General features: G+C 68.1%; 52 protein-coding genes. 44 read left to right on the top strand and 8 right to left on the bottom strand.

All coding sequences use genetic code 11. The features are described from left to right. Window positions 1-149: 149 nt before the first annotated feature. The 5 genes from ACFWZ3_RS13115 to ACFWZ3_RS13095 all read right to left on the bottom strand — a co-directional run bounded on the left by ACFWZ3_RS13115 (window position 150) and on the right by ACFWZ3_RS13095 (window position 4,388). Window positions 150-1,412: an EAL and HDOD domain-containing protein gene (locus ACFWZ3_RS13115; RefSeq protein ID WP_439708163.1), complete on the bottom strand. Its 1,263-nt coding sequence runs from the start codon at window positions 1,410-1,412 to the stop codon at window positions 150-152. Window positions 1,413-1,496: 84 nt separating this feature from the next. Further along, complete coding sequence (locus ACFWZ3_RS13110; protein ID WP_439708162.1) at window positions 1,497-1,946, bottom strand: flagella synthesis protein FlgN; 450 nt, start codon at window positions 1,944-1,946, stop codon at window positions 1,497-1,499. Between the two features lie 9 nt (window positions 1,947-1,955). Next, window positions 1,956-2,282, bottom strand: coding sequence for a flagellar biosynthesis anti-sigma factor FlgM (gene flgM / locus ACFWZ3_RS13105; protein ID WP_439708161.1), 327 nt, complete (start codon window positions 2,280-2,282; stop codon window positions 1,956-1,958). Between the two features lie 97 nt (window positions 2,283-2,379). After that, entirely contained in the window at window positions 2,380-3,084 is a 705-nt protein-coding gene (gene flgA / locus ACFWZ3_RS13100) for a flagellar basal body P-ring formation chaperone FlgA (protein WP_439708160.1), read from the bottom strand. Then, window positions 3,084-4,388, bottom strand: a complete 1,305-nt coding sequence (locus ACFWZ3_RS13095; protein ID WP_439708159.1) for a methyl-accepting chemotaxis protein — start codon at window positions 4,386-4,388, stop codon at window positions 3,084-3,086. The genes flgA and ACFWZ3_RS13095 overlap by 1 nt, the downstream gene beginning before the upstream one ends. A 608-nt stretch (window positions 4,389-4,996) precedes the next feature. On the opposite strand from ACFWZ3_RS13095, the gene ACFWZ3_RS13090 reads away from it, so the two are divergent. From ACFWZ3_RS13090 to ACFWZ3_RS12880, 43 genes are all read left to right on the top strand, one after another. Further along, complete coding sequence (locus tag ACFWZ3_RS13090; RefSeq protein ID WP_439708158.1) at window positions 4,997-5,926, top strand: chemotaxis protein; 930 nt, start codon at window positions 4,997-4,999, stop codon at window positions 5,924-5,926. Between the two features lie 221 nt (window positions 5,927-6,147). Further along, window positions 6,148-6,552: a flagellar basal body rod protein FlgB gene (gene flgB / locus ACFWZ3_RS13085; protein WP_439708157.1), complete on the top strand. Its 405-nt coding sequence runs from the start codon at window positions 6,148-6,150 to the stop codon at window positions 6,550-6,552. Then, window positions 6,552-6,974 (top strand): flagellar basal body rod protein FlgC, encoded by a 423-nt coding sequence (gene flgC / locus ACFWZ3_RS13080; protein WP_439708156.1) that lies wholly within the window; start codon window positions 6,552-6,554, stop codon window positions 6,972-6,974. The genes flgB and flgC overlap by 1 nt, the downstream gene beginning before the upstream one ends. A gap of 9 nt (window positions 6,975-6,983) precedes the next feature. Continuing rightward, window positions 6,984-7,628, top strand: a complete 645-nt coding sequence (locus tag ACFWZ3_RS13075; protein WP_439708155.1) for a flagellar hook assembly protein FlgD — start codon at window positions 6,984-6,986, stop codon at window positions 7,626-7,628. An 18-nt stretch (window positions 7,629-7,646) separates the two neighbouring features. Continuing rightward, a complete protein-coding gene (gene flgE / locus ACFWZ3_RS13070) occupies window positions 7,647-8,867 on the top strand; it encodes a flagellar hook protein FlgE (RefSeq protein ID WP_439708154.1) in 1,221 nt (406 codons plus the stop codon). A gap of 21 nt (window positions 8,868-8,888) precedes the next feature. After that, window positions 8,889-9,629, top strand: a complete 741-nt coding sequence (gene flgF / locus ACFWZ3_RS13065; RefSeq protein ID WP_439708153.1) for a flagellar basal-body rod protein FlgF — start codon at window positions 8,889-8,891, stop codon at window positions 9,627-9,629. A gap of 17 nt (window positions 9,630-9,646) precedes the next feature. Beyond that, on the top strand, window positions 9,647-10,432 hold the full coding sequence (flgG, locus tag ACFWZ3_RS13060; protein ID WP_439700108.1) for a flagellar basal-body rod protein FlgG: 786 nt from the start codon (window positions 9,647-9,649) through the stop codon (window positions 10,430-10,432). Between the two features lie 12 nt (window positions 10,433-10,444). Further along, on the top strand, window positions 10,445-11,122 hold the full coding sequence (flgH, locus tag ACFWZ3_RS13055) for a flagellar basal body L-ring protein FlgH (RefSeq protein ID WP_439708152.1): 678 nt from the start codon (window positions 10,445-10,447) through the stop codon (window positions 11,120-11,122). A gap of 191 nt (window positions 11,123-11,313) precedes the next feature. Continuing rightward, window positions 11,314-12,381 (top strand): flagellar basal body P-ring protein FlgI, encoded by a 1,068-nt coding sequence (locus ACFWZ3_RS13050; protein ID WP_439708232.1) that lies wholly within the window; start codon window positions 11,314-11,316, stop codon window positions 12,379-12,381. Between the two features lie 17 nt (window positions 12,382-12,398). Further along, window positions 12,399-13,496, top strand: coding sequence for a flagellar assembly peptidoglycan hydrolase FlgJ (flgJ, locus tag ACFWZ3_RS13045; RefSeq protein WP_439708151.1), 1,098 nt, complete (start codon window positions 12,399-12,401; stop codon window positions 13,494-13,496). 216 nt (window positions 13,497-13,712) lie between these two features. Next, complete coding sequence (gene flgK / locus ACFWZ3_RS13040; protein ID WP_439708150.1) at window positions 13,713-15,581, top strand: flagellar hook-associated protein FlgK; 1,869 nt, start codon at window positions 13,713-13,715, stop codon at window positions 15,579-15,581. 12 nt (window positions 15,582-15,593) lie between these two features. Then, window positions 15,594-16,787 (top strand): flagellar hook-associated protein FlgL, encoded by a 1,194-nt coding sequence (gene flgL, locus ACFWZ3_RS13035; protein WP_439708149.1) that lies wholly within the window; start codon window positions 15,594-15,596, stop codon window positions 16,785-16,787. Between the two features lie 268 nt (window positions 16,788-17,055). After that, window positions 17,056-18,513: a flagellin N-terminal helical domain-containing protein gene (locus ACFWZ3_RS13030; protein ID WP_439708148.1), complete on the top strand. Its 1,458-nt coding sequence runs from the start codon at window positions 17,056-17,058 to the stop codon at window positions 18,511-18,513. 64 nt (window positions 18,514-18,577) lie between these two features. Further along, window positions 18,578-19,975: a flagellar filament capping protein FliD gene (gene fliD / locus ACFWZ3_RS13025; protein WP_439708147.1), complete on the top strand. Its 1,398-nt coding sequence runs from the start codon at window positions 18,578-18,580 to the stop codon at window positions 19,973-19,975. Between the two features lie 14 nt (window positions 19,976-19,989). Then, window positions 19,990-20,400, top strand: coding sequence for a flagellar export chaperone FliS (fliS, locus tag ACFWZ3_RS13020; RefSeq protein WP_439708146.1), 411 nt, complete (start codon window positions 19,990-19,992; stop codon window positions 20,398-20,400). Next, window positions 20,397-20,675, top strand: coding sequence for a flagellar protein FliT (locus ACFWZ3_RS13015; protein WP_439708145.1), 279 nt, complete (start codon window positions 20,397-20,399; stop codon window positions 20,673-20,675). The genes fliS and ACFWZ3_RS13015 overlap by 4 nt, the downstream gene beginning before the upstream one ends. 199 nt (window positions 20,676-20,874) lie before the next feature. Next, complete coding sequence (locus tag ACFWZ3_RS13010; protein ID WP_439708144.1) at window positions 20,875-21,429, top strand: PilZ domain-containing protein; 555 nt, start codon at window positions 20,875-20,877, stop codon at window positions 21,427-21,429. A 380-nt stretch (window positions 21,430-21,809) separates the two neighbouring features. Beyond that, entirely contained in the window at window positions 21,810-23,237 is a 1,428-nt protein-coding gene (locus ACFWZ3_RS13005; RefSeq protein ID WP_439708143.1) for a sigma-54 dependent transcriptional regulator, read from the top strand. 253 nt (window positions 23,238-23,490) lie between these two features. Continuing rightward, complete coding sequence (fliE, locus tag ACFWZ3_RS13000) at window positions 23,491-23,814, top strand: flagellar hook-basal body complex protein FliE (RefSeq protein WP_439708142.1); 324 nt, start codon at window positions 23,491-23,493, stop codon at window positions 23,812-23,814. A gap of 47 nt (window positions 23,815-23,861) precedes the next feature. Next, on the top strand, window positions 23,862-25,535 hold the full coding sequence (gene fliF, locus ACFWZ3_RS12995) for a flagellar basal-body MS-ring/collar protein FliF (RefSeq protein WP_439708141.1): 1,674 nt from the start codon (window positions 23,862-23,864) through the stop codon (window positions 25,533-25,535). Window positions 25,536-25,541: 6 nt separating this feature from the next. Further along, complete coding sequence (gene fliG, locus ACFWZ3_RS12990; protein WP_439708140.1) at window positions 25,542-26,546, top strand: flagellar motor switch protein FliG; 1,005 nt, start codon at window positions 25,542-25,544, stop codon at window positions 26,544-26,546. Further along, window positions 26,546-27,160, top strand: coding sequence for a FliH/SctL family protein (locus ACFWZ3_RS12985; RefSeq protein WP_439708139.1), 615 nt, complete (start codon window positions 26,546-26,548; stop codon window positions 27,158-27,160). The genes fliG and ACFWZ3_RS12985 overlap by 1 nt, the downstream gene beginning before the upstream one ends. A gap of 274 nt (window positions 27,161-27,434) precedes the next feature. Beyond that, window positions 27,435-28,775 carry a flagellar protein export ATPase FliI gene (gene fliI / locus ACFWZ3_RS12980; protein WP_439708138.1) on the top strand — a complete coding sequence of 447 codons (1,341 nt, stop codon included), beginning with the start codon at window positions 27,435-27,437 and terminating at the stop codon, window positions 28,773-28,775. Continuing rightward, complete coding sequence (gene fliJ, locus ACFWZ3_RS12975; RefSeq protein ID WP_439708137.1) at window positions 28,772-29,203, top strand: flagellar export protein FliJ; 432 nt, start codon at window positions 28,772-28,774, stop codon at window positions 29,201-29,203. Before fliI ends, fliJ begins: the two co-directional genes overlap by 4 nt. 67 nt (window positions 29,204-29,270) lie before the next feature. Further along, window positions 29,271-30,278 (top strand): flagellar hook-length control protein FliK, encoded by a 1,008-nt coding sequence (locus ACFWZ3_RS12970; RefSeq protein WP_439708136.1) that lies wholly within the window; start codon window positions 29,271-29,273, stop codon window positions 30,276-30,278. Between the two features lie 924 nt (window positions 30,279-31,202). Further along, window positions 31,203-31,712, top strand: a complete 510-nt coding sequence (locus ACFWZ3_RS12965) for a flagellar basal body-associated FliL family protein (RefSeq protein WP_439708135.1) — start codon at window positions 31,203-31,205, stop codon at window positions 31,710-31,712. 10 nt (window positions 31,713-31,722) lie between these two features. Then, the gene (gene fliM / locus ACFWZ3_RS12960) at window positions 31,723-32,736 is read left to right on the top strand and encodes a flagellar motor switch protein FliM (RefSeq protein WP_439708134.1); all 1,014 of its coding nucleotides are present in this window, start codon (window positions 31,723-31,725) and stop codon (window positions 32,734-32,736) included. After that, complete coding sequence (gene fliN, locus ACFWZ3_RS12955; protein ID WP_439700130.1) at window positions 32,733-33,068, top strand: flagellar motor switch protein FliN; 336 nt, start codon at window positions 32,733-32,735, stop codon at window positions 33,066-33,068. The genes fliM and fliN overlap by 4 nt, the downstream gene beginning before the upstream one ends. A 4-nt stretch (window positions 33,069-33,072) precedes the next feature. Next, window positions 33,073-33,453, top strand: a complete 381-nt coding sequence (gene fliO / locus ACFWZ3_RS12950) for a flagellar biosynthetic protein FliO (protein ID WP_439708133.1) — start codon at window positions 33,073-33,075, stop codon at window positions 33,451-33,453. A gap of 20 nt (window positions 33,454-33,473) precedes the next feature. Then, the gene (gene fliP, locus ACFWZ3_RS12945; protein WP_439708231.1) at window positions 33,474-34,289 is read left to right on the top strand and encodes a flagellar type III secretion system pore protein FliP; all 816 of its coding nucleotides are present in this window, start codon (window positions 33,474-33,476) and stop codon (window positions 34,287-34,289) included. 210 nt (window positions 34,290-34,499) lie between these two features. Then, a complete protein-coding gene (fliQ, locus tag ACFWZ3_RS12940; RefSeq protein ID WP_439708132.1) occupies window positions 34,500-34,769 on the top strand; it encodes a flagellar biosynthesis protein FliQ in 270 nt (89 codons plus the stop codon). A 15-nt stretch (window positions 34,770-34,784) separates the two neighbouring features. Next, window positions 34,785-35,555, top strand: coding sequence for a flagellar biosynthetic protein FliR (gene fliR / locus ACFWZ3_RS12935; RefSeq protein WP_439708131.1), 771 nt, complete (start codon window positions 34,785-34,787; stop codon window positions 35,553-35,555). 4 nt (window positions 35,556-35,559) lie between these two features. Beyond that, complete coding sequence (flhB, locus tag ACFWZ3_RS12930) at window positions 35,560-36,696, top strand: flagellar biosynthesis protein FlhB (protein WP_439708130.1); 1,137 nt, start codon at window positions 35,560-35,562, stop codon at window positions 36,694-36,696. A 12-nt stretch (window positions 36,697-36,708) separates the two neighbouring features. Then, complete coding sequence (gene flhA, locus ACFWZ3_RS12925; protein ID WP_439708129.1) at window positions 36,709-38,805, top strand: flagellar biosynthesis protein FlhA; 2,097 nt, start codon at window positions 36,709-36,711, stop codon at window positions 38,803-38,805. Window positions 38,806-38,927: 122 nt separating this feature from the next. Continuing rightward, window positions 38,928-40,379, top strand: coding sequence for a flagellar biosynthesis protein FlhF (flhF, locus tag ACFWZ3_RS12920; RefSeq protein ID WP_439708128.1), 1,452 nt, complete (start codon window positions 38,928-38,930; stop codon window positions 40,377-40,379). Continuing rightward, window positions 40,376-41,320, top strand: coding sequence for a MinD/ParA family protein (locus tag ACFWZ3_RS12915; protein ID WP_439708127.1), 945 nt, complete (start codon window positions 40,376-40,378; stop codon window positions 41,318-41,320). The genes flhF and ACFWZ3_RS12915 overlap by 4 nt, the downstream gene beginning before the upstream one ends. 1 nt (window position 41,321) lies before the next feature. Beyond that, complete coding sequence (locus ACFWZ3_RS12910; RefSeq protein ID WP_439708126.1) at window positions 41,322-42,125, top strand: RNA polymerase sigma factor FliA; 804 nt, start codon at window positions 41,322-41,324, stop codon at window positions 42,123-42,125. 45 nt (window positions 42,126-42,170) lie between these two features. Continuing rightward, the gene (locus tag ACFWZ3_RS12905; protein WP_439708125.1) at window positions 42,171-42,578 is read left to right on the top strand and encodes a chemotaxis response regulator CheY; all 408 of its coding nucleotides are present in this window, start codon (window positions 42,171-42,173) and stop codon (window positions 42,576-42,578) included. Next, window positions 42,575-43,216: a protein phosphatase CheZ gene (locus ACFWZ3_RS12900; protein ID WP_439708124.1), complete on the top strand. Its 642-nt coding sequence runs from the start codon at window positions 42,575-42,577 to the stop codon at window positions 43,214-43,216. Before ACFWZ3_RS12905 ends, ACFWZ3_RS12900 begins: the two co-directional genes overlap by 4 nt. Before the next feature lie 12 nt (window positions 43,217-43,228). Then, complete coding sequence (locus tag ACFWZ3_RS12895; RefSeq protein WP_439708123.1) at window positions 43,229-45,166, top strand: chemotaxis protein CheA; 1,938 nt, start codon at window positions 43,229-43,231, stop codon at window positions 45,164-45,166. A gap of 1 nt (window position 45,167) precedes the next feature. Continuing rightward, window positions 45,168-45,908: a flagellar motor protein gene (locus ACFWZ3_RS12890; protein ID WP_439708122.1), complete on the top strand. Its 741-nt coding sequence runs from the start codon at window positions 45,168-45,170 to the stop codon at window positions 45,906-45,908. Between the two features lie 136 nt (window positions 45,909-46,044). After that, window positions 46,045-47,070 carry a flagellar motor protein MotD gene (gene motD / locus ACFWZ3_RS12885; protein ID WP_439708121.1) on the top strand — a complete coding sequence of 342 codons (1,026 nt, stop codon included), beginning with the start codon at window positions 46,045-46,047 and terminating at the stop codon, window positions 47,068-47,070. Window positions 47,071-47,101: 31 nt separating this feature from the next. Continuing rightward, entirely contained in the window at window positions 47,102-47,563 is a 462-nt protein-coding gene (locus ACFWZ3_RS12880; RefSeq protein ID WP_439708120.1) for a chemotaxis protein CheW, read from the top strand. Between the two features lie 612 nt (window positions 47,564-48,175). On the opposite strand, the gene ACFWZ3_RS12875 is transcribed toward ACFWZ3_RS12880, so the two are convergent. The 3 genes from ACFWZ3_RS12875 to ACFWZ3_RS12865 form a co-directional block, all read right to left on the bottom strand. Next, window positions 48,176-48,808 (bottom strand): DsrE family protein, encoded by a 633-nt coding sequence (locus ACFWZ3_RS12875; RefSeq protein ID WP_439708119.1) that lies wholly within the window; start codon window positions 48,806-48,808, stop codon window positions 48,176-48,178. Window positions 48,809-48,941: 133 nt separating this feature from the next. Beyond that, the gene (locus ACFWZ3_RS12870) at window positions 48,942-49,853 is read right to left on the bottom strand and encodes a c-type cytochrome (protein WP_439708118.1); all 912 of its coding nucleotides are present in this window, start codon (window positions 49,851-49,853) and stop codon (window positions 48,942-48,944) included. After that, complete coding sequence (locus ACFWZ3_RS12865) at window positions 49,850-50,002, bottom strand: hypothetical protein (protein ID WP_439708117.1); 153 nt, start codon at window positions 50,000-50,002, stop codon at window positions 49,850-49,852. Before ACFWZ3_RS12865 ends, ACFWZ3_RS12870 begins: the two co-directional genes overlap by 4 nt. A 322-nt stretch (window positions 50,003-50,324) precedes the next feature. On the opposite strand from ACFWZ3_RS12865, the gene ACFWZ3_RS12860 reads away from it, so the two are divergent. Next, window positions 50,325-56,853, top strand: a 6,529-nt coding sequence (locus ACFWZ3_RS12860; RefSeq protein ID WP_439708116.1) for a hypothetical protein, incomplete at its 3' end; no start/stop codon positions are given.

The raw sequence follows: 56,853 nt of genomic DNA, 5'->3' as shown, positions 1-56,853 counted from the left end.
GGGGGAAGGCTCGTAGGGAGAGGGGCGTCGCGTCCGGGAGCTCGCCTGCGAAGGCCCTGCCAGTGGCAGGGCAGCGAATGGAGGCCTGGGCCCCTTACGGGAAAGGGCCCCGTTCGGGGCCCCGGTAAGGAAGAAAGCGTCCGCGACCCTTAAGCCGCCGCGGCCTGCGCCTTGTGATCGGCGAAGGCGTACACCTGGTCGGCCCACTGGGTGGCTTCCAGGTAGATGCCGGCCATGCGCTGGATCTGCTGCGGCTGGGCCTGGCCGCTCAGCTGGCCGGCTTCCCAGGCATGGATCTGCTCCAGCAGCGGGCCGAAGGGGCCGCGGTTGCCGATCAGCGCCTCGCGGATCTCGGGCACCAGCGGGAGCTGTTCGAGCACGAACTCCATCGGCGCACACATCAGCGTGTCCAGCAGCGAGAACAGGCCGACGGTGAAGGCCATCTCTTTCTGCGGACGCGGCATGTGCGAGGCGAGCTGTTCGCACATGTGCGCGCGGATCAGTGCGGTACGCAGCAGCTCCGGCGGGCGGTCGTCCATGCCGCCGAGCGACATGGTGTAGATCCAGTTGCGCATGCGCGTAACGCCGAAGAAGATCGCCGCCTGCTGCACGGACTTGAGCTGCTTGGGCAGGCCGAAATAGGCCGAGTTCACGCAGCTCAGGAGCTTGTAGGAAAGGATCGCGTCGTTGCGGATGATGTCGCCCAGCTCCACCGGGCCAGGGCTGTTTTCCTGCAGCTCGCGCATCAGGCGCAGCATGGACAGGCGGTTGGCCGAGAGCACCGGCACTTCCACCTGGTCGGGGATCAGCAGGTAACGGCCCTGGATCGCCTGCAGCGGAAGCTCGAGACAGCGGTGGTAGGTGGCGTGGTCGTCGACGTGGCCGGCGATCACCCAGATGCCGCGCTCGTGCAGTTGCTGCGCGCGTTCGCGCAGTTGCTCGGGCGACAGCGCGCGGGCGTCCAGCCGGACGAACTGCACGATCTGCAGCAATGCCTCGAAGCTCACCGAGCCATGCAGGTCGGCCGCGCCCACGTCCAGCATCAACAGGCAGCCGCGCTGGGCCATCTTGTTGAGCCGCTCCATCAGCTCGGCGTCGTCGGCCATCGCCGGCTGCAGTACCACGCCAAAGCGTGGCTGGTGCGCCAGCACGTCGGTCTGCCCCAGCAGCAGTTCGCGTGAAAGAGTGAGGAAGGTGCGGTTGCCGCGTACCAGCCGGGTCAGCGCGCCATCGGCCAGGGTCGAGAGCACGCGCTGCATCAGCTCCTGCTCGTCGCCGGCGTGGCGGTGGAACATCACTTCATAGGCGAACAGCTCGCGTTTCTGGTCCAGCATCGGCACTCGTACCACCGGCAGCGGGATGTCGCGGTTGCCGGCAAGGCGGGACTGGGCAGAAACGGCGGTATCGCTCATGGTCTTGATCTACTCGCGGGCTTATCCCGCCTGGGATGGATCACCACCGGCCTTGCGGCGCGGTGTCCGTAAGACTCGTATCGATCAGGCCGAGGCCAGGTGGTGCGAGCGCAAGGCCGTGCGCACTTCGCCACCGGGTCCGTACACGCTGCGCACCTCGCCACCCTGGCCGCTCAGCACGGCCAGCGCTTCGCGCACCTGGGCCAGCCGCTGGCTGACCAGGCTGCCGTTGCGCTGGTTCATCTCGTGACACCCACGCAGCAAGCCGAGCACCTCGCGCCAGCGCGGTTCGGTGCGCGCGGCTGCGGTCGGCTCCAGCTTGAGCATCTGCACGCGTTCGGCGTCCAGCTCTTCCAGCCGCTGCATCAGGGCCTGTTTCTGGCTCCCGGCGCGGTCCAGCGCGGCTGCATCGGCGGCGACCAGCGCTTCGCGTTCGGCGACCAGGGTGGCCGAGAGCTCGGTGGCGGCCCGGTGCAGGTCCTCCACCACCGCGTCCAGCGCGGCTTCGAGCTCGTGGTGCAGCAGCTTGCTCATGGCGCGCGGTTACGGCTTCGCCGGGCCGGCGATCTGCGCGTCGAGCGCGATCATCTTGTCGGCGATGGCGGCCGGGTTGACCTGGTAGCTGCCGTCGGCGATCGCCTGGCGGATCTTCTCCACCCGCTTGGTATCGATCGCGGACTGGCCGTCCACCTTGGCGGCGTCCTGCAGCGCACGCGCCGAGTCGGTCAGGCGGACGCTGTCGTCCTTGCCCTGCACGCTCGCGGGGGCGTCGGTCGCGGCATTGTTGCTGCCGGCCGCGGCACCGTTGGCCTGGTTGCCGGGCGCCTGGGGCAGAAGCGGCAAGCCGTTGTTGGAAATGGTCGTATTCATCGGTCCTTCTCGAGTCGGTTAGGCCCTGTCCCTTGGGGAATCGGCCGGGCTGGAGAAAACTTTAGTGCTTTCGGGAACATCGGTTTCCGGCGGCCGTTCAGGGTAGCGCCACGACCACGCCGGGGCCGCGCACGATCGCGTCCACCACCCGGCCGGAGCTGCCGTTGCGCACCCGCAGACGGGCCCCCGCGTCGCCGCTGCCCAAGGCAATGCCCTCGGCGCGCACCGCGATCCCGCCCAGCTCGGCGACCAGTTGCACGTGGTCGCCCGCGCGTACCGTCTGACGTCCGCCCAATGCGCCGGGCGTGAGCACGCTGCCGGCGGCGACCGGGCGCGACAGGCTGCGCTCGGCCACCTGGTCCAGGCCGCCGAGGTAGCCGTAGGGCAGGCGGGTGACGTCGCGTTGCTCGATACGCACGTCGGCCGCCACGATGCCGTCGCCGCGGATCAGCGGTCGGTTGGCGACCAGTACTTGGCGCCAGACCTTCAGTGTGACCGGCACGCGCAGCGTCCAGCCATTGGCGGTCGGGCAGCGCATCAACACACTCAGCCGCGGCGTCATGCGCAGTCCGCCGGGCAGGCTGGCGGCCAGCGGCAGGGCGCAGTCGGCGATATGCAGGCGCGGATCCAGCGCCTCGGATTTCACCTCGACGCGGCTCCCCGGCGCGGCGTATTGCTGTTCGACGAAGCGTTCGGCCTGGGCGCGCAGGTCCGCCTCCGACAGCGGCGCGGCGACCGCCGGCAGGGCGGCCACGCCCTCCAGCAGCAGCGCGAGCAGCAGGCCGCGGCGCGCCAGGCCCATCATGCGTCCGCCAGCAGGGCGGCGAGCTGGGTGACCAGTGCCTCGCGCTCGGATTCCAGCCGCTGGCTGAGCTGCTGAGCCTGTTCGATCTGGCCGTTGCAGAGCAGGCCGACAAAGGCATTGCCGTGTTCGGACAGGCGTGCGCCGGCCTCGCTCAGTGCGCTGGCGGCGGGATGATCGGGATGCTGTGCGGCGAGGCGGCGCACCGTGCGGTCCAGCGCATCGGTGTCGAACCAGCGCCGGTCAAGCGCGCCCGGTTCGAGCAGCGCCAGCTCGGTTGCCTGGCGGATGCCCTGGGCCGATTCGCGCACCGCCAGGCTGAGGCTGGCCGGGTCGTTGCCGGCCTCCTGTTCCAGCCAGCCCAGCGCCAGGCGGTGGGCGAGCAGGGCGGCACGGCTGAGCGACTCGCTCTGCCGGCGCGCCTCGGTGCTGCGCCGCTGCAGTGCGCCGAGCGCGGCCTGCGCGGCGGCGGCGCGGGCCTGCTGCACGTCCTGCCCCTGGCGCAGCTGGGCGACCTTTTCGCTGGCGCTGGCAAGCGCCTCGGCGCTCTTGCCCATCGCGTCGTTGGCCTGGCTGACGCCGGATTGCGCATGTTCCAGGCGCTGCATGCCCTGTTGCACGTCGACGTCCAGTTGCCGGGAGAAATCCCCGATGGAGCCGGTAACGGTCTCGATCTCGGTGGTGGCCTGGGTGGTTTTTTCGGCCAATTGCTTGACCTCGTCGGCGACCACCGCGAAACCGCGGCCCGCCTCGCCCGCACGGGCCGCCTCGATCGCCGCATTCAGCGCGACCAGGTTGGTCTGGTGGGCGATTTCCTGCACCACGCCGGTGAGCTTGCGGATCTGCTCGACCTGTTCGGCCAGGCGGGACTGGTTGCGGTTCATCGCCGACAGCGCGCTGCGCAACAGGCGTAGCTGGCCATCGAGCTCGCTCACGCCGGTGCTGCCGTTCTGGCGTGCCTGTTCGACCTGCGCCAAGCCATTGGCGACCTGCTGCAGGGCCGTCGAGATTCCGGCGCTGGCGTCCGTCAAGCGGCCGACACCATCGCGGCTTTCCTGGGTGGCCTTGTCCAGCGAGGACTGCTCGCGCCCCAGCAGCTGCGCGGCGGCGAGCACCAGGCCTTGTTGCTCCAGGGTCTGCAGCGCCAGCACCGACGGCTGGCCGGCGTCGAGGCTGGCCAGCAGCGGTGCCAACGCGCGGGCGACCGCGGGGTGCTGGTTGGACAGCTGTTCGAGGCGGGCCTCGTCGCCAGCGGCGGCCGCTTGGACCAGCGCGGCCAGGGACTGGCTACGGATCAGGCTCATGTGGATTGCGGTTCCTGCGGATGAATGTTCAGGACATCGTCTGGATGCGTCGAAACTTGAACAAGCAACGCCTGTGCCACCCTCGAATGCAGCACCGCGCCGTTGCCCTTTCCCTCACGCTTCGCCGTCGAAGGCCTGGTCGACAACTGGTGCTTCCCCCGCCCGCGGGGGAAGGTGCCCGAAGGGCGGATGGGGGAAGCCTTGCGGGGAATCACCCGGATATCGCGCCCAAAAGCGCCCCCTCCGCCTGTCGGCACCTTCCCCCGCGTTCGCGGGGGAAGGCCCGGGATCGTGGCCCCGCGCTGTGTGCTTTCCCTCCGCGCTGGCCATCGGAGGCTTGGTCGACAGCTGGTCCTTCCCCCGCCTGCGGGGGAAGGTGCCCGAAGGGCGGATGGGGGAAGCCTTGCGGGGAATCACCCGGATATCGCGCCCAAAAGCGCCCCCCTCCGCCTGTCGGCACCTTCCCCCGCGTTCGCGGGGGAAGGCCCGGGATCGTGGTGCCGCGCTGTGTGGCTGCGTTCGCGGGGAAGGACACAAGTGCGGAGCCTCAAGCGCCAGGGCAGATGGCCGATACGCGGGGGCTAGTCCTTTCTTTGCTGGAGAACCCCATGGCCGGCGCGCTGCTGGAAAACGTCGAACGCCAGACCCGCCTGGCCGGGCACAATCGCGTGGCGATGCTGTTGTTCCGACTGGGCGACGCGCAGCTGTTCGGCATCAATGTATTCAAGGTGCGCGAGGTGCTGCGCCGCCCGCCATTGGAACGCATGCCGGGCGCGCATGCGTTGATCGCCGGCAGCTGCGACTACCGCGGGCAGACGATCCCCGTGATCGACCTGGCCGCGGCGCTGGGCTACCCGGCGCTAATCGACGAGCCGTCCGCGCACCTGATGGTCACCGAGTTCAGCCGCACGGTGCAGGGCTTCCTGGTCTCCGACCTGAAGAACATGGTCCATTGCGAGGGCGAGTCGCTGGTCGCACCCAGCGCCGCGCTGGGCTTCGGACCGCGCGTCAACGCGGTGACCCGCATCAACGGCGCGCTGGTGGCGGTGGTCGACGTGGAGCACGTGCTGGCGAGCATCGACGGCGCGCCGGGCGAGCTTTCGACCCAGATGCAGCGGGCCGCCGGCGCCCACACGCTGCGCCCGCGCCGCGTGCTGGTGGCGGACGACTCGGTGGTCGCGCGCCGCCGGCTGATCAGCATCTTCCAGCAGATGAACATCGAGTGCGTGGTGGCTCAGGACGGCCGCGAGGCGCTCGACCGCCTCACCGAGCTGGCCGAAGGGGATCCGGAGGAGGGCGTCAATTTGGTGGTGTCGGACATCGAAATGCCGCGGCTGGACGGTTACGCGCTGACCCGCGCTATCCGCGAAACGCCCACGCTGCGGCGGCTCAAGGTCGTGCTGCACAGCTCGCTGAGCGGCCTGTTCAACGAAGCGATGGTGCGCGAGGTCAATGCCGACCGTTTCATCGCCAAGTTCCAGCCGGACCTGCTGGCGCAGGCGGTGATCGACCTGCTGCCACAAGAGGGCGAAGGCTGACTCTCCCTGTAGGAGCGCACTTGGGCGCGACCCGGGTGCACGGCGGTCGCGCCCAAGTGCGCTCCTACAGGGGGTACACGTGGGTGTCGGAAATCCGACTCTGCCCGTAAACGAAAACCCGGCTCAACGCGCAAAGCCAGCCCCAGCAAGGCTTCGCGCCCCCATGGCACACAACTTGCCTCCAGCCCCGTGCGGACACATCGACCGCGCGGAGGCAAGCGATGAGCCAACCCATCGACAACCTGTTCGGCATGCACACCGGCGCCATGGCGCTGTGGCAGCGCCGTACCGAAGTGCTGGCCAGCAACCTGGCCAACGCCGACACGCCCGGCTACCTCGCCCGCGACGTCGACTTCCGCAAGGCGCTCGCCGCCGCCGGCAGCAGCGGCGAAGGCACCTTGCCGCTCGCCGCGCCCACGCAAGGCCAGATCGATCCGGTCGCCCAGGCGCGCGACACGCTCGCCTACCGAGTGCCGACCCAGCCGAGCATGGACGGCAATACCGTCGACGCCCAGCAGGAACAGGCCGCCTTCGCCGCCAACAGCGTCCATTACCAGGCAAGCATGGCCTTCATCACCGCGCAGATCCGCATGCTGCGCACCGCCATCACCGGAGGCCAGGGCTGATGTCGCTTTTCAACGTCTTCAACGTCGCCGGCTCCGGCATGGCGGCGCAGTCCACCCGGCTCAACACGGTCGCCAGCAACCTGGCCAACGCCGACAGCGTGGCCAGCTCGCCGGACGCTGCCTACCGCGCCAAGGAGCCGCTGTTCGCCGCGATCCGCAATGGCCTCGACGGCCAGCCGGCCGACGCGGGCAGCGAGGGCGTCAAGGTGCTCGGCGTCACCGAAAGCCCGAACGCGATCACCAGCCGCTACGAGCCGGGCAACCCGCTGGCCGATACCGACGGCTACGTCTACCAGAGCAACGTCAACCCGGTGGACGAGCTGGTCAACATGATTTCCGCCTCGCGTTCGTACCAGAACAACGTCGAGGTGATGAACACCGCGCGCCAGCTGATGCAGAAGACGCTGGACCTCGGGAAGTAAGGAGCGGCCATGAGCGACCTCGCCATCAATTCCAGCAACGCCGCCGGCGCCGCCAGTGCGCTCGGCCAGACCAAGACGCTGAGCCAGGCCGACTTCCTCAGCCTGCTGATCCAGCAGATGCGCAACCAGGACCCGACCCAGCCGATGGATTCCTCGCAGATGGTCAGCCAGCTCGCGCAGATCAACCAGGTGTCGGCCACGCAGAACCTGCAGACCTCCTTCGACGCGCTCGCGCAGTCGATGCAGGGCAACCAGTTGCTGCAGGCCTCCAGCATGGTCGGCCGCGACGTCACCGTGCCTTCGGCGGTCGGTCGCCTGCAGGGCGGCAGCCTGGACGGCGCGGTGAACGTGCCCGATGGCGGCGGCCGCACGCTGGTGCAGATCGTCGACACCGCCGGCAACGTCGTGCGCACGATCGACCTGGGCACGCAGACCGCCGGCCTCACCGATTTCCACTGGGACGGCACCGGCAACGACGGCGAGCCGCTGCCCCCGGGCACCTACGGCCTCGCCGCGCAGACCGGCAACACCGCGGTGGCTACTTATGTCACCGGCAAGGTCGCCGGTGTGGGCATGACCGGCGCCGACGGCGCCTATCTCGACGTGGACGGTTTCGGCGGCGTGCTGCTGAGCCAGGTCGCGCGCGTCAACTAATTCATCAGGGGAAAACCGATGGCTTTCAATATCGCGCTGAGCGGCCTGAACGCGGCGTCCAAGGACCTCGAGGTCACCGCCAACAACATTGCCAACACCGGCACCACGGGCTTCAAGGGTTCGCGCGCCGAGTTCGCCGAGCTGTACAACTCGGCCGGCCGCAACCTCTCGGCGACCGCCATCGGCAGCGGCGTGCGGCTGGCCGACGTGGCCCAGCAGTTCGCCGCCGGCAACGTGGAGAACACCGGCAACAGCCTGGACTTCGCGATCAGCGGCGATGGCTTCTTCACCATGCGCGACGGCAAGGGTTACTCCTACACCCGCGCCGGCGCGTTCAACCAGGACAACAACGGCTACGTGGTCAACACCAGCGGCCAGCACCTGCAGGTGTTCCCGCCGGCCGGCAACGGCTTCGACACCAGCACCATGGTCGACCTGCAGCTGACCAACGCGCAGAGCGCAGCCAAGGCCACCGGCAGCGTCGAGATGTCGCTGAACCTGCCGTCGGATGCCGCGGCACCGACCACCACGCCGTTCAACCCGACGGACGCGCTGAGCTACAACCAGGCGACGCCGTTCACCGCCTACGACTCGCTCGGCGCCACCCACAACGGCACCGTCTACTACGTCAAGGGTGCCGCGCCGAATACGTGGAACGCCTACCTGTACGTCGATGGCGTCTCGGCCGGCGCACCGCAGACCCTTTCCTTCAACACCAGTGGCGCGCTCGCGACCCCGGCCGGCGGCAAGCTCAACTTCCCCGCGCTGGCGGTGACCCCCGGCGCCGATCCGCTGACGCTGTCGATCGACGTCAACAAGGTCACCCAGTTCGGCAACGCCTACGCGCTGAGCTCGATCAACCAGGACGGCTACCCCAGCGGCACGCTGTCGGGTATCGACGTGTCCAGCGAGGGCGTGGTGCAGGCCAAGTATTCCAATGGCCAGGCCGTGTCGCTCGGGCAGCTTGCCCTGGCCAACTTCAACAACCTGCAGGGCCTGCGCCAGCTCGACAACACCGGCTGGGCCGCCTCGTTCGATTCGGGCACCGCGATCATGGGCGTGGCCGGGCAGGGCACCTTCGGCGCGGTGCAGTCGGGCGCGCTGGAATCGTCCAACACCGCCGACCTCACCGCGCAGCTGGTGAACATGATCAAGGCGCAGCGCAACTACCAGGCGAACGCGCAGGTGATCTCCACCGACGACAAGCTGACCCAGACCATCATCAACATCCGCAACTGACGCTGACGTCCGGAGTCCCGCATGGATCGTTCGCTTTACGTCGCCATGACCGGCGCCACGCAGATGATGCGGGCGCAGACCGAAGTGGCGCACAACCTGGCCAACGCCGACACCGTCGGCTTCAAGGCGCAGATGTCGGCCTTCCAGGCGCTGCCGGTGCAGGGCCCGGGCATGCCCACGCGCATCAACGGCGTGGCGCAGGGCGAAGGCGTGGACCTGCGCTCGGGCGCGGAGATCCAGACCGGCCGCGAACTGGACGTCGCCGTGCAGGGTGACGGCTGGCTCGCGGTGCAGGCGGCCGACGGCAGCGAGGCTTATACCCGCGCTGGCAACCTGCAGCTGACCGCCGACGGCCTGCTGACCGATTCGCGCGGCAACCTGGTACTCGGCGACGGCGGCCCGATCAGCCTGCCGCCGGCCACCCAGGTGTCCATCGGCAACGACGGCACCGTCTCGGTGGTGCCGACCGGCCAGGGGCCGGAAACGATCGCCTCGGTCGGCCGCCTGAAGCTGGTCAATCCGCCGGCCAACCAGCTCGCGCTGGGCAGCGACGGCCTGATGCACCTGGCCGGCGGCGGCACCGCGCCGAGCGATCCGGCGGTGGGCATCAAATCCGGCGTGCTCGAGTCGAGCAACGTCAACCCGTCGCAGACGCTGGTGCAGATGATCGAGCTCTCGCGCCAGTACGAACTCCAGGTCAAGGCGATCAAGAACGCCGACGACAACGCGCAGTCGGCGACCCGCCTGCTCTCGCTCACCTGATTTACTAGGAGACAACCATGTTCTCTTCCCTGTGGGTCGCCAAGACCGGTCTGGATGCGCAGCAGACGCGCATGGACGTGGTCTCGCACAATCTCGCCAACGCCAACACCACCGGCTTCAAGAGCTCGCGCGCCTCGTTCCAGGACCTGGTCTACCAGAACCTGCGCCAGCCCGGCGGCCAGACCACCGAACAGACCAACGCCCCGTCCGGCCTGATGCTGGGTACCGGCGTGCGCGTGGTCGGCAACGAGAAGTTGTTCACCCAGGGCAACATCGAGCAGACCGGCAACTCGCTGGACCTGGCGATCCAGGGCCGCGGCTTCCTGCAGGTGACCCAGCCCGACGGCACCATCGCCTACACCCGCGACGGCTCGCTGCACATGGACCAGAACGGCCAGGTGGTCACCGCCAACGGTTACGCGGTCGACCCGGCGATCACCATCCCCGCCAACGCCCAGTCGATCACCATCGGCAGCGACGGCACGGTCAGCATTACGCTGCCCGGCCAGGCCGCGCCGCAGCAGGTCGGCACCGTGCAGCTGGCCGACTTCATCAACCCGGCCGGCCTGCAGCCCAACGGCGACAACCTTTACCTGGAAACCGCATCGAGCGGCTCGCCGCAGATCGGCCAGCCGGGCCTCAACGGCCTGGGCACGCTGGCGCAGGGCGCGCTGGAGTCCTCCAACGTCAACGTGGTCGAGCAGATGGTCGACATGATCGAGACGCAGCGGACCTACGAGATGAACTCCAAGGCCATCTCCGCCGCCGACCAGATGCTGCAGTTCCTCACCAACAAGACCTGAGCGTAAGCCGCGATGAGCCTGTTCCGCCTTTCCACCGCTGCCTTCGCGCTGTCGCTGCTCGCCGGCTGCATGGCCATGCCCGCACGCGACGACGGCGAGTGGGCACCGACCCCGCCGATGCAGCCGGAGGTCGCCGCCGCCCCTGCCGACGGCGCGATCTACCACGACAACCAGAACATGGAACTGTTCTCCGATGCGCGCGCGCACCGGGTGGGCGACATCCTCACCATCGTGCTGGTGGAAAGCACCCAGGCCAGCAAGAAGGCCAGCACCAGCACCAGCAAGAAGGACAAGGCCGACGTCGCCGCGCCCACCATCATGGGCAAGGACCTGACCATCAACGGCAACCCGCTGAGCGTGGGCCTGGACAGCGAACGCAACTTCGACGGCAGCGGCTCGTCGAGCCAATCCAACCAGCTCACCGGCCAGATCACCGTCACCGTGGCGCAGCGGCTGTCTAACGGCAACCTGATTGTGCGCGGCGAGAAGTGGCTGACCATCAACCAGGGCCAGGAGCTGGTGCGCATCGCCGGCATCGTGCGCCCGCAGGACATCGGCCAGGACAACACCGTGGCTTCGACCCGCGTCGCCGACGCGCGCATCAGCTACACCGGCCGCGGCACGCTGGCCGATGCGAACACGCGCGGGTGGCTGTCGCGCTTCTTCAATTCCAAGTGGATGCCGTTCTGATGAAGGCCCAGCTGCCCGTCCCGCCCGAGCCGATGGAAGAAGCCCCCGAGGTTTCCGCGACGCCGGCGCTTTCTACCAACGGCGAGCCGTACGACCACTCGCGCGCCCAGGAAACCCGACGCACCGCGCTCAGCCGCGCATTGCAGCGCTGGCGCAGCTTCGGCCTGCACGTGGTGGCCGCGCTGGTGGCGATGCTCGCCTGTGCGCCGCTGCACGCGGACAAGATCCGCGACCTGGCTTCGGTCGGCGGCGTGCGTTCCAACCAGCTGATCGGTTACGGCCTGGTCGTGGGCCTCGATGGCAGCGGCGACCAGACCACCCAGGCCCCGTTCACCACCCAGAGCCTGGAGAACATGCTCCAGCAATTTGGCATCACCGTGCCGCCGAATGCGCGCCCGCAGCTCAAGAACGCGGCGGCGGTGACCATCACTGCGGAACTGCCCCCGTTCGCCAAGCCCGGCCAGGCCATCGACGTCACCGTCGCCTCGATCGGCAACGCCAAGAGCCTGCGCGGCGGCGAACTGCTGATGTCGCCCCTGCGCGGCGCCGACGGCAACGTGTACGCGATCGCGCAGGGCAGCGTAGTGGTCGGCGGCATCAGCGCGCAGGGCAAGAGCGGCTCCAGCGTGCAGGTGAACATCTCCGCCAGCGGCCGTATTCCCAACGGCGCGTCGGTCGAGCGCAGCGTGCCCAGTTCGTTCGCCGGCGCCGGCGACCTGATGCTCAACCTCAACACCCCCGACTTCACCACCGCCGCGCGTGTCGCCCAGGCGGTCAACACCGCCTTCGGCGCGGGCACCGCCACGCCGGTCGACGGCGGCACCATTTCCGTGCGCGGCCCGCAGGATCCGGCGCAGAAGGTCGCCTGGCTCGGCATGATCCAGAACCTGGATGTCACCCCGGGCGACGCCCCTGCGCGCGTGGTGGTCAATTCGCGCACCGGTACCGTGGTGATCGGCTCGGACGTCAAGGTCACCGCCGCGGCGGTGGCGCACGGCGCGATCCAGGTCACCATCAGCGAACAGCCGCTGGTCAGCCAGCCCCAGCCGTTCTCGCGCGGGCAGACCGCGGTGGTGCCCAGCTCCGACGTGCAGGTCAGCGAGGACGGCGCGCACATGTTCAAGTTCGGCCCGGGCGTGAGCCTGGACACGATCGTGCGCGCGGTGAACCAGGTCGGTGCCGGTCCGAGCGATTTGATCTCGATCCTGCAGGCGCTCAAGCAGGCTGGCGCGCTTCATGCAGAGCTCGTGGTGATCTAGCGACACGCGACGGAAACATGACGCCCGCCAACGCCTCCCTGCCAGCACTCGACACCTGGACCGACCTGTCCGGGTTCAACCAGTTGCGCGCGCAGGCCAAGGGCGACGACAAGGCGGCGTTGCCGAAGGTCGCCAAGCAGTTCGAGGCGATCTTCACCCAGATGATGCTCAAGTCGATGCGCGAGGCGAACGCCAGCTTCGGAGACAACGACGTCGGTGACAGCCAGCAGGGCAAGGCCTACCGCGACCTGTTCGACCAGCAGCTTTCGCTGTCGCTCTCGCAGGGCAACAACGGCCTGGGGATCGCGCGCATGCTGGTGCGCCAGCTCGGCGGCAAGGACGCCGAGCCCAAGCCCGCACCGACGACGGACAACAAGGCCTTGCTTGCCAGCGTCGCCGCGGGCGCGTTGCCCGGTACCGCGGCCGCCAGCCTGTTCGCCCCCCTCGCGGCCGGCGCCGAGGCGGGCACCCGCGCCCTGCTGCACCTGGGCGAACGCGCCCAAGGGCAGGGCGACGGCCTGCTGCCGCTGACCGCCGATGCCAACGCGGCGCAGGGCTGGCGGGCCACGCTCGGCGAACTGGCGCAGGGCGCGGTCAACGTAGTGAGCAAGTTCATTCCCGGCGATCCGGCCGGCTTCGTGCGCGCCATGGCGCCGCACGCGCAGGCCGCTGCCGACAAGCTCGGCGTCTCGGTGCGCGCGCTGCTGGCGCAGGCCGCGCTGGAAACCGGCTGGGGCAAGCACCTGCCGCACCGGCACGACGGTTCCAGCAGCTTCAACCTGTTCGGCATCAAGGCCGGTGGCAGCTGGGGCGGCGACAAGGTCAGCGTGCCCACGCTCGAGTACGAAGGCGGCGTGGCGGTGCGCAAGCGCGACAACTTCCGCGCCTACGACAGCCCGTCCCAGGCCTTCGCCGATTACGCGCGCATGCTGGCGGACAACCCGCGTTACGCGCAGGCGCTGGGCAAGGGCGAGAACATCGCCGGCTTCGCCCATGCGTTGAGTCGTGGCGGGTACGCCACCGATCCGTCGTACGCGGCCAAGATCACCGCCATCGCCAACAGCCCGCAGATGCGCGAGGCGCTGGCGGCGCTGGACGCAGGGACGTTCAAGTGACGCGTCAAGTTGCCGTCACAGGGGGCATGACGTGTGCCTCCGCGCAAGGCTTCCCCCATCCGCCCTTCGGGCACCTTCCCCCGTGGGACGGGGGAAGGATTCGAAGTGCGACCTACCGAGCCTTCCCCCGTTCCACGGGGGAAGGTGCCGACAGGCGGATGGGGGAGGCCTTGCCTCGCCCCCCACGCCCGCGCGTCACCCGAACGGAAAACCTCCATGGCTGACCTGCTTTCCACCGGCGTCTCCGGCCTGCTCGCCGCCCAGGTGGGCCTGAGCACCACCGGCCACAACGTCTCCAACGCCAATACCGACGGCTACAGCCGCCAGCAGGTGACCTTCGCCGCGCGCGCGCCGCAGGCCGAGGGACGCTATTACGTCGGCACCGGCGTGGATACGCAGGCAGTGCAGCGCGCCTACAGCCAGTACCTCAACACCGCGCTGTGGTCGGCCTCCTCGTCCAAGGGGCGCGCCGACGCCTACCAGGCGCTGACCGACCAGCTCAACAACCAGCTCTCCGGCAGCAGCAACCTGCAATCGTCGCTGGATACCTTCTTTGGCGCCGTGGAAGACGTAGCCAATGCCCCGGCTGATGCCTCCGCCCGTGGTGTGCTGCTGGCCCGCGCCGGCGCGCTGGCCAGCACCTTCCGCGCGCTGTCCGGTCAGTTCGACAGCCTCGATGGCCAGGTGCAGCGCCAGGTGACCGACACCGTCGCCGCGATCAACAGCGACAGCGCCGCGATCGCCAAGCTCAACGAGCGCATCCGTTCCTCCAGCGGCGCCGAGCCGTCTGACCTGCTCGATCAGCGCGATGCGCTGATCAGGAAGCTCTCGGGCGAGGTCGGCATCAGCGTGGCGACGCAGAACGACGGCACGCTCAGCGTGTTCGTGGGCAACGGCCAGGCGCTGGTCAGCGGCACGCAGTCCTACGAGCTTGGCACGGCGCCGAACACCTACGACGCGACGCGCCTGGAAATCGTCGACAAGGGCACCGGTGCGGTGCTGAGCGGCCGCATCGGCGGCGGCACGCTGGGTGCGCTGCTCGACTTCCGCAGCAACGTGCTCGACCCGGCGCAGAACCAGCTCGGCCGCGCCGCGCTGGCGATGGCCGACGCGTTCAACACGCAGCACGCCCAGGGCGTGGATCTCAACGGCCAGGTCGGCGGCGAATTCTTCACCGTGGCCGGCCCGACCGTGCAGGCGGCCGGTGGCAACGCCGGCAGCGCCACGATCTCGGCCAGCATTGCCGACCTTGGTGCGCTTGGCAGCCAGGACTACACGCTGTCCTTCGATGGCAGCGCCTGGAATCTGAAGGACGGCAGCGGCGCCGCGGTGGCGATGACCGGCACCGGCACCGCCGCAGACCCGTTCGTGGCCGGTGGTTTGAGCTTCGTGGTCGGCGGCGGTGCAGCCAGCGCGGGCGACAGCTTCCGCATCCAGCCCAGCCGCAACGCAGCCGGCAGCATGAGCGTGGCGGTCACCGACCCGAACAAGATTGCCGCCGCCGTGCCGCTGCTCGGCAGTGCCGCCAGCGCCAATACCGGCAGCGCCAGCGTTGGCGCGCTCGCCGTCGCCAACGGTAGCGATCCCAACCTGTTCGCCGCGTCGAACATCGTATTTTCCTCGCCCACCAGCTATAGCATCGACGGCGGCCCGGCGCAGACCTTTACTCCCGGCACGCCGATCGTGCACAACGGCTGGAGCCTCACCCTGGACGGCGCGCCCGCCGCCGGCGACAGCTTCGGCGTCAAGGCCAACGCCAACGCGCGTGGCGACAATGCCAATGCGCTCAAGCTCGGCGCGGTCGCCAACCTGGGCGTACTCGATGGCGGCGCCACCAGCGTCGGCCGCGCCTATGGCCAGCTGGTCGGCCAGGTTGGCAGCGCCGGTTCGCTGGCCGACGACGCGGCCAAGACGCAGGGTGCCGTGTACAACCAGGCGATGGCGGCACAACAGAGCGTCAGCGGCGTGAACATGGACGAGGAAGCGGCCAACCTGGTGCGCTTCCAGCAGGCCTACCAGGCATCGGCGCAGATCATCACCGCCGCCAACACCGTATTCAACGCGCTGCTCGGCGCGTTCAAGTAAAGGATCGGAGCCATGCGCGTCTCCACCAGCTGGATGCAGCAGCAGTCGGTCAACACGATGATGGACCGGCAGGGCGACCTGTCCGGCATCCAGACCCAGATGGGTACCGGCAAGCGCATCAACCAACCCTCTGACGATCCCGTGGGCGCGGCGCGCGCGGTCGAGCTGACTCACCTGGGCGCCGACACCGCCCAGTACCAGCGCAACATCACCTCGGCCAATGCGCGGCTGGGGCTGGAAGACCAGGTACTCGATTCGGCCAGCAACGTGCTCGGCCGCGTGCGTACCCTGCTGCTGCAGGGCATGAACGCCACGCAGACCGACGAGTCGCGCAGCGACATGGCCGCCGAGATGGTGCAGCTGCGCGGCCAGTTGCTGGGCATCGCCAACAGCAAGGATTCGCAGGGCGACTACATCTTTGCCGGCAATCGCACCGGCGCGCAGCCGTTCATGTCGCAGGCCGGTGGCGTGAGCTACGTCGGTGACGAAGGGCAGCGCATGGTGGCCGCAGGCCCCGGCCTGCAGGTTGCCACCGGCGATCCTGGCAGCGGCATCTTCATGAATGTCCCTACCGGCAACGGCACCTTCGCCGTCGCCGCCGGCGCCAGCAACGGCGGCACCGCCGTGGCCGGCGCGAGCAGTGTCGTCGACGCCGACGCGTGGGATGGCGCGAGCTACCAGGTGACATTCACCGCACCGGACACGTTCGAAGTACGCGATGGCGGCGGCGCGCTGGTCACCAGCGGAAGCTATGACGCCGACAAGGGCGGCACTGTTGCCTTCCGCGGCGTGCAGGTGGCGTTCTCCGGGACGCCGGCGGCTGGCGACAGCTTCAGCGTGGCGCCCTCGTCCGACCAGAGCATGTTCGACACGCTGGACGGCATCGTCGCCACGCTGACCCGGCCCGGCAGCGGCGGCGCAGACATGCAGAACGCGCTCAACGGCCAACTGGCCAATCTCGACCAGGCCGTCGGTTCGGTCATCGAGGCGCGCGCTGCCGTAGGCGGGCGCATGAACGCGCTCGACCAGCAGGCCTCGCTCAACGACGACCTGACGCTGCAGTACAAGAGCGCGCTGTCCAACGTGCAGGACCTGGATTACTACGATGCGGTGAGCAGGCTGAGCCTGCAAAGCTCCGCGTTGCAGGCGGCGCAGCTGACCTTCAGCAAGCTGCAGAACATGTCGTTGTTCGATTACATCAAATAGCGCACAGCCGTGTAGGAGCCCGCTTGCCGGCGATGCCCTTCTTCCCGCGAGATCAAGGCAGAAGCATCGCCCGCAAGCGGGCTCCTACAAGAGATTGGATGGCGTTGCGCGTTCGATTCAAACGAAACATCGAAAAAAGCAGTTGACCCGCTCAAGTTTCCATGATCGACGTCGAAAAAGGTCCTGAGGCGGCGGTGTTCCCAACGGAATCCCCGCTGGCTACCACCGCCGGCCACCGGCACACAAGACCCTATTCGGAGAAATTCCCATGGTCATGAGCGTCAACACCAACATCAGCTCGCTGAACGCCCAGAACAACCTGGCCAAGTCGCAGAGCAAGCTCTCCACCGCGATCGAGCGCCTGTCCTCGGGCATGAAGATCAACAGCGCGAAGGACGATGCCGCCGGCCTCGCCATCTCGACGCGCTTCACCACCCAGATCAACGGCCTGAACCAGGCTGTCAGCAACGCCAACGACGGCATCTCCCTGGCGCAGACGACCGAGTCGGCGCTGAACGAGGTGACCAACAACATGCAGCGCATCCGCACCCTGGCGGTGCAGTCGGCGAACGCCACCAACTCCGACAGCGACCGTCAGGCGCTGGACGCGGAAGTGCAGCAGCGTCTGGCCGAGATCACCCGTATCGCGCAGCAGACCACCTTCAACGGCCGCCACGTGCTCGACGGCAGCTTCGGTTCGGCCGCGTTCCAGATCGGTGCGAACGTCGGCGAGACCATCTCGGTCAACCTGAGCCAGGGTGCCGGTGCCAAGCAGGTGGGCCAGATCGCCCAGTCCTCGACCGGTGACATCAGCGCCAAGTTCGCCACGGCCGGTTCGGCCGCCGTGCCGGGCACCAAGGCTTCGTTCACCACCGATGCCATCACCCCCGGGGCGAACCTGACGGGCAAGTCGTTCGATATCGATGGCACCACCGTCAATCTGGGTGACTACACCGGCGATGCAGACAACTCCAATCTGATCAGCGACATCAGCGGTGCGCTGGGCAGTGGCTACACGGTGACCGACGCCGGCAGCAACAAGATCAAGATCGAGAAGGCCACGGCCAGTGACGGCGCCATCACGGTCGCCGATACCGACACTGTCGTCGGCACCGGCACCAGCGTGACCGGCGTGGCCGACGTGGCCGCCGTTCCGGCTAGCTCCGAATTGAGCCTGGTCGATGGCGACCTGACCATCAATGGTACCGAGATGACCGGCACCTACAAGGATGCGCAGAGCCTGGTCGACGCGATCAATGCCAAGGGCATCACCGGCGTCTCCGCCTACTACGACAGCGAGACCAAGTCGGTCCACCTGAACTCGCAGGATGACCTGACCGTCGACGGCGCCAAGGCCGGCGCGGGCGAGCTGAACTTCTCCGGTGCGGGCACCACCCCCATCAGCGCAGGCAGCAACCTGGCCGCCAGCGACGTCAAGACCGTGGCCGGTGCCAACGACACCATCAGCCGCATCGACTCGGCGCTGAGCACCATCAGCTCCATGCGCAGCGACCTGGGTGCGGTGCAGAACCGCTTCAGCTCGACCATCGCCAACCTGCAGACCATCTCGCAGAACCTGTCTGCCTCGCGCAGCCAGATCCAGGATGCGGACTTCGCGGCCGAAACGGCCAACATGTCCAGCGCGAACATCCTGCAGCAGGCCGGTGTCTCGGTGCTGGCCCAGGCCAACTCCACCACGCAGAGCGTGCTCAAGCTCCTGCAGTAATTGTTGAAACCCGGAACGGTCGCGGCAACGCGACCGTTCCCCTCATTCCTTAGGACCGATATCCATGGCAATCACCGTAGGCACCACCGCTCCGACGACGGGCTTGCTGACTTCCATGGGCGTGGGTTCCGGCATCGACGTGGACAAGCTGGTGACCACGCTGGTGAACGCCAAGAAGGCGGGGCCACAGAGCCAGATCACCAACCAGGCGGCGCAGGCCAATACCCTGCTGTCCGGGTTGGGCCAGATCAGCAGCGCGCTCTCCGCGCTGCAGTCCGCGATGGTCCCCTTGAGCGATGGCAGCGCCTTCAGCGCCCGCTCGTTGACCAGCAGCGACACCGACGTACTCGGCGCCAGCAGCGCCGGCACGCCGGTCGGCGGCAGCTACAAGATCGAGGTGACCAAGCTGGCCACCTCGCTGAAGGCCTCTTCGGGCGCCTTCGCCAAATCCGACACGGTGGTCGGTACCGGCACGCTCACCCTTGCGGTGGGCGACCAGTCGATGAGCCTGACCATCGACAGCAGCAACAACACGCTGGCGGGCATCCGCGACGCGATCAACAAGTCCAAGGACAACCCCGGCGTCTCGGCCACCATCGTCACCGGCACGGACGGTGCGCACCTGGTGCTCAGCGGCACGCGCACCGGCGCGGCCAATGGCTTCGTGGTCTCCAGCAGCGGCGGCGACGGCGGCCTGGCCGCGCTCAACTACGATGCGGCGGCCTCCAGCGGCAACGCGCTCAACGTGATCACCGCCGCGCAGGATGCCGAGTACACCATCGACGGGCTGCCCGGCCACAGCGCCGGCAACACGGTCGCCGGTGCGATCGACGGCATCAGCCTGAACCTGGTCAAGGAAGGCACCAGCACGCTCACCGTCGCCAACGACGGTTCCAAGGCGACCAGCGCGCTGACCAACCTGGTCAATACGTACAACAGCTTTGTGGGCATCTACCAGGCGCTCACCAAGTACGACGCCACCACCGAAACCGCCGGTGCGATGATCGGCGACGCCACTGCCAACAGCATCAACAGCACGCTCTCGCGCCTGGTTGGCGGCATGGCCAACGGTGGCTCGCTGGCGGACCTGGGCATTTCGTTGCAGGTGGACGGCAAGCTCAAGCTGGACAGCGACAAGCTGTCCAAGTCGCTGGCCGACGGCGGCAAGCAGGCCGCTGCGCTGTTCGACGGCGACGATGGCCTCGCCACCAAGCTCAACGCCCAGCTCGACCAGTGGGTCGGCAGCACGGGCGTGATCGCCAGCCGCACCGACAGCCTGGCCAAGCAGCTGAAGGACCTGTCCGCGCAGCAGACCGCACTGGACAGCCGCATGGCTGATCTCACGGCGCGCTACCAGGCCCAGTTCACCGCGCTGGATACGCTGATGACCAAGCTCAACAGCACCAGCAGCTACCTCACCCAGCAATTCGACGCGCTCACCGCGGCGAGCAAGAACAAGTAAGCGAGGAACCGACCATGGCATTCGGATACGGCGCAGGCGCCTACCAGCAGATCCGCTCGCACGGCGGCGTGGAATCGGCCGATCCCCATGGCCTGATCACGTTGCTGATGGACGGCGCGCTGGAGCGCCTGGTCACCGCGCGCGGCCACATGCAGCGCGGCGAAATTGGCCCCAAGGGCGAAGTGATCGGCCGCTGTATCGAAATCATTGGTGGCCTGCGCGATGCGCTCAACCACGAGGTCGAGACGCCGCTGGTCGGCCAGCTCGACCAGCTCTACGACTACATGAGCCGCCGCCTGCTGCACGCCAACCTGCGCAACGACGTGGGTGCACTCGACGAAGTCAGCACGCTGCTGCAGAAGGTGCGAAGCAGCTGGGTACAGGTACCGCTCGAAGCGCGTCGCCCCACCGGCGCCGCCGCATGAACGACGCGTTGCCACTTGCCCTGACGCTGACCCGCGCCATGCTCGAGGCCGCCCGTGCCGGTGACTGGGAGCAACTGGTCGCGCTGGAGGCCGAACGCCATCCGCTGGTCATGCGACCGGTGACACAGGACGGGGACAGCGTGCGCCAACTGGGCGAACTGCTGGCGCTGGATCGGGAGTTGAGTGCACTGGTCACCCAGGCACGCGACCACGCCGGCGAGCAGTGGCAGGTCGGGCAGGACCGCGCCCGCGCGATCGCCGCCTACGGCGGCTAAAGCGTTGCTCCCTCTAAGGGCTGGGGTGAGGAGGGGCCAAGGCTTGCGGGAAGTTTCGAGCCTCTGCTCCCTCTCCCCCTGCGCTCATCAAAGATGAGAAAGATCGGGCGAACGTCGTCCTGCGGACGAAGCTATTCATAAGAACCGGCCCGCCGCTTGCATACTCACCCCCGATGAAAGCCCCCGTCGGAGAAACGACATGACCGCCAGCGCCTGGAACGAGTTCGAGCAGCGGCTTGCCTGCGAGGACAGCTGGCATGCCGACAGCCAGGCGCTTGCCTGGCCGCTCCCCGAAGGGCTCGCCCAGCGCCTGGCCGAGCGCAATGCTGCCGCGCTCGCTTCGGTCGCCGCGCTGGAAGAACGCCGCGCCGAAACCCCTGACGACGACAGCCCGGTGATGCAGGAACTGTCGAGGCTGGACGCCAAGCTCAACGCGCTGATCGACATGATCAACCGCGTGGCGACACCCGCCGATGCGCTGCCGCCGCGCCAGGCGTTGCGCTTCAACGCCATCGGCGCCGTATTGCCGGCGGCGCTGGTTCCCGCTGGCGAGGGGCTGATGTTGCGCCTGCGCTTCGACGCCTGCCCGGGCATGCCGCTGGAGCTGCCCGCGTACGTGGAACGCCGGTTCGACGACGGCAGCGCCTTCGTCGCCTTTCACACACTGGGCGATGGCGTCGCAGCGTCACTCGAACGGTTCGTGTTTCGTCACCACCGACGCAAAGTGGCAGGTGCGCGTCAGGCTGGCATCTGACCGTCCGCCGTCGCAGCGTGAAGCGCTGCACGGCCAACTCGTGAAGCACTTCACAAAATCACCACATCCCGCGCCGTCCGTTTGACGGTGGCCCGGGGTGACGGTGTCGTGCTGTGTCACTCCGCCGACGGATGCGTGGCGCCGGCAAACCGTCGCCGTTGCTCGGTTCCCGCGTAACGTCCTTTCGACGCGATTTTCACATGTGACGCATTAGGGCCACTCGTCCGTCCGCGGACAGTGCGAACTGCCGTCCCTGCTGGCCTTCTTCTTGCTCCCTCCCTCGCGTGACCGGTGACGGAAAGCCGGCGGTCCAAGAAGTACGAACACTGCAGGACAGTCGGCGGTTCGTCGTTCAGAGCGTCAAGCGGAGGGCATACACAATGAGCAAGGTCGATTTCCTGGTGATCGAATCGAACGAGTCGCGCGCCGAATGCATCCTGTCGGCATTGCACTTCCTCGGTTACCACCCGCAGCGGGGCGAGGACTGCACCGCCGTGGAGGAATCGACCCACGCCTGGCGCGCCGTCTACGTCGGTACGGTCGAGGACGCTGAAGCGGCCGAGCGCCAGTTCGCCCTGCTGGGCGACGCTGCCAGCCACGTGCCGGTGCTGCTGGCCAGCGACTCCGAATGGGCTTCCCGTCTGTGCGCCGCCAGCTCCCCGTTTGCCGCCCGCGTCGGCATGGTCGAGTTCCCGCTGCGCTACGAGCAGTTGGCCGAGGTGATGCGCAGCCTGTACGCGCGCCTGCTCGGCGGCCGCCGCGGCGAGCTGCGCTTCGTCGGCGACTCCGCGCCGATGCGTCGCGTCAATGCGCTGATCCGCCAGGTCGCGCCGTTCGATTCGTCCGTGCTGGTGCTGGGCGAATCCGGCACCGGCAAGGAAATGGTCGCGCGCACCATCCACGAGTGCTCGCCGCGCCGCGACAAGCCGTTCGTGGCGATCAATTGCGGCGCGATCCCGGCCGAGCTGCTCGAAAGCGAGCTCTTCGGCCACGAGAAGGGCGCCTTCACCGGCGCGATCAGCACCCGCAAGGGCCGCTTCGAGATGGCCGAGGGCGGCACGCTGTTCCTGGACGAGATCGGCGACATGAGCCTGACCATGCAGGTCAAGCTGCTGCGCGTGCTGCAGGAGCGCGTGTACGAGCGCGTCGGCGGCAACAAGACCCAGCGCTGCGACGTGCGCATCATCGCCGCCACCCACCGCAACCTGGAGCAGGCGATCGCCGAGGGCAAGTTCCGTGAGGACCTGTTCTATCGCCTTTCGGTGTTCCCGCTGGAGATGCCGGGCCTGCGCGAGCACCTGGACGACCTGCCGGTGCTGATCAACGAGTTCAACCAGCGCCTGGCGCGCCGTGGCCTGGGCAGCGTGCGTTTCTCCGCCGGCGCGGTGAACGCGCTGCACCAGTACGCCTGGCCGGGCAACGTGCGCGAGCTGTGCAACCTGGTCGAGCGCCTGGCGATCCTCTACCCGCACGGCGAGATCCGCGCCAGCGACCTGCCGGAGAAGTACCGCGGCCGCCAAGTCGTGGAAGAAGTGCAGGGCGCCTCGCTGCTGGCCCTGATGGACGGCGCGCCGATGCCGGTCGCGATGGCCGCCGCCGTGGCGGTGGCCCCCGACGCGACCGTGCTGCCCGAAGGCGGGCTGGACCTCAAGGACCACCTGGCCGACATCGAAGTGGGCCTGATCCGCCAGGCGCTGGATGTCACCGGTGGCGTGGTCGCCCATGCGGCCAAGCTCTTGCACATGCAGCGCACCACGCTGGTGGAAAAGCTGCGCAAGTACGGCCTGCAGAACAGCCTGGCGGCCTGAGCCTTCAGCTCTTACTCCCTCTCCCCCAGCCGCAGGCCGGGGGAGAGGGTTGGGGAGAGGGGGAGGCCTTTCGCTCTTCGCTCTCGTCAAAAGCAGAGCCAACCCCAGGAGCCTCCCCGTCTCCCAACCCTCTCCCCCGGCATTGCCGGGGGAGAGGGCTAAGGCGGCATCTCCGCACTATCGGGGCCCTGCAGAGCTGGCACACCTCGTGCAACCCCACTTCTGAAAACCCGCCACGCGCCGGAAACCCGACATGAGCACCATCGACGTCAACAACCTGCTCGCCCAGATGCGCCAGATCTCCAGCCAGGTGCGTCCGGCGGAGACCGCGCTGAAGGCCACGCCGGCGGCGAAGGCGGACTTCGGCGCGCTGCTGAAGGAGTCGATCGGCAGCGTGGGGCAGAGCCAGCAGCAGGCCGGCCAGATGGCGGCGGCGTTCGAGCGCGGCGATCCGGGGGCGGACCTTGGCCGCACGATGGTGGCGATCCAGAAGGCCGACCTCTCGCTGCGCACGATGACCGAAGTGCGCAACAAGCTGGTCGATGCCTACAAGGAAATCATGAACATGCCGGTGTAAGCACCGGCCTGACGTTCTCCCTTTCGCTTTACGGATGATTCTTCCCCATGGCTGACAACGCCATCGCCACCACCGACAGCCCCGCCAACCGCTTCGACCTCAAGCAGCTCGCGCGCAGCCCGGCCTCCCGCCAGTTGCTGCTGCTGGTCGGCATGGCCGCGGCCGTCGCGCTGGGCGTGGCGGTGGTGCTGTGGTCGCGCGGCCCGAACTGGGGCCTGCTCTACGCGGGCCTGGGCCAGCAGGACGCCGCCGCGATCACGCAGGCGCTGCAGTCGACCAACACGCCCTACCAGCTCGGCAACGACGGCAGCTCGATCATGGTGCCGGCCTCCGACCTCGCTGCGGTGCGCCTGCGCCTGGCCGGGCAGGGGCTGCCGCAGGGAACGGCCACCAACTCCGTGCCGCAGGCCGACTCGCCCTTCGGCATGAGCGACCTGGCCGAGCGCACGCGCTACCAGCAGATGCTCGAGACCGACCTGGGCAACACCATCGGCAGCCTGCAGGGTGTGCGCGCCGCGCGCGTGCACCTGGCGCTGGCCAAGCCGTCGGCCTTCATCCGTGACAGCCGCGAGGCCAGCGCTTCGGTGCTGGTCACGCTCTATCCCGGTCGCCAGCTCGACGCCAGCCAGGTGGCCGCGATCGTGCACCTGGTCGCCGCCTCGGTACCGGACCTGGATGCCAAGCAGGTCTCGGTGATCGACCAGCAGGGCCAGCTCCTCACCGGCAGCGACCCGGACAGCGCCGCCGCGGTCGGCGACAGCCGCCTGCGGCTGGCGACGCGCATGGAAAACAGCTACGCGCAGCGCATCGAGGAACTGCTCACGCCGCTGGTCGGCCCGGGCAAGGTGCATGCGCAGGTCTCCGTGGACCTGGACTTCAGCGCCACCGAAAAGGCCAGCGAAACCTTCGACCACGAACACCCCGCGCTGCGCAGCGAGCAGACCAGCAGCGAACACCACGCCGACGGCAGCGCCGCCGAGGGTGGTGTGCCCGGTGCACTCAGCAACCAGCCGCCGGTGATGGCCGCGCAGCCGACCGCCGCCAACCCCAACGCCGGCGGCAAGGCCGCGGCCGCGCCGACCGCCACTGCGCAGACCAGCACCGGCGACAGCTCCTCCAGCGCCACCCGTAACTACGAACTGGACCGCACCATCAGCCACACCAGCGACCCGGCCGGCCGGCTGGCGCGCCTGAGCGTCGCGGTCGTGGTCGACAACAAGACCGTCAGCGGGCCCAAGGGCGACACCAGCGTGCCGTTCACCGCGCAGGAACTGGACCACCTCACGCAACTGGCCAAGAACGCGGTCGGCTTCGACCAGACCCGCGGCGACAGCGTCAGCGTGATCAACCAGGCCTTCCGCATGACGCCGGCCACCGATGCTCCCGAACAGGCGCCGCTGTGGCAGCGCCCCGGCGCGCTGGACCTCATCAAGCAGGCGATCGGTGTGCTGATCGCGCTGATCGTCGCCTTCGGGCTGCTGCGCCCACTGCTGAAGGGGTTGCTGCGCGGTGCGCCGCAGCAGGCTCTCGCCGTCGCCGGCAACGTGCCTACGGTTTCGGTGCGCATTGCCGATGACGAGGGGGACGAGCGGGACCGGCTGGCCGGACCGCAGGTGATCGGTTACGAGCAGAAGGTGGGCCTGGCCCGGCGCATGGTGAGCGACAACCCCAAACAAGTGGCGCAAGTGGTCCGCAACTGGGTCGGCGAGGATGGCGGCTAAGTGTCGATGAAACAGGAACCGCAAATCACCGGCGCCCAGCGTGCCGCGATCCTGCTGCTCACCCTGGGCGAGCAGGACGCCGCCGAGGTCCTCAAGCATCTGTCCGCGCGCGACGTGCAGGCGGTTGGCCAGGCCATGGCCAGCCTCAGCTCGGTCTCGCGCGAGCAGGTCGACAAGGTGCTCACCCGGCTGCACGACGACATGGGCTCGCAGACCGCGCTCGGCGTCGGCACCGAGGACTACATCCGCAAGATCCTCACCAACGCGCTGGGCGAGACCAAGGCCGGCAGCCTGATCGATCGCATCCTGCTCGGCCGTTCCAGCAAGGGGCTGGAGTCGCTGAAGTGGATGGAAGGCCGCGCCATCGCCGAGATGGTCGGCCAGGAACATCCGCAGATCATCGCGCTGGTGCTGGCCCACCTTGAACACGACCAGGCCGCCGAAGTGCTCGGCTACCTGCCGGCGCGCACGCGTTCGGACGCGATCATGCGCATCGCCACGCTCGATGGCGTGCAGCCGCACGCGCTCAACGAGCTGGACGAGATCATGGAGCGCCAGTTCTCCGGTAACACCAACAAGCTCAAGTCCGCCAGCGTGGGCGGCCTTAAGGCCGCGGCCAACATCCTCAACGCGATGGAAACCAGCCGTGAGGCCGAGTTGATGGCCGCCATCCGCAGCCACGATGCGAACCTGGGCAGCAAGATCGAAGACCTGATGTTCGTCTTCGACGACCTGGTGGAGCTGGACGACCGCTCGATGCAGGCGCTGCTGCGCGAAGTGCCGTCGCCGCGCCTGATCGTGGCGCTCAAGGGTGCCGAACCCTCGATCCGCGAAAAGATGTTCGCCAACATGTCCAAGCGCGCCGCCGACATGCTGCGCGACGACCTGGAAGTGGCCGGCCCCGTGCGCGTGTCCGAAGTGGACGCGGCGCAGAAGGAAATCCTCGGCATCGCCCGCCGCCTGGCCGATGCCGGCCAGATCACCCTCGGCAGTTCGGATGACCTGGTCTGATGAGTGCCGTGCTCACCCGCGAGGCAGGCGCCGGCTACCAGCGCTGGGAGCCGCCGCAGGTCGGCGGCGCGCCCGCCCCGGCGCCCGCCGAGGCGCCGAACCATCCGACCGTCAGCGACCTGGAAGCGCTCGAGCACCAGGCGCGTGAGGAAGGCCACGCCGCCGGCCTGGCCCAGGGCCTGGCCGAGGCGCGCGCGCAGGGGCGCGAGCAGCTGGCGCGGCTGGCATCGATCTGCGAGCAGGCGGCACGCCCGCTCGAAGCGCTCGATGCCGCGGTGGAGCAGGAACTGGCGCAACTGGCGATGCTCGTCGCCCGCCGCGTGATCGCCCAGGAACTGGCCGCGCGCCCGGAGCTGATCGCGCAGGCCGTGCGCCAGGCCGCCGCCGCGCTGCCCGCCGCCACGCGTGAGCTGCGCGTGCGGCTGCATCCGGATGATCTGGCCCTGATGCGCGAGCTGGAGGCCACCGAAACGCACTGGCAGCTGGTGGCCGATCCGGCGCTCAAGCGGGGTGATTGCCTGCTCGATAGCGAGCGCTCACGCCTCGATGCGCGGGTGGAAACGCGCCTGGCGGTGATGATCGACGCGGTGCTTGGCGACGAGGCAGGCGAGTGAGCGTGATGGGCTGCGGCAAGGCTTCCCCCATCCGCCTGTCGGCACCTTCCCCCGTGGAACGGGGGAAGGACCCGGTGGCGAGCGCTCATGCTCGATCCGTCCTGTCCGCCGCGGGGAAACGCGCAGATATTCGATCCTTCTCCCGCGTGCGGGGAAAGGGTGGTGCAGGGACGCTCGTCAGTGAATCCTTCCCCCGTTCCACGGGGGAAGGTGCCGACAGGCGGATGGGGGAAGCTCGCCGGATCCCCCATGCCATCACCCACCAGGCCGCCCCATGACCCGCGCCTGGACCGAGCAACTCGCCCGCCGCCGCCAGCGTGCGCAGGCCGCCCACACGCTCACCGTCGAGGGCCGCCTGCGCCGCGTGGTCGGCCTCACCCTCGAGGCCGAGGGCTGCGAAGCCGCGCTCGGCGCGCGTTGCCTGGTCGACACCGCCGACGGCAGCCAGCTCGACACCGAAGTCGTCGGTTTCGCCGATGAACGTCTGCTGCTGATGCCCGTCGGCGAAATGCACGGCGTGCTGCCCAACGCGCGCGTGCGCCCGCTCGCCCACGCCGGCGGCCTGCCGGTCGGCGCGGGCCTGCTGGGCCGCGTGATCGGCGCCGACGGCGTGCCGCTCGATGGCGAAGGCCCGCTCGACACCGGCGAACATGCCGCGCTCAAGGCCGAACCGATCAACCCGATGGCACGCAAGCCGATCGACACCCCGCTGGACACCGGCGTGCGCGCGATCAACGCGCTGCTCACCGTCGGCCGCGGCCAGCGCTTAGGGTTGTTCGCCGGCTCCGGCGTCGGCAAGTCCACGCTGCTGGGCATGATGACCAAGTACACCGACGCCGACGTCGTCGTGGTGGCCCTGATCGGCGAGCGCGGCCGCGAGGTGAAGGAATTCGTCGAGCACACCCTTGGTGTGGAAGGCCGCCGCCGCGCGGTGATCGTCGCCGCACCGGCCGATGCGCCGCCGCTCAAGCGCCTGCGCGGTGCGCAGTACGCCACCGCCATCGCCGAATGGTTCCGCGACCGCGGCCAGCGCGTGCTGCTGCTGATGGACTCGCTCACCCGCTACGCCCAGGCCCAGCGCGAGATCGCGCTGGCCATCGGCGAGCCGCCGGCCACCAAGGGCTATCCGCCGTCCGTGTTCGCCATGCTGCCGGCACTGGTCGAGCGCGCCGGCAACGATGCCGAGGGCCGCGGCTCGATCACTGCCTTCTACACCGTACTGACCGAGGGCGACGACTACCGCCACGACCCGATCGCCGACGCCGCGCGCGCGATCCTGGACGGCCACATCGTGCTCTCGCGCGACCTGGCCGAAGCCGGCCACTACCCGGCGATCGACATCGAAGCCTCGATCAGCCGCGTCATGCCGGCGGTCACCGCGCGCGAGCACCAGCGCGCCGCGCAACGTTTCCGCCAGGTCTACTCGTCCTACCGCCAGCAGCGCGACCTGATCGCGGTGGGCGCCTACCAGAAGGGCTCGGATCCGCAGGTCGACCAGGCCATCGTGATGTGGCCCAGGCTGCGCGGGTTCCTGCAGCAGGAAGTGGATGAGCCGATGAACCTCGCCGACGGCATCGCCGCCCTGAACGCCCTCGCCGCCGAGGCCACCGCGTGAGCAAGCGCGCCAATCGCCTGCAGCCGGCCGCTGACCAGGCCAAACAGCGCAGCGAAGATGCCGTGCTCAAGCTGGCCGAACAGCAGCAGCGGCTGGCCAAGGCCGAGCGCCAGCTCATGGAGCTGCGTGGCTACCGCCAGGAATACGCCACCCCTGCCGGTGTCGGTGGTTTGACGGCCACCGCGCTGATGAACCGCCAGCAATTCGTCGAGCGCATCGACCGGGCGATCGACCAGCAGGTGCTGGAGATCGAACGCCAGCGCCGCCTGCTCGATCAGGTCCGCGGCCTGTGGCGCGACGCGCACGCCCGCGAAGCCGCGCTGGACAACGTGATCGACCGCTACCGCGAGCAGGACCGCAAGGCCGAGGAGCGGCGTGAGCAGAACGACATCGACGAGCGCATGCAACACCGCCGCCCCGCACGCTAGGGCTTGGCGCGAAGTTTGCTGGCGTCTATCGACAGCACGCTGTTTGAAGCCTTGAGAGGAAGTGCCCATGAGCGCGACCACCGCCGCCGTGAACCCCGTCCAGCCGACCCCGCCGCCGGCCCGAACCGCCGCCAGTCCTGCTTCCCAGGCGGACGAGAGCCGCTTCGACCGCCACCTGGATGCCGCCCGCCAGCAGCACGGGCAGGCGCAGGACAAGCCGTCGCAGGACGACGCCCAGCACGAGGCGGCGACGGCAAAGTCGCCGGCAAAAGCCGAAACGCAGAAGCCGGCCGAAGCACCCGCGAAGGACGAGGGCAACCCGGACGCTGCCGCACTGGCCGCCGCCATGCTCGCGCTGATCGGGCAGGCCGCACCGGCCAAGCCGCTGACTGCGGCCGGCATGGTGGCCCATGCGGCGAACAAGTCGGTGACCGCCGGCACCGACGTGAAAACACCGGCCGCGATGGTGTTGCTCGCCAACACCGCGGCCACCGCGGCGGCGGCCAAGCCCTCGATCAACGTCGATGCCAAAGCGCTGGCGCCGATGATCGCCAAGCCCGCCGAGCAAAAAGACGCCCCGATCGACCTGGCGCAGCTCGGCAGCCTGTCCGCCAACCCGATGCCGGCCCCCGAGGCCGCCACGACCGTCGCCCCGGCGCACAGCCTCAGTGTCGCCAGCCCGGCCGGCACACCGGCGTTCGCGCAGGAGTTGGGCCAGCACGTGGTCTGGCTGGGCCTGCAGGACGTCAAGCAGGCGCGCATCCGCCTGCATCCGGAGGACCTGGGGGCGGTCGACGTCAAGGTCAGCATGAACCACGACCGCGTCGACGTGAGCTTCGCCGTGCAGCATCCGGCGGCCGTGCACGCTGTCCAGCAGACGCTGCCACAGCTTGACGCGTTGCTGGCCCAGCACGGCCTGGCGCTCGGCCAGGCGGACGTGGGACAGCGCCAGCAGCAGGGTGAAGGCGGGCGCGGCGGCGAGGCGAGCGGGACGATCGGAGAGATTGAGGCCGAGCCGGCCGTAATGGCGAGCACGCCGGTCGCGGCGCTCGGGATGCTCGATACGTTTGCCTGAGGGCTCACCCCCTCGACTCCGCTTGGACTACGTCCACGGTGAACGGGGCTGAGATCCGTTCGCGCTGAGTGCAGGCGCCGAAGCGTGCTCGTCGCACGCCGGCATGCATGCACCGCCGTGTGAGTCCGGTATCCCGCCCAAAAGCGCCCCCATCCGCCTGTCGGCACCTTCCCCCGCCTTCGCGGGGGAAGGACTCGGGCACGGGCGCCGCGATTTCGATCCTTCCCTTCCCCGTGTTCGCGGGGGAAGGACTCGGGCACGGGCGCTGCGACTTCGATCCTTCCCCTCCCCCCGCGTTCGCGGAGGAGGGTCTGGGCGCGGGCGCCGCGATTTCGATCCTTCCCCCGTTCACGGGGGAAGGTGCCCGAAGGGCGGATGGGGGAGGCCTTGCGAAAAGCCGCCCATCCGCCATCCGCCCCTTCACGCCCTCGCCGTGATCGCGACGCGCCTCTCGTCGCACGCCTGACGCTCATGCACCACGGTGTGAGTCCGGTATCCCGCCCAAAAGCGCCCCCATCCGCCTGTCGGCACCTTCCCCCGCGTTCGCGGGGGAAGGACTCGCGCTCGGGCGGCGCGACTTCGATCCTTCCCCTCCCAACGCGTTCGCGGGGGAAGGACTCGGGCGCGGGCGCCACGATTTCGATCCTTCCCCCGTTCACGGGGGAAGGTGCCCGAAGGGCGGATGGGGGAGGCCTTGCGAAAAGCCCCCCGCCCACCATCCGCCCCTTCACGCCCCCGCCGATTTCCAGGCGCCCGCCGTGATCGCGACGCGCCCGTTCCCCGGCACGCGTCAAGAAAGCGCCACGCCCGCCGCAAACCCCGCAGGACCAACGCTTTGCGCCGTGGCACGCGGATTGCAACGAGGCCCGTGCAAGGCGGCGCCCCGGGTGCCAGCCGAAGAAAAACGACAACCGAGGTTGAGGCATGGCAAGTACGGAACAGGAAGCGGTGGCGCCGGCGAAGAAGAAGCGCTCGCCGCTGGTGATCGGCCTGGTAGTGGCGCTGCTGGCGGTGTCCGGCGCATGCGCCTATCTGTTCGCCGCGCGCGGACACGACAAGCCCGCCGCCGCGGCCACCGACAAGGAAGGCGGTGTCGTCGCGCCGACCAAGACCCAACCGGAGTTCTTCCTGCCGCTGGACCCGGCCTTCGTGGTCAATTTCCGCGATGACGACGCCATGCGCTACCTGCAGGTCGGCGTCACGCTGATGTCGCACGACCAGGCTGCGCTGGACACCGTCAAGGGCGTCGACCCCGTCGTGCGCAACGCCCTGGTGATGCTGTTCAGCCGCCAGAGCTACTCCATCCTCAGCGACCCGGCCGGCAAGCAGAAGCTGCAGACCGAGGCGCTGGAGGCGGTGCGCAAGATCGTCCAGGCGCGGACCGGCAAGCCGGGCATCGACGCGTTGTACTTCACCAGCTTCGTGATGCAGTGAGGCATCGCCCATGAGCGACCTGCTTTCCCAGGACGAAATCGACGCGCTGCTGGATGGCGTCACCGGCGGCAGCGTCGCCACCGGCGAGGACGAGCCGCCGCCGACCGAGGCGGTGCAGGCCTACGACTTCACCCAGCAGGACCGCATCGTGCGCGGCCGCCTGCCGACGCTGGAGATGGTCAACGACCGCTTCGCGCGTTTCTTCCGCCTGGGCGTGTTCAACGTCCTGCGCAAGAGCTGCGAGGTGTCGGTGCTGGGCGTGAAGATGGTCAAGTTCGCCGAGTACGTGCACAGCCTGGCGGTGCCGAGCAACCTCAACCTGGTGCGCATCAAGCCGCTGCGCGGCACCGCGCTGGTGGTGTTCGAGCCGCGGCTGGTGTTCACGGTGATCGACAACTTCTTCGGCGGCGACGGTCGCTTCCACGCGCGCATCGAGGGCCGCGATTTCAGCGCGATCGAAAACCGCGTGATCCAGATCATGCTCACCGAACTGTTCGGCGCCATGAGCGAGGCGTGGAATCCGGTGCTGCCGCTGGAGTTCGAGTACATCAACTCCGAGATCAACCCGCAGTTCGCCAACATCGTCAGCCCGACCGAGACGGTAGTGATCTCGCGCTTCCATGTCGAGCTCGACGGCGGCGGCGGCGAGATCCACCTGACGCTCCCTTACGCGATGGTCGAGCCGATCCGCACGCTGCTCGACGCCGGCGTGCAGAGCGACCTGGCCGACCGCGACGACCGCTTCACCGAGCACCTGCACGAGGAAGTGCTCGACGCCGAGGTGGAGCTGAGCTCGTTGCTGCTTGAGGCGCAACTGTCGATCGGCGAGTTCCTGCAGCTGCGCCCGGGCGACGTGATCCCGGTGACGCTGCCCGAGCTGTGCACCGTCTTCGCTGAAGACGTGCCGGTGTTCCGCGGTCGCTACGGCCAGGCCAACGGCCAGACGGCGATCCAGTTCCAGTCCCATGTCGGCCGCCGCGAACGGCGCGCGTCCGGCGAGTTCACAGAGAAGAAAAGCGCATGACTGCCAACGACGCCGCGGTCGCCGACCGCATCGAATCCGACGCCCTGAACGGTTTTGCCGTCGAGGGTGGCGATGTCAACCTGGACATGATCCTGGACGTGCCGGTGACGGTCGCCATGGAGGTCGGTCGCACCCGCATCAGCATCCGCAACCTGCTGCAGCTCAACCAGGGTTCGGTGGTGGAGCTGGACCGCGCCGCCGGCGAGCCGCTGGACGTGTTCGTCAACGGCACCCTGGTCGCGCACGGCGAGGTGGTGGTGATCAACGAGAAGTTCGGCATCCGCCTGACCGACGTGGTCAGCCCGGCCGAGCGCGTGCGCAAGCTGCGTTGATTCCATGCTCGCCCTGATCTTTGCCGCCCCCGCCGCTGCCTCCGACATCAATGTCGGCGGCGAGCTGCTGCGCGTGCTCCTGAGCCTCGCCGCGGTGATCGCGCTGATCTTCGTGGCCGGCTGGATGAGCCGCCGCCTGCAGTCGCGCAACCTGCCCGGTGGCCGGCGCCTGCGCTGCGTGGAATCGATGGCCGTCGGCGCGCGCGAACGCGTGCTGCTGATCGACGCCGACGGCAAGCGCCTGCTGGTCGGTGTGGGGCAGGGCGGCCTGCGCACGCTGCACGTGTATGAGGGCGAGGCTCCGGTCGACGCCAACCCGCCGGCACCGCTGCCGGCCGCTCCCAACTTCGCGCAACTGCTGTCGCGCTGGAAAGGCAAGTCGTGAAATCGCAGGTGTTGAAAGTGATGCCGTTCCGCGGCGCGCGCTGGGTGCTCGCCCTGTTGCTGATGCTGTTGCCGCTGTTCGCCTTCGCGCAGGCGGCGCCCGCGCCAACCACGCCCGCACCCGCGCTGAGCATGCCGGCAAGCCCCACCCTGTCCGGTGGCGGCATCCCCGTGCTGACCGTGCACGACGCGCCGGGCGGCGCGAAGAACTGGACGCTCTCGCTGCAGTTGCTGGGCCTGATGACGGTCCTGACGCTGCTGCCGGCGATCCTTTTGATGATGACCTCGTTCACACGGATCATCATCGTGCTGGGCTTCCTGCGCCAGGCGCTGGGCACGCAGTCGACGCCGCCCAACCAGGTGCTGCTGGGGCTGGCGCTGTTCCTGACGATGTTCGTCATGGGCCCGGTGTTCAACAAGGCCTACAGCGATGGCGTCAAGCCATACATGGACGGCCAGATGACCGCCGAGCAGGCGCTGCCCGCCGCCAGTGCGCCGTTCAAGCGCTTCATGCTGGACCAGACGCGTGATGCCGACCTGCAGCTCTTTACCCAGCTGGCCAAGGAGAAGCCCTACGCCAGCAAGGATGACGTGCCGTTCCGCGTGGCGATGCCGGCGTTCCTGACCTCCGAGCTCAAGACCGCGTTCCAGATGGGCTTCCTGCTGTTCATACCGTTCCTGATCATCGATCTGGTGGTCGCCAGCGTGCTGATGTCGATGGGCATGATGATGGTCTCGCCGATGATCATCTCGCTGCCGTTCAAGATCATGCTGTTCGTGCTGGTGGATGGTTGGACGCTGTTGATCGGCACGCTGGCGGGGAGCTTCTACACGTGACGCAGGCCACCACGCCGAGCCTTCCCCCGCGCGCGGGGGAAGGTGCCCGAAGGGCGGATGGGGGAAGTCTTGCGGGGAACCTGCGAGTGAAGCTTTGCGCCAAGACCGCCCCATCCGCCTGTCGGCACCTTCCCCCGCCTTCGCGGAGGAAGGACTCGGGCGCGAGCCGCGCGCTGTCTTCCCCGTTCTCCTGGTCCACGCCCTGAACCCATGACCCCTGAATCCGTCATCCAATTCGGCCAGCACGCGCTCTACGTGGCGATCCTGGTCGCCGCGCCGCTGCTGCTCACCGCGCTGGCCGTGGGCCTGCTGGTGGGCGTGATCCAGGCGGCCACGCAGATCAACGAGATGACCCTCTCGTTCATCCCCAAGCTCATCGCCATGGCGGTGGTCGCGCTGATCACCGGCCCGTGGATGCTGCGCACGCTGGTGCAGTTCACCCGGCAACTGATCGAGGGGCTGCCCGGTGCAGTCAAGTAACGGGGCGGCCAAGTAATGAGTACGGTGGACCTCGCCCAACTGGAGAACTGGCTGGGCGGCCTGCTGTGGGCGATGGGCCGCGTCGGCGGCCTGTGCCTGATCGCGCCGGTGCTGGGCTCCGGCGTGATTCCCGCACGTATCCGGGTCGGGCTCGTCGTGATGCTCACGCTGGTGCTGGCGCCGCTCGCGCCGGCGGCGGTCGATCCGTTCAGCGCCACCGGCGTGGCGACCATGGTGGGCCAGATCCTGATCGGCGCTTCGGTCGGCTTCGTGCTGAAGCTGGTGTTCGAGGCGGTGGCGTTCGGCGGCGAGCTGGTGGGGCAGGGCATGAGCCTGGGCTTCGCCGAGGTGGTCAACCCCGGCGGTGGCGGCAGCACGCCGGTGCTCAGCCAGTTCTACATGGTGCTGGTGACGCTGCTGTTCCTGGCGCTCAACGGGCATCTGCGGTTGATCCAGTTGCTCGCTGACAGCTTCCAGACGCTGCCGCCTGGCCCGGTGGCGATCAGCGCGGAGGGGCTGCACGCGGTGGTGCTGTTCGGCACGCACTTGTTCGCCGGCGCCGTGCGCGTGGCATTGCCGGCGGTCACGGCGCTGTTGGTGGTGAACATCGGCTTTGCCGCGATCAGCCGCGCGGCACCGTCGATGAACCTGTTCGCGGTCGGCTTCCCGATCACCCTGTGCCTGGGCTCGCTTGCGCTGTGGATGGGCCTGCGCGCGTTGCCGGGTGCGTTCGAAACGCTGCAGGACAGCGCCTGGTCGCTGATGCACGAACTGGTCGGAGGCTGATGTCATGGCCGAGAACGACGACCAGGAACGCACCGAACAACCCTCAGAAAAACGACTTAAAGAGGCCCGCGAAAAAGGCGACATACCGCGATCGCGCGACCTTTCCGGCGCGCTGGTGGTGCTGGCCGGCGTGGCCGCGCTGCTCTCGGGCAGCGAAGGTGCCATGGCGCACGCCCGCACCATCTACAGCCTGGGCCTTTCCTACAGCCGCGAGGCGCTGTTCTCCGACGCACTGCCCGGGCGCGTGCTCGGCATGGCGGTGCGCGAGGCGCTGATGCTGCTGATGCCGGTCGCGCTGGCGACGATCGTGGCCGCGCTGGCCGCCCCGGTGCTGCTGGGCGGCATCCACTTCAGCGGCCAGGCGCTGCAGCCGAAGTTCGACCGGCTCAACCCGGTCACCGGCCTGGGTCGCCTGGTTTCCATGCGCGGGCTGGTCGAGCTGGTCAAGTCGCTGGTCAAGCTGCTCTTCATCGGCGGCGCGCTGGCGCTGCTGCTCAAGCACTCGGTGGACGAGCTGCAGGCGTTGGGCCGTGCGGATGTGGCGCTCGGCGTGGCGCGCGCGATGTCGCTGCTGGGCCGTTCGGCGCTGCTGTTCGGCGCACTCCTGGCATTGATCGGCGGCGCGGACGCGCTGTACCAGAAGTTCGATCACGCCAAGCGCCTGCGCATGACCCGCCAGGAACTCAAGGACGAGTCCAAGGAGACCGAGGGCAACCCGGAGCTCAAGGGCCGCATCCGCCAGGTGCAGTTCGAGATGTCGCGCCGCCGCATGATGCAGGACCTGCCCAAGGCGGACGTCATCGTCACCAACCCGACCCACTTCGCGGTCGCACTGAAATACGACGAAAACGGCGCAGGCGCGCCGCGCGTGATCGCCAAGGGCGTGGACGTGCTGGCCCAGCAGATCCGCCTGGTGGCGAGCGGCCACCGCATCCCGATGGTCGAGGCCCCGCCGCTGGCACGCGCCTTGTATGCCACTACCTCGCTGGGCCGGGAAATCCCGGTCTCGCTGTACGTGGCGGTGGCGCAGGTGCTGGCCTACGTCTACCAGTTGAAGCAGGCGACGGCACGCGGCGACGAGCCGCCGCCGGCGCCCAGGCCCGAGGTCGATCCTGACCTGATGGGCCCTTACAAGATCTAAGGGGAACGACGCATGGCCGCCGCTGGCGCAATGGAATCTCTCAAGCAGCTCGGACGCCGCGGCGTCGGCGCGCCGGTGGTCATGCTGGCCATGCTGGCGATGGTCATGCTGCCAATGCCGCCGTTCCTGCTGGACATGCTGTTCAGCTTCAACATCGCGCTGTCGCTCGTCATTTTGTTGGCGGTGATCTACGTGATGCGGCCGCTGGAGTTCGCCGCTTTTCCGACGGTCGTGCTGATGGCGACGCTTTTACGTCTCGCCCTGAACATCGCCTCGACCCGCGTGGTGCTGCTGCACGGCCACGACGGCCCGGGGGCGGCCGGCAAGGTGATCGAGGCGTTCGGCGAGTTCGTGATCGGCGGCAACTTCGCGGTCGGCTTCGTGGTGTTTGCCATCCTCACCATCATCAATTTCGTGGTGGTCACCAAGGGCGCCACCCGCGTGTCCGAAGTGACCGCGCGCTTCACCCTCGACGCGATGCCCGGCAAGCAGATGGCGATCGACGCCGATCTCAACGCCGGCCTGCTCACCCAGGAACAGGCCCGCGAGCGGCGCCAGGAAGTGCGCGAGGAAGCGGACTTCTACGGCTCGATGGACGGTGCCTCCAAGTTCGTCCGCGGCGATGCCACCGCCGGCATCCTGATCCTGTTCATAAACGTCATCGGCGGTTTCTTCGTGGGCATGTTCCAGCACGGCCTGCCCGCCGGCGAATCGGCCAAGACCTACACCCTGCTGACCATCGGCGACGGCCTGGTCGCGCAGGTGCCGGCGCTGATGCTCTCGATCGCCACCGCGGTGATTGTCACCCGCGTGTCCAAGTCGCAGGACATGGGCAAGCAGGTGCTCGGCCAGGTGTTCGGCCAGCCTCGCGCGCTGGCGGTGGCCGGCGCGGTGCTGGGCGTGATGGGCCTGATCCCGGGCATGCCCAACCTCGCCTTCCTGCTGCTGGGCGGCTGCTGTGGCGGCGCGGCATACCTGATGATCAAGCGCGAGCGCGAGACCAAGGAGAAGCTGGCCGAAGCGATCGCCCAGCCGGAAGCCGCCGCGGCGCAGGTGCCGGCCGAGCGCATGGAACTGGGCTGGGACGATGTCGCCAGCGTCGATCCGCTGGGCCTGGAGGTCGGCTACCGGCTGATCCCGCTGGTGGACACCCACCAGGGCGGCGAGCTGATGGGGCGGATCAAGTCGGTGCGCCGCAAGCTCTCGCAGGAGTTCGGCTTTCTCGTTCCTGCGGTGCACATCCGCGACAACCTGGACCTGGGACCCAATACCTACCGCGTCACGCTGATGGGCGTGCCGATGGGCGAGGCCGAGGTGCATAACGAGCGCCTGCTGGCGATCAACCCCGGCCGCGTGCACGGGCCGTTGCAGGGCATCCAGACCAAGGACCCCGCGTTCGGCCTGGAAGCGGTATGGATCGAGCAGGGCCAGCGCGAGATGGCGCAAAGCCTGGGCTACACCGTGGTCGACCCGGCCACCGTGGTCGCCACGCACCTGTCGCACATCCTGCAGACCCACGCGCATGAGCTGATCAGCCACCAGGACGTGCAGCAGCTGCTCGACCGCCTGGCGCAGACCGCGCCGAAGCTGGTCGAGGACCTGGTGCCCAAGCGCATGGCGCTGGGCGTGGTGGTCAAGGTGCTGCAGAACCTGCTGGCCGAGCGCGTGCCGATCCGCAACATGCGCACCATCGTCGAAACCTTGGCGGAGCACGCGGGCCAGAGTCAGGATCCCGGCATGCTCACCGCCGCCGTGCGCGTGGCGCTGGGCCGCCAGATCGTGCAGGAGATCACGGGCCTGGGCACCGAGGTGCCGGTTATCACGCTGGCGCCGGAGCTGGAGCAGATCCTCATGAATTCGCTCTCCGGCGGCGGCGTGGCCGGTGCGGCGGTGGAGCCGGGCCTGGCCGACCGCCTGCAGCAGAGCGTCGCCGACGCCGCGCGCCGGCAGGAAATGAGCGGCGAAGCGGCCGTGTTGCTGGTCGCGCCGCAGCTTCGCCCGTGGCTCGCGCGCTTTACCCGCCACGTGGCACAGAACCTGCACGTACTGGCTTACAACGAGGTGCCGGACAACCGCAGGGTGCGGCTGGTCCAGGCGCTGGGACGGTAGAGCCGGGATATGAGATTCGGGATTCGAGATTCGCAACAGCCAAGGGCGCCACGGTCATGCGGCCGGCCCGCTTTTAGCGAATCCCAAATCCCGAATGCCGAATCCCGCTTGCGGAGCAAGCCATGAAGATCAAACGGTTCGTAGCGCCGGACATGCGTCAGGCGATGCGCGAAGTGCGCGAGGAGCAGGGCCCGGATGCGGTGATCCTGTCCACGCGCAAGATTGACGAAGGCATCGAAATCATCGCCGCCGTCGATTACGACGAGGCGCTGGTGCGCGAAGCCGCGCGCCACGGCGCAGCGCCCGCGCCGGCCGCGGAGCCGCCGGCGTTGCCGGTGCGTGCTTCCACGCCGCCTCCGCCGCCCCCGCCCGTGCGTGAGGCGCGCGTCGAAACGCTGGCGGTCGCCAATCGTTCGACGCCAGCCGAAGCCACCGCAACGTCTCCCCAGCCCGCTCCCGCGGCAGTGCCGGCGCAGAGGGAACAGCGGCCGGTCCGCACGGAGGCACGCGCTTCGCATGTGGCGCCTTCGGCCCAAGCCGATGGCCTGGGCCAGGCGCAGGCCCGGGCCCGGGCATCCCAGCCGCAAGCCCCGGCCACCGAGACGCCCGCCGAGCCGGCGGTCCATCCGCTGATCGAGCGCGCCGCACAGGACACCGTGCGCATGCGCGCCGAACTGTCCAGCCTGCGCGAGATGCTCGAGATGCAGCTCTCCAGCCTGGCCTGGAACGACATGGAACGCCGCCAGCCGATGCACACCCGTGTACTGCGCGAACTGACCCGGCTCGGCATCGACGCCGACGTCGCCCGCGCGCTGGCCGATGAACTGCCGCCGCAGATGACGCCCGAACAGGCGCGCTACCTGCCGCTGGGCATGCTCAGCCGCGGCATCGCCGTCAGCGGCCGTGGCCGCTCGGACGAAGCCGGCGTCACCGCGCTAGTCGGCCCGACCGGCGTGGGCAAGACCACCACGCTGGCGAAGCTCGCGGCGCGGGCGGTGGTGCGCCACGGCGCCTCGCAGGTCGCGCTGGTCAGTACCGACCATTACCGCATCGGCGCCGCCGCGCAGCTGGAACACTACGGCCGCCTGCTCGGCGTGCGCGTGTACCCGGCGTACGACGCCGACAGCCTGCGCCAGGTGCTGCAGCTGCTGAAGGGCTGCCACACCGTGCTGGTCGACACCGCGGGCCTTGCCGGCAACGACCCGCGGCTGGCCGAACAACTGGACGCGCTGCGCGAGGCCGGCGAACTGCGCGCCTGCCTGGTGCTGGCCGCCAACGCGCAGGCGCAGTCGCTGGACGACGCCGTGCGTGCCTACCTGCCGGTCAAGCCGCACGCGGCGATCCTGACCAAACTCGACGAGGCGCCCAGCCTCGGCGGCGCACTGTCGGTGCTGATCCGCCACCGGCTGGCGCTGGACTACACCACCGACGGCCAGCGCGTGCCCGAGGACATCGCCGCCGCCGACGCACGCCTGCTGGTATGTCGCGCCGCGCAGGCGCTCAAGGGCAATACGCCGGCCGCCGACGAGGCGATGCTGGCCGAACGCTTCGGGACGATGGTGGCGCAGGCATGAGCGGAATCCTTGCAATGAATCAGGCGTGGGGCTTGAAAGACATGTTCAACGCGATCACGGGCGAGCGCGACAGCGCGCCGCCTGCACCGCACCGGCCGCACCAGGCGGTCAATGCAGGCGCGCCGCGCCGCCGCTGCCGCGCGATCGCGGTGGCCGGCGGCAAGGGCGGCGTCGGCAAGACCACCGTGGCGGTCAACCTCGGCATGAGCCTGGCGATGGCCGGGCACGAGGTGATGCTGCTGGATGCCGACATGGGCCTGGCCAACGTCGACGTGCTGCTCGGCCTGGCGCCCTCGCGCCACCTGGGCCACCTCCTGGATGGCACGGCCACGCTGGAGGAGCTGGTGCTGGAAGCCCCGCACGGGCTCAAGGTGATCCCCGGCGGCTCCGGTGCGCGGCGGCTGGCGCAACTGGGCAACGGCGAACATGCCGCGGTGATCCGCGCGTTTGACGAGCTGCCCAAACCACCGGACTACCTGCTGGTCGATACCGCCGCCGGCCTGTCGGACAACGTGGCGATGTTCGCCGCCGCGACCGACGACGTAGTGCTGGTGGTGTGCGACGAGCCCGCTTCGCTCACCGACGCCTACGCGCTGATCAAGGTCCTCTCCCGCGACTTCGGCGTGCGTCGGTTCCGCTTCGTCGCCAACCTGGTGCGCAACCTGGGCGAGGCCCGCGCGTTGCACCAGAAGCTGGCCAAGGTCAGCGACCGCTTCCTGGACGTGGTGCTGGACTTCATGGGTTTCGTGCCGCAGGACGAGCGGCTCAAGCAGGCCATCCGGCGCCAGAGCGCGGTGGTGGACATGTGGCCGGCAGCGCGTTCGTCGCAGGCATTCAAGCAATTGGCAGGTGCGGTCGATAACTGGGAGGAACCCGCGCGCGCGGGCCTGGACCGCATCGCTTTTTTCGGTGGCCAGGCCGTGACGGCGTCGGGGTGGTGACATGAGCGTGGCATCGGAATATCTCCAGCTGCAAAAACAGAGTGCGGATGAGTTGGTGCGCCAGCACGCGCCACTGGTGCGTCGTATTGCCTATCACCTGATGGGCCGGCTGCCGCCCAGCGTGGACGTGGGCGACCTGATCCAGTCCGGCATGATCGGGCTGCTGGAAGCCGCGCGGCACTACGCCACCGACCGCGCCGCCAGCTTCGAGACCTACGCCGGCATCCGTATCCGCGGCGCCATGCTCGACGAGCTGCGCAAGACCGACTGGACCCCGCGTTCGGTGCACCGCAAGGTGCGCGAAGTGGCCGAGGTGGTGCGCCAGATCGAGATCGAGACCGGCGCCGACGCCGAGGACGCCGAGGTGATCAAGCGGCTTGGCGTGAGCGCGGAGGAGTACCACGCGATCCTCGCCGATGCCGCCAGCGCGCGCCTGCTCAGCCTGACCGCGCCGGATGACGGCGACGGCGCGCCCGCCTTCGACGTGGTCGACCAGGGCAACCTGGGGCCGGCCGAGAGCATCGAGCAGGAAGGTCTGCGCCAGGCGCTGATCGACGGCATCTCCGGCCTGCCCGAGCGCGAGCAGCTGGTCATGTCGCTCTATTACGAGCAGGAATTGAACCTGAAGGAAATCGGCGCCGTGCTCGGCGTGACCGAGTCGCGCGTGTGCCAGATCCATGGCCAGGCGATCGTGCGGCTGCGCGCGCGCCTGGGCGATTGGCGGGACGGGAGCGAGGAATCGGACATGGGCAATCGCAAAGGCAAAAGCCGGCGTGCCCAGGCCGATCGCTCCGCCCCGCGCTGAACCATTGACGATCAACCATTCCCCATTCCCTACCAAGAGGAACCAATGGACAAGAACATGAAAATCCTCGTGGTGGACGATTTCTCCACCATGCGGCGCATCGTCAGGAACCTGCTGGTGGAGCTGGGCTTCACCAACACGCTGATCCAGGAAGCCGACGACGGCAACAACGCGATGACCATGCTGAAGACCCAGCCCTTCGACATGGTCGTGACCGACTGGAACATGCCCAACATGACCGGCATCGACCTGTTGCGCGCGATCCGCGCTGAGCCCTCGCTCAAGGGCCTGCCGGTGCTGATGGTCACCGCCGAGAACAACCGCGACCAGATCATCGCCGCCGCCCAGGCGGGCGTGAACGGCTACATCGTCAAGCCGTTCAACGCGGTCACGCTGAAGGAGAAGCTCACCAAGATCTTCGAGCGCCTTGCCGCCGCGGGAGCCAGCGCATGAGCGCCGTCCTGTCCACCTTCGACGAAACCGCGCTGCCGGCCGAGCTGCACGATCTGCTCAACAGCGCCGATGGCGCTGCGTTCGAGCAGGCGCTCGACGCGCTGGTGCGCCAGCGCGAACAGCACCTGTTCCGTGCGCTGGGCCTGCTCGCGCGCGACCTGCACGGCGCGGTCAGCCGGCTCGGCAACGACCTGGCGCAGGAAGGCGTGCCCGGCCGCGTGGCCGACGTGCGCAAGCATCTGAACGACGTGCTGGAGATGAGCGCGCAGGCGGCCCATCGCAGCATCGATTTCGCCGAACGGATGAGCCCCGAGGCCGACGCGCTGGCGCAGAGCGCCGAGCAGGTGCTCGCCTCGGCCGCACCGTGCGATCCGGTCGCCGACCTGGCGCGCCAGGCCAGTGCGTTCGCCGGCAACTGCCGCGATGGCCTCAACGACATGGTGATGGCGCAGTCCTGGCAGGACCTGTCCGGCCAGCGCATCAAGAAAGTCGTCAACTTCATCGAGTCGGTGGAGTCCTCGCTGCTGGAGCTGGTTCGCCTGACCGGCGCGCTGTCCGGCCGCGAGCCGCCGCCGGTGGTGGAGAAGATCTCCGGCCAGGACGAGGCGGACCGCCTGCTCAGCGAATTCGGGTTCTGAGGCGGGGCGGCGATGGACCCCTCGCTCGACGCCGAACTGCGCGACGATTTCCTGGTCGAGGCCGGGGAACTGGTCGAGCGCCTGTCGGAACAACTGGTCGAGCTGGAAGCCAATCCGCGCGATGGCGAACTGCTCAACGCGGTGTTCCGGGCATTCCACACGGTCAAGGGTGGCGCGGGCTTCCTCGCCATCGAGCCGATGGTGCAGCTGTGCCATCACGCCGAAGACCTGCTCAACGTCGCCCGCAACGGCGCGCTGGTGCTGGACTCGGCAAAAATGGACGCGCTGCTCGAAGCGCTCGATCTGCTCAACGCGATGATGGATGCGTTGCGCAGCGGCGCGTCCATGGACATGCCGCCGCCGGCGCTGCTCAAGCGTTTGATGCCCGGCGCGGCGCCCGCACCGGCACCGCCGCCGGTCGCCGCGCCCGTGGCCGCACCGCCGGCCGACGGCAGCATCGACGACAGTGAGTTCGAAGCGCTGCTGGACAGCCTGTACGGCACCGCCGCCCCGGGAACCGTGGCGCCGGCCGCGCCCGCTCCCGCGACCATCAACGACGACGAGTTCGAAGCGCTGCTGGATAACCTGCACGGCACCGCCGCGCCGGGTGCAAACGCCGCGCCGGCGGTCGGCAACACCATCGCCGACGACGAATTCGAGGCCCTGCTCGACAATCTGCATGGCAAGGGCGCCGCGCCCGGTGCCGTGCCGGTAGCGGCGCCGCCGCCTGCCGCGCCGGCTCCTGCGCCGGCGCCCGCCCGCGCGGCCGCGCCAGCGGAAACGAGCGTTCGTGTGGACACCGGCCGACTCGACGCGCTGGTCAACCGCGCCGGCGAGCTGGTGCTGGTCCGTAACCGCCTGCAGAGCCTGGCGCAGAAAAGCGGCGACGAGACGCTGGCGCAGGCCGCGGCCGAACTGGACCGCGTAGCCGACGAAATGCAGGGCGCCGTGCTGGCCATGCGCATGCAGCCGGTCGGCCGGCTGTTCCAGCGTTTCCCGCGCATCGTGCGCGACCTTGCCCGGCAGCTCGGCAAGGAAGTGGACCTGGTCACCGAAGGCGAGGGCACGGATCTGGACCGCAGCCTGGTCGAGGCACTGGCCGATCCGCTGATCCACCTGCTGCGCAACGCGCTCGACCACGGGCTGGAAATGCCCGAGGAGCGCGCCAAGGTCGGCAAGTCCCGTCGCGGCACCGTGCGGCTTTCCGCCAGCCAGCGCGGCGAGCGCATCGTCATCGCGGTGAGCGACGACGGCCACGGCATGAACCCCGAAGTGCTCAAGCGCAAGGCGGTGGAGAAGGGCGTCATCGACGAGGCCCAGGCCGCGCGCCTGACCGAGAACGAATGCTACGAGCTGATCTTCCGCCCGGGCTTTTCCACCGCGGCGCAGATCTCCGACATCTCCGGCCGCGGCGTCGGCATGGACGTGGTCAAGACGCGCGTGGCGGAACTGGGCGGCACCCTCGCGGTGCGCTCGAAGCTGGGCCAGGGCAGCGAGCTGGAACTGACCGTGCCGCTGACTCTGGCGATCCTGCGCGTGCTGATGGTGCGCGTGGGTCCGCGTCTGTTCGCGTTGCCGCTGTCCAACGTGGAGGAAGTGTTCGAACTGTCCGCCGGCCAGGACCGCATGCTCGACGGCCGCCTGGTCGCCAATCACCGTGGCCGCGCGCTGCCGCTGGGCGACCTGGCCGGCTGGGCTGGCGTGCTCGGCGCCGCGCCGCGCCATGTCGTGGTGCTGCACATCGGCCACCAGCGCATGGGCTGCCTGGTGCACGAGGTGCTCGGCCGCGAGGACGTCATGGCCAAGCCGCTCGGTCCGCTGTTCGAGGGCCTGCCCGGCATCGCCGGCGCCACCGTCACCGGCGATGGCCGGCTCGCGCTGGTGCTCGACCTGGCCGGCCTGGCCGACGATGGCGGGCAACTGCTGCCGTCACTGAGGGCGGCGGGCTGACATGGATCTGGTGAGCCTCGTCGGCACGATCCTGGCCTTCCTGGTCATCATCGTCGGCACCATCCTGAAAGGCTCCACGATCGGCGCGCTGGTCAACCCGGCCGCGTTCGTGATCGTCTTTGCCGGCACCGTCGCCGCGCTGATGGTGCAGACGCCCGGCAGCGTGCTCCGCCGCGCGCTGGGCATGCTGCCGATGGTCTACCGGCCGCCGGTGTTCCAGCCGTCCGACCTGATCACCCGCATCATCGCCTGGAGCGAAATCTCCCGTCGCCAGGGCCTGCTCGGCCTGGAGCCGGCGATCGACGAGGAGAACGACGGGTTCGTCCGCAAGGGCCTGCAGATGCTGGTCGATGGCGGCGAGCCGGAGGCGATCCGCGGCGTGCTCGAAGTCGAGATGGAGGCGCGCGAACACAACGAACTGGTCGCCGCCAAGGTGTTCGAGAACGCCGGCATCTACTCGCCGACCATGGGCATCATCGGCGCGGTCATGGGCCTGATGGCGGTGATGCAAAACCTGGCCGACCCGAGCAAGCTCGGCCACGGCATCGCCGCCGCCTTCGTCGCGACCATCTACGGCGTGGCGCTGGCCAACCTGCTTATGCTGCCGATGTCGGCACGGCTCAAGGGCCTGGTGCGCAAGCAGACCCAGATGCGCGAGATCCTCGTCGAGGGGCTGGTGTCGATCGCCGAAGGAGACAACCCGCGGCAGATCGAGGCCAAGCTGCAGGGGTATCTGTCGTGAACCGGTTCTCCGTCGCTCACGGAAGCCCCTGTGGGAGCGCACCTGTGCGCGACCGCCATGGATCCCGGGCGCGCACAGGTGCGCTCCTACAGAATCCCCGCACTCGGCGAGAGGAGCCGATCGCGAGGTGCGTCGCATGAAACGCAAACACCACGAGGACCACGTCAATCACGAGGCCTGGGCGATCCCCTACGCCGACCTGATGACGCTGCTGCTCGCGTTCTTCGTGGTGATGTACGCGGTCTCGGTGGTCAACGAGGGCAAGTACCGGGTGATGTCCGAGTCCATCATCGAGGCGTTCAACGGCTCCAGCCACGTGATCGCGCCGATGCCGCCGACGAACGCCAAGCCGCACAACGTCGATCCGGCCATCGCCGCGCCGCAGAGCCAGCCCGGCGCCGCCGCTGCGCCGGTGGCGGTGCCCATTCCGCTGCGTCCGGCGCCGCGGCGGGTCGTCGCCCAGCGCGCCCCGCACGAGACCATGCGCGACGTGCAGGCCGCGCAGGAGGCGCAACGCCAGGCCAACCTCACGCGCATCCAGCACGAGGTCGAGAAGGCGCTGCAGCCCCTGATCGACAAACAGCAGGTGGTCGTGCGGCGCACGCCGAACTGGCTGGAGATCGAGATCCGCACCGATATCCTGTTTCCCAGCGGCGTGGCGCAGCTCTCGCGCCAGGCCGACGTGGTGCTCAGCAACCTGGGCGGCATCCTGGCGCCGTTCGGCAACCCGCTGCGGATCGAAGGCTACACCGACGACAAGCCCATCAACACGGCCGTCTATCCGTCCAACTGGGAGCTGTCTGCCGCCCGCGCCGCCAGCGTGGCGCGACTGTTTACCGAGCACGGCGTGAGCCCCGCACGGCTGGGCATCATCGGCTGGGGGCAGTTCCGCCCGACCGCCGACAACGCCACCGTGGAAGGCCGCAACCGCAACCGCCGCGTGCTGGTGGTCGTGCTGAGCGACCATGCCACGCCGACCCGCTATTCAGGCGACGCCGACCGCGTCGGCCAGCTCGCCGATGCCGCGCTGCCCGCCAACGCCACCGAACCGGTGCCGCCGGGCGCAGGGCTGGCCAAGGCCGGAGCGCGGCAGAACCTGCCCAAGGCGGCGCTGCACGTCGTCGAAGCGCCGCTGATCGTCACGCCCGGGCTCGGCAAATAAGCCGCGCCGCCACCACCATGAAATCCAGACCATGAATGCTCCGGCCGCCTCGAACACCCAGCACTGGCTTACCTTCCAACTCGACGGCCAGGCCTACGCCGCGCCGCTGACGCAGGTGAGCGAGGTGATCCGCATCGGCGAAGTGACGCCGGTGCCCGGTGCGGCGTCGGACCTGCTCGGCATCCGCCACTTGCGCGGGCGTGTGGTGCCGGTCCTCGACGGACGCCGCCGGCTCGGCCTGCCGCCGCGCGATGGCGACTCGGACAGCGTGCGCGTGGTGATGCTCAACCACGCCAGCCACGCGGTCGGCCTGCGTGTGGATGCGGTTGGCGAGTTGCTGTTGCCGGGGGACGACGCGATTGCCCCGCCGCCGCCCGGACGCGCCGTGCGCGTGGACGATCCGGTCATCGGGGTGCTGCCGTGGAAGGGCGGCTTCGTCGCGCTCCTGGACGTGCGCCGGATGTGCCGGCTGCCGGAGTCGGATGCGGCGTGAGTGGGGGCTTGCCGCAAGGCTTCCCCCATCCGCCCTGCGGGCACCTTCCCCCGTAAACGGGGTAAGGAAAACATTGGCGCCAGGCTCCCTGCCGCCGCTCCCGTAGCGCGGCAAGACCGCCACGAGACTCCCAACCGAGCCTTCCCCCGTTTACGGGGGGAAGGCGCCGACAGGCGGATGGGCGGATCTTGCCTCGACGCCGCCGCCCGGACGCGCCGCGCGCGTGGACGATCCGCTCATCGGGGTGCTGCCGTGGAAGGGCGGCTTCGTCGCGTTCCTGGACGTGCGCCGGATGTGCCGGCTGCCGGAGTCGGATGCGGCGTGAGTGGGGGCTTGCTGCAAGGCTTCCCCCATCCGCCCTTCGGGCACCTTCCCCCGTAAACGGTGGAAGGAAAACATTGACGCCAGGCTCCCTGCCGCCGCTCCCGTAGCGCGGCAAGACCGCCACGAGACTCCCAACCGAGCCTTCCCCCGTTTACGGGGGAAGGTGCCGACAGGCGGAAGGGGGTGACTTGGCCTCGACCGTCCACCGCCCGCAGGGCAGACTCCGCCAGGCCCAAGGTGAACAGCCGGGAAGGCGCCGCCCTGGAAAAAGGCCGCCGCCCCCTGGGGTCAATCCGGCTCTTTCGGCACCTCGCCGTACCCTGCCGCCTGCAACTCCTCGCGCGTGGTCAGCGCCGACAGCGCCAGCGTCATGCCGGGGCGGATGTTGGCCGCGACGAAGTTCTGGTGCCCCAGCGCCTGCCCGCACACCACCATGTCGACGTCCGCCTGGCGCAACTGCCGGATCAATCCGGCGTTGGGATTGGGGTGACCAAACTTCTTCTGGTAAGCAGCATCGGACAGCGCCAGGTCGACGCCCCGCCCGTAGAACAGCACCACCAGATGCACCTTCTCGCTGGGGACGCCCGCCAGGGCATACAGGTTGAGCAGCTTGGCCGCAGTGTGCAGGCGACGGTTGATCTCGCCGCGGGTGGGTTGGTCGCTGTCGATGTCGATGTAGAGCCGATGCTCCGCCGTGGTCGAGGGCATCAGGGCATTCGGCCCGACCGGCAGCACGCCACCGGCGCCATGGATGCGTGGGTAGGTGAGGCGCGAATCGGGCTGCGAGCGTGAGGTGGTCAGCACCACGGCGGCTGCGCAGGCGATCAGCAGCAGGGCGATACCACTCCACGCCAGCACGCGGCGGATCGGCGAAGGGGCAAGGTCGTCGTCGGACATGGTGGTGGCTTTGCTGTAGGACATCCTGAGGCTGTCTCCTTCGGCCAGGTTCCCCCGGCACGCAGTGCGCCAGTGTAGAAAGGGCGCGTGAACTGACGGGCAAGGCGCAGGTCCCGTCGCAATGGCTGTGACGCCGCGCACATTTGCGTGCGGGTGTTCAATCGGCTGGTTGCGATCCGAGCAGGTGCCCGTTGACGCGCAGGCCGTACAGCGACATCGGCGTGTCGTGGAAGGCCTTGCGCGTGGCCACCACGTTACCCTTGTAGCGTGGGTCCTGCGGACGCTCGTGGGCATCCATGAACATCGCCACGTCCCACGCGTCCTGGTCGCTCAGGCTGCCGCCGCGGCTGAGCGGCATGTTCGCCTTGATGAAGGCCGACGCCTTGTCCAACTCGTGCATGCCAGCACCCCAGTTGAACGAGTCGGGGCCCCACAGCGGCGGGAACACGTAATCGCCGGCAACCATCTGGCCCTGGCCGTCCGCACCGTGGCAAAGCGCGCAATCGCGTTCGAACACTGCCTGGCCGCGCGCGTAGTCCGGCTTCTTCGCCGGTGACGGAACCTTTGGGTAGCCGGCCCCAGCGAGCTTCACGCCGAGCGGCGCGCCTTGCGCCATCCAGGAGGAATAGGTTTCCAGCGCAAGGATCACCTTGTCCTCCAGCGGCGGCGCCTTGCCGTTCATGCTGTACATGAAGCAGCCCTGCAGGCGCTCGCCGTAGCTGTTCACGTGATGGTTCTTCTTGCGGTACTGCGGATACATGCCGTACGCGGCCCACAGCGGCGCCGAATCGGCCAGCCGTCCCGCATCGAGATGGCAGTTGACGCAGGCCAGGCCGTTGCCGACGTAGGCGGGTGCCGCCTTGCGTGTATGCACGAAGATCTCGCGACCCAGTCGCACCATGTCGCCGTACGGGCCTTCCGGAATGGCCGACTCGGGCGGTGGGGTGAACGCGGGCGCCTTGGCTGCGGGCGCGCTGGCTTCGGCGGCGTGCGCATCCAACGGGGTGCGATCCGTGCAGGCACCGAGCGCGAGCGTGGCGAGCAGCAGGAGAGACAGGCGCGCGCTCATCGTCCGCGAGTCCCGGCCGGCAGCGGTTGCGCGGCGAACCACTGCGCAACCGCCGCGATGTCTCTTGCGTCGAGCTTGCGGCTCAGGTGATCGCGATCCCCGATCAACGTGCCGACCAACATGCCTATCCGCCCCAAGCGCACCTTCATGCTCCCCATCTGCCGTGCCGCCGCCACGTCACCGCCAAACTTCTAGCAATAGCGAGGGCGACGTGGAGGAAGTGTCAGCGGAGCCGTTTCGAAGCGGGCGCTTGTCTTCGTTTCTGGCCTCCAGACACCAGGTGGACGCAAAGGGTGACGCGTGTGATGCACAGGGGACAGCAAGGCCGGTTTGCCTGAGCGGTCCCGTTTTGCCAAGACGAATCTATTGCACGGCCGCGGCATTCATGAGCACTTGAGCGCTTGCGCGTGGTCATGTAGGTTCGACGCAGCTGCTCGTGCAACGCGGGCTGCCCAGGGGACAATTTGGGGAATGGATATGCTGAGCCAAGGATGGGCACGCGCGTGCCTTTGTGCTGCGTTTCTTTTGCTGGTGAATGCTCCGGCCACAGGTGCAGATGCCAGGCCGGAAGATGAGTACAAGAAGCTTGTCCGTGTCGACGAAAACATCCAGCCGCTCGGTGAGCATCCCTTCGGCGAAAACATAAGCCTGTACGACGGATCGCTGTCATTCACCCAGACGGACGTGAGCTTGGGAGGCAACGGACTTCCGTTGACACTCACTCGCCAGTTCCAGATCGAGCACGACCCGTATGTACGTTCGCAGTTCGCTTTTGGCGACTGGGACCTGGTATTGCCGCACCTGGAGACGATGACCGTCTCGGGCTTCGACCCGGCACTACGCCGTGTTAGCGGTTGGGAGGTCGAAACGGCTTCCGGCATCGATCCGAACATGCGCTGTACGTATTTCAACGCGCCGCCCACGGTAACCATGCAGCCAGGAGACTCGGCGCTTACCTCTTGGGAGCCGAGGGATTGGTGGAAGGGCTATCACCTGGTTCTTCCTGGACAGGGAAGTCAGGACATGCTGGCCAATCACGATCCAGCAACGCGTTCGACATACCCGGCGGTAACCAAGAATCAGTGGCGTTTCAGTTGTCTGGAATCCACCAGCAACGGCGCGCCTGGCCAAGGTTTCCTGGCGCAGGCGCCGGATGGCACGAAGTACTGGTTCAATGAGTTGGTCTATCGCGGTGCACAGGGGCTGGTGCGTCCGTTGTACGAATCCGGAGTAGCTTCCAAGGCTGGCGGCGGAAGCATGGACGCGCTCTGGGCGTCGCGAGGGGACATTCTGGAGAATGTCATCGCATTGTTGTCCGGATCGTCGGTGGCGCATGCGGCCGCTTCTTCGAACTCGATCCAGAGGCAAATGGCCCAGATGCTGGTCACCCGGATCGAGGACCGTTTCGGGAACTGGTTGGTTTTCCAATACGACAGCGGCCTTTTGACCGGTATCACCGCAAGCGACGGACGCGCGGTGACCGTCGAGTACGTTCAAGGCACGCCGCGCATCAAAAAAATAGTGCTGCGAACGTCAACGGACGGGGCCCGCACCTGGAGCTACGCCTATACCTCCGACGTTCTCGCTCCAGCCCTGAGCTCAGTGACCTTGCCTGATGGCAGCCAGTGGACATACGACCTCGGCAGTTTCGACGCCGCCTCGCTCAGCCCCGGCAATAACCATTCCAGTTGCTTGCAACTGGGCACGCCCATTTCGATGGCTGCCGTCGTTGGAACGGTGACCCATCCGTCCGGGTTGAGAGGAACCTTTACGCTCCAACCGGTCAAGCATGGCCGGTCGCTTGTGCCGCGCGATTGCAAGGGGATGGAGCGGTTCGACGAGGACACTCAGGGGAGCTACGCCTCTATCCCGGACGCCTGGTATGGCTTTTCGATACAGGATCGAACGCTTTCGGGCGCAGGCATCCCTCCCGGCAGGACCTGGCAGTACCGTTATTCGGCGCCCAACGAAAGCTGGTCGGACTGCACGGGCACGTGCGCGACCACGGTTTACACCGACGTCGAGAACCCCGACGGCAGCACGGTGCGCTATCTCTTCAGCAACAAGTTCGATCACACCGAAAGCTTGTTGCTGAAGACCACCTACTACACCGGTGCCGCCGGTTCCACGACCCTGCGGGCCGAAAGCAACGGCTATGCAGATCCGGACACTGTTCCGCTCCCTGCCGAGGCTGGCGGCGTCCTGCAGGAAAACGTCAACACGCAACAGATAACCCGCTACTTCCCCCTCCAGCGGCGTCAGATCGTCCAGGATGGCGCGGACACCTACACCTGGGAAGCGGTGGCGTTCAACGGCTACGCCCAAGCGACAAGAGTCAAGCGCTACAACTCCTTTTCCAGCCAGGCGATAGAGGAAGAGACGGCGTACATCAACGACACCGGTCTATGGGTGTTTGGCTTGCCCGAGCGGGTGACCAATCGGACCTCCGGCAAGGTCGTGGACGAGTACACGTACAACAGCAGCAACCGTACCCTTGCCAGCCGCGCGCATTTCGGCCAGACGGTGATGAGCTACGCCTTCAATGCGCAAGGTCAGCTGGCGAGCTTTACCGACGGCAGGGGAAATAGCACGACGCTGGGTGCCTACAAGCGCGGCATCCCACAGACGATTGATTATCCGGACGGTACGCGCCAACGCCTGGTGGTGGATGACTTTGGCCAGATCAAAAGCATCACCGATCAGGCCGGAGCCACTACCTACTACGGCTACGACGCGATCGGCCGCTTGGCCCGCATCGACTATCCCGGCGCAGACGAGCAGGCCTGGTATCCCAGAACGTTCAGCTATGAGTTTGTGGATAGCGCTGAGCGCGGGGTGGCTGCCAACCACTGGCGGCGCATCGTCGGCAAGGGTGATCAACGCCAGGTGACTTACTTCGATGCGCTGCTGCAGCCGGTTCTGACCGACAGCTACATAGAAGGACGCGGCGACTCCCACAGTAACGTGCGCGTCGACTACAACTACAAGGGCCTGATCACGCTCCAATCTTATCCCGCCGGCGGTACTCCCGACCTGTCGGCGCTAGGCTCGGGCGTCCACAGCCTTTACGACCCCATCGGGCGATTGACCCTTACGCAACAGGATTCCGAGTTGGGTGCCTTGAGTACCTCCGTGGCTTATCTGTCCGGAGCGCGCAGAAAGGTGACCGACCCCAGGAACAAGGCGACCATCACCCGCTACCAGGTTTTCGACCAGCCCGTTTACGAAAGCCCCGTCAGGGTCGATGCGCCTGCGGGCGTGTCCCAGGAAATTACCCGCAACATCTACGGCAACCCCACGGAGATCCGCCAATACGGTAGCTATAACGGTTTCACTGAGGACGAACGAAAAACGCTGGTCTATGACGAGCAGCAGCGGCTGTGCCGCACCATCGAGCCGGAGAGCGGCAGTGAAGTGTTGGCCTATGACGAGGCAGGCAATCTGGCATGGAGTGCAGCAGGTTTGACCCTGCCGGCGCCTACGACGGGTACCGAAGCGGATTGCGGACGGGCTCTTGTTCCTCCGGAGGCCAAAACAACCCGCGCTTATGACCCGATGAACCGGGTGCTCGCCAGCCTCTATCCGCAGGGGACATCCAGTGTCGCCTACCACTACCTCGCAACCGGACAGATCGATAAGGCTTGTTCCGGCGCCGTGAGCTGGACCGCCCAGACCTGCTCCGGCTTCTCGATCTGGACTTACGGCTACAACGCCTTGGGGCAGATGAAGTCCGAGACGCTCGACGTCGAGGGCCATCAATGGCCGATCACGTACAGCCATGATCGATACGGCAGCATTTCCAGGATCACCTATCCTGATGGCAAGGAGTTTGATTACGCGCCCGATGCCATGGGCCGCCCGTCCAAGGTGGGCGTCTACGCCGCCGACATCGCCTATTTCCCCAGCGGCAATGTGCAGTACTACCGCCTGGGTGACGGCACGGAATACATGGGCGTGGAAAACGAGCGCCAGATCCTTGGCAGCCTCAACTATTTCCATGCATCGTCCGACCCCGCAGCGCCCGAAGCGGTGCTGTCGCAGCAGTACACCTACGATCCCAGCGGCAACCTGACGATCGTGGACGCCCTTGACGATCGCCGCGACAAGAGTTTCGGTTACGACGACCTCAATCGGCTCACTTTCGCCCAGGCCACAGGCCTGTGGGGAACGGAGACTTATGCCTACGATCCGTTGAACAACCTGCGGCAGGTCGATAGCGATGGTCTCAGTCGCAACTACATCTATGACGGGTTTCGCCACCTTGCGCAGATAACCGACAACGGCTCTACGTTGCACAGTTTTCTTTACGACGCCCAAGGCAATGTCACGCGAAAGGACGGCACCAGCCTGTTGTTCGACAAGGCAAACCGGCTGACTCAGGTCGTGGGTGGAAGCGCCTATGCCTACGATGCGCACGGGCGCCGGATCAAGAAGGCAAGCGCGACGGGTGACGTCTACTACCTTTACACCAACGATGGCCGCCTGCTTTACCAGTTTGATGCGGCCGCCAATGTAGTGACTGACTACGCATATTTGGGCCGCAAGCTACTGGCCGAGGTCCATCGCAACGCTGGCGACCTGGTGCTCAACCCGCCAGCGAACATCTACTTCAGTAGCGCTCCCAACGACGGCAGCTATACCGTGGGATGGTTCCAGGTTCCCACGGCTCGCTACGAACTGCAGGAGAGCCCGGACGGTGGTGTCAACTGGCACGAGGTCTACAGTGGCACTGTCAACAGCAAGAGCTTCAGTGGGCAGGCTGCCGGCAGCTACCTGTATCGGGTGCGTGCATGCGCGCAAGAGTGCAGCGATTGGCGTGAGTCCCCTGCGATGGGGGTCTGGCCGCAGCTGGCCACCGTCACGGTGCCATCCGGCTTGCAAAGCGCCGGTTTCACCGTCAGTTGGACCCGGCCAAGCACGGCAACACGGTTCGATGTCGATCAGCAGCAGGACGGCGGCAGCTGGGTGCGTATCGCAACGGACACGCCCGCGCTGTCGATCTCGCGGTCCGGGCTCGCCGTAGGCAGCTATGTCTACCGCGTCTCGGCCAAGAGCAGCTACGGCAGCCGGGGATGGGCAGCGTCCGAGCCGGTAACGGTGCTCTATGCGCCCACCGGAACGCCCTCGCTGAGCGCCCCGGCGGTAAGCAGCCAGGCCAGCTACACGGTCAGCTGGAGCGCGGTGGCAAACGCCGACCGCTATGAATTGCAGGAGCAGCAGGACGCCGGCGCCTGGGGCGCCCAGTACAACGGCGCCAGCCGCTCTACGGTCGTCAGCGGCGTCACCAATGGTGCGCACTACGGCTACCGGGTCAGAGCCTGCAACGCAGCCGGCTGCGCGCCCTATAGCGCCGTCGCGACCGTGGCAATCGCCATCCCGCCGCCGGCGCCCACGGGCGTGTACGCCAACGACCTGCGCGTCAATCCCAAGCTCGAAACCCTGACGGTCGTATGGCAGGCGTCCGCTGGCGCCACGTACTACGAAGTCAAGGATGCCGACACCGGTAGCGTCGTGGGCAGCACGACCGGTACGTCCAAAGAGGTGGAGAGCGTCTACGACGGGCCGCTTTCCATGCACTCGTATGCCGTGCGTGCATGCAACCCGTACGCCTGCAGCGGCTGGGTCAATGCCGTTCAACGCGATGTGTACAACCCGCCCAGCTCGGCTCCGAGCCTGAGTGCGCCTGGCACCAATGAAACAGGCAGCTACACGGTGAGCTGGGGCACGGTCTTCCAGGCCTCCAGCTATACCCTGCAGGAAAGCATCAACGGCGGTGCCTGGTCCACGGTCTACAGCGGCAGTGGCACGTCCAAGGCGTTCAGCGGCAAGACGATCGCGAGCTACCACTACCGCGTCATGGCGTCCAACAGCGCGGGCGACAGCCCGTGGAGTGCAACCAGGACCGTCGCGGTCGGCATCACAAATGTGCCCTCGCTGAGCGTTCCGTCGGTAAGCAGCCAATCCAGCTACACAGTCAGTTGGAGCGCAGTGACCAATGCCAGTCGTTACGAGTTGCAGGAGCAGAAGGACACTGGCGCCTGGGGCGCGCAGTACAACGGCACCAGCCGTTCCACGGTTGTCAGCGGCGCCGCCAACGGCGCGCACTACGGCTACCGGGCTAGGGCTTGCAATACAACCGGCTGCGGGCCCTATGGTGCGGTCGCGACCGTGGCAATCGCCATCCCGCCGCCGGCGCCCACGGGCGTGTACGCCAACGACCTGCGCGTCAATCCCAAGCTCGAAACCCTGACGGTCGTATGGCAGGCGTCTACTGGCGCCACGTACTACGAAGTCAAGGATGCCAGCACCGGTAGCGTCGTGGGCAGCACGACCGGGACGTCCAAGGACGTGGAGAGCGTCTACGACGGGCCGCTTTCCATGCACTCGTATGCCGTGCGTGCCTGCAACCCGTACGCCTGCAGCGGCTGGGTCAATGCCGTTCAACGCGATGTGTACAACCCGCCCAGCTCGGCGCCAAGCCTGAGTGCGCCGAGTACCAACGGGACGGGCAGCTACACGGTGAGCTGGGGTACGGTCTTCCAGGCCGCCAGCTACACCTTGCAGGAGAGCGTCAACGGCGGCGCCTGGTCCACGGTCTACAGCGGGGGTGGCACGTCCAGGGCGTTCAGCGGTAAGGCGGTCGCGAGCTACCGCTATCGGGTCATGGCCTCCAACAGCGGTGGCAATGGCCCGTGGAGCGCCACCGTGACCGTCACGGTGGCGATCGTCACCAACGTGACGGGCGTCACGGCGCAGGTACGGTGGGTCAGCACGGGGTTCAGTGCGATAGCCAGTGCCCCCGCGCTCAAGGCGGCCCCCGTCGGCTCGACGGACGCCTCGCCGAGCATGATGCCGCCACCACCCGAGCCAACCTACGCGTGGTTCCTCACCGCCAGCTGGAACGGGGCGACAGGTGCGACGCGGTATGAGGTGCGGGCGACCGATACGGTCACGGGCGCAGTGAAGACCTTCAACGTCACGACGCTCTCCATCCCGGCCA

The sequence above is a fragment of the Frateuria sp. GZRR35 genome (assembly GCF_051900415.1).
Lineage (GTDB): Bacteria > Pseudomonadota > Gammaproteobacteria > Xanthomonadales > Rhodanobacteraceae > Frateuria_A.
Note: the sequence above shows the minus strand (reverse complement) of the source record. Positions and strands in the feature narration are given on the sequence as shown.

Coding starts and splice junctions, on each gene's coding strand:
- ACFWZ3_RS12900 (WP_439708124.1), top strand. CDS start 42,575: ATGAGCGCCGTCCTGTCCACCTTCGACGAAACCGCGCTGCCGGCCGAG.
- flgM (WP_439708161.1), bottom strand. CDS start 2,282: ATGAATACGACCATTTCCAACAACGGCTTGCCGCTTCTGCCCCAGGCG.
- ACFWZ3_RS13095 (WP_439708159.1), bottom strand. CDS start 4,388: ATGAGCCTGATCCGTAGCCAGTCCCTGGCCGCGCTGGTCCAAGCGGCC.
- fliG (WP_439708140.1), top strand. CDS start 25,542: ATGAAACAGGAACCGCAAATCACCGGCGCCCAGCGTGCCGCGATCCTG.
- ACFWZ3_RS12905 (WP_439708125.1), top strand. CDS start 42,171: ATGGACAAGAACATGAAAATCCTCGTGGTGGACGATTTCTCCACCATG.
- flhF (WP_439708128.1), top strand. CDS start 38,928: ATGAAGATCAAACGGTTCGTAGCGCCGGACATGCGTCAGGCGATGCGC.
- ACFWZ3_RS13110 (WP_439708162.1), bottom strand. CDS start 1,946: ATGAGCAAGCTGCTGCACCACGAGCTCGAAGCCGCGCTGGACGCGGTG.
- fliF (WP_439708141.1), top strand. CDS start 23,862: ATGGCTGACAACGCCATCGCCACCACCGACAGCCCCGCCAACCGCTTC.
- flgC (WP_439708156.1), top strand. CDS start 6,552: ATGTCGCTTTTCAACGTCTTCAACGTCGCCGGCTCCGGCATGGCGGCG.
- ACFWZ3_RS13005 (WP_439708143.1), top strand. CDS start 21,810: ATGAGCAAGGTCGATTTCCTGGTGATCGAATCGAACGAGTCGCGCGCC.
- ACFWZ3_RS13030 (WP_439708148.1), top strand. CDS start 17,056: ATGGTCATGAGCGTCAACACCAACATCAGCTCGCTGAACGCCCAGAAC.
- flgG (WP_439700108.1), top strand. CDS start 9,647: ATGTTCTCTTCCCTGTGGGTCGCCAAGACCGGTCTGGATGCGCAGCAG.
- ACFWZ3_RS13090 (WP_439708158.1), top strand. CDS start 4,997: ATGGCCGGCGCGCTGCTGGAAAACGTCGAACGCCAGACCCGCCTGGCC.
- fliO (WP_439708133.1), top strand. CDS start 33,073: ATGCTCGCCCTGATCTTTGCCGCCCCCGCCGCTGCCTCCGACATCAAT.
- flgE (WP_439708154.1), top strand. CDS start 7,647: ATGGCTTTCAATATCGCGCTGAGCGGCCTGAACGCGGCGTCCAAGGAC.
- fliP (WP_439708231.1), top strand. CDS start 33,474: ATGCCGTTCCGCGGCGCGCGCTGGGTGCTCGCCCTGTTGCTGATGCTG.
- fliR (WP_439708131.1), top strand. CDS start 34,785: ATGAGTACGGTGGACCTCGCCCAACTGGAGAACTGGCTGGGCGGCCTG.
- flgJ (WP_439708151.1), top strand. CDS start 12,399: ATGACGCCCGCCAACGCCTCCCTGCCAGCACTCGACACCTGGACCGAC.
- ACFWZ3_RS12910 (WP_439708126.1), top strand. CDS start 41,322: ATGAGCGTGGCATCGGAATATCTCCAGCTGCAAAAACAGAGTGCGGAT.
- flgL (WP_439708149.1), top strand. CDS start 15,594: ATGCGCGTCTCCACCAGCTGGATGCAGCAGCAGTCGGTCAACACGATG.
- flgH (WP_439708152.1), top strand. CDS start 10,445: ATGAGCCTGTTCCGCCTTTCCACCGCTGCCTTCGCGCTGTCGCTGCTC.
- fliS (WP_439708146.1), top strand. CDS start 19,990: ATGGCATTCGGATACGGCGCAGGCGCCTACCAGCAGATCCGCTCGCAC.
- flgB (WP_439708157.1), top strand. CDS start 6,148: ATGAGCCAACCCATCGACAACCTGTTCGGCATGCACACCGGCGCCATG.
- ACFWZ3_RS12965 (WP_439708135.1), top strand. CDS start 31,203: ATGGCAAGTACGGAACAGGAAGCGGTGGCGCCGGCGAAGAAGAAGCGC.
- flhA (WP_439708129.1), top strand. CDS start 36,709: ATGGCCGCCGCTGGCGCAATGGAATCTCTCAAGCAGCTCGGACGCCGC.
- flhB (WP_439708130.1), top strand. CDS start 35,560: ATGGCCGAGAACGACGACCAGGAACGCACCGAACAACCCTCAGAAAAA.
- fliN (WP_439700130.1), top strand. CDS start 32,733: ATGACTGCCAACGACGCCGCGGTCGCCGACCGCATCGAATCCGACGCC.
- fliI (WP_439708138.1), top strand. CDS start 27,435: ATGACCCGCGCCTGGACCGAGCAACTCGCCCGCCGCCGCCAGCGTGCG.
- ACFWZ3_RS12890 (WP_439708122.1), top strand. CDS start 45,168: ATGGATCTGGTGAGCCTCGTCGGCACGATCCTGGCCTTCCTGGTCATC.
- ACFWZ3_RS12880 (WP_439708120.1), top strand. CDS start 47,102: ATGAATGCTCCGGCCGCCTCGAACACCCAGCACTGGCTTACCTTCCAA.
- ACFWZ3_RS12970 (WP_439708136.1), top strand. CDS start 29,271: ATGAGCGCGACCACCGCCGCCGTGAACCCCGTCCAGCCGACCCCGCCG.
- ACFWZ3_RS12915 (WP_439708127.1), top strand. CDS start 40,376: ATGAGCGGAATCCTTGCAATGAATCAGGCGTGGGGCTTGAAAGACATG.
- ACFWZ3_RS12895 (WP_439708123.1), top strand. CDS start 43,229: ATGGACCCCTCGCTCGACGCCGAACTGCGCGACGATTTCCTGGTCGAG.
- ACFWZ3_RS12875 (WP_439708119.1), bottom strand. CDS start 48,808: ATGTCCTACAGCAAAGCCACCACCATGTCCGACGACGACCTTGCCCCT.
- flgK (WP_439708150.1), top strand. CDS start 13,713: ATGGCTGACCTGCTTTCCACCGGCGTCTCCGGCCTGCTCGCCGCCCAG.
- flgA (WP_439708160.1), bottom strand. CDS start 3,084: ATGGGCCTGGCGCGCCGCGGCCTGCTGCTCGCGCTGCTGCTGGAGGGC.
- ACFWZ3_RS12870 (WP_439708118.1), bottom strand. CDS start 49,853: ATGAGCGCGCGCCTGTCTCTCCTGCTGCTCGCCACGCTCGCGCTCGGT.
- motD (WP_439708121.1), top strand. CDS start 46,045: ATGAAACGCAAACACCACGAGGACCACGTCAATCACGAGGCCTGGGCG.
- fliM (WP_439708134.1), top strand. CDS start 31,723: ATGAGCGACCTGCTTTCCCAGGACGAAATCGACGCGCTGCTGGATGGC.
- ACFWZ3_RS13010 (WP_439708144.1), top strand. CDS start 20,875: ATGACCGCCAGCGCCTGGAACGAGTTCGAGCAGCGGCTTGCCTGCGAG.
- fliE (WP_439708142.1), top strand. CDS start 23,491: ATGAGCACCATCGACGTCAACAACCTGCTCGCCCAGATGCGCCAGATC.
- fliD (WP_439708147.1), top strand. CDS start 18,578: ATGGCAATCACCGTAGGCACCACCGCTCCGACGACGGGCTTGCTGACT.
- ACFWZ3_RS13075 (WP_439708155.1), top strand. CDS start 6,984: ATGAGCGACCTCGCCATCAATTCCAGCAACGCCGCCGGCGCCGCCAGT.
- ACFWZ3_RS13115 (WP_439708163.1), bottom strand. CDS start 1,412: ATGAGCGATACCGCCGTTTCTGCCCAGTCCCGCCTTGCCGGCAACCGC.
- ACFWZ3_RS13050 (WP_439708232.1), top strand. CDS start 11,314: ATGCTCGCCTGTGCGCCGCTGCACGCGGACAAGATCCGCGACCTGGCT.
- ACFWZ3_RS13015 (WP_439708145.1), top strand. CDS start 20,397: ATGAACGACGCGTTGCCACTTGCCCTGACGCTGACCCGCGCCATGCTC.
- fliQ (WP_439708132.1), top strand. CDS start 34,500: ATGACCCCTGAATCCGTCATCCAATTCGGCCAGCACGCGCTCTACGTG.
- ACFWZ3_RS12865 (WP_439708117.1), bottom strand. CDS start 50,002: ATGAAGGTGCGCTTGGGGCGGATAGGCATGTTGGTCGGCACGTTGATC.
- ACFWZ3_RS12985 (WP_439708139.1), top strand. CDS start 26,546: ATGAGTGCCGTGCTCACCCGCGAGGCAGGCGCCGGCTACCAGCGCTGG.
- flgF (WP_439708153.1), top strand. CDS start 8,889: ATGGATCGTTCGCTTTACGTCGCCATGACCGGCGCCACGCAGATGATG.